This window comes from Mesorhizobium sp. LNHC252B00 (assembly GCF_000502955.1).
In the GTDB taxonomy this organism is placed as follows: Bacteria; Pseudomonadota; Alphaproteobacteria; order Rhizobiales; family Rhizobiaceae; genus Mesorhizobium.
In genome coordinates, this window is sequence record NZ_AYWO01000036.1 from 1 (window position 1) to 54,783 (window position 54,783).

Below are 54,783 nucleotides of genomic sequence, written 5' to 3' on the forward strand. Positions count from 1 at the left end.
GGCTCGCGGTGCAGGTAGACTTTCAGGTCAGCGCCCAGTCTGAACATGACCCAGTGCTCCGATGGTCGCCGTCAACGCATCCACATCACCGCATTCCAGCGTCAACGTCACGCCGTTCGGCAGCGACGCGCTCACCTTGGCTGGAGAGGAAAAAGGCGCTGTGCTTTTCGATGCCGACCTACGCACCCCATCGCAAGTCCCCGGCAAATCCACCGCAGCCATGCTGCTCTGTCGCAGCAAGGCCCGATCGGANTACGCACCCCATCGCAAGTCCCCGGCAAATCCACCGCAGCCATGCTGCTCTGTCGCAGCAAGGCCCGATCGGAAGTGCTTTCAATCTGAACCGGGATGAACGCCGATGGTGAGGGCGGCGGGAGGGTCTCCGCGCGCCTCTTTATCCACTTCCGAAGAAGGTTCGCATTGACCCCATGTTCGAGCGCGAGCCTCGATACCGACACGCCAGGCTCAAGGCAGGCCAAGATAAGACGGTCCTTCGATGCGGGGTCGTATCGGCGTCGCCCGTCCCGACCGACAAGCCTCACCCGCAGTTTCTGCTCATCTTCTTCCATCACTTGGTGTCCACCTATTTCGGTGGACACCTGCATGCATCAGAGCACTCAACAGCAAAAGGTGCTGGGAAATTCGCGCTTACCGCTATTCTCCAACACATTTGCGCACAATCCCCCACCGAAATTGTCCCTGCCATCCGGGCTGTCACTCGGCCAAGTCATCACCCGATTTGAGAAGGACCCGACGCGAGGTCACCTTACCGAAAGCGCGGGCAAGAAATACATTCTGCCGTTTGCTGTCCTTCGTGAGGTCGTTGGCGAAGACAAGCCGATTGGCGAGATTGCCCGCGCGGATTGTGCAGCCTGCCATGAACTCTTAGCCTCGCTGCCCCGGAACTATAACAAGTTGACTGAATTTCGGGGGAAGGGGCTTAGAGAACTGGCCGAACTGGCGAAATCGAGTGGTGCCACGCTCCTCTCGCAAGGTACGGTGCAGGTCTACGCTCATCATCCGTCGGCGTTTTTCAACTACGCCGTTCAGAAAGGCATCATCGAACATAATCCGGCCTCCCGGTTGATGTCCGGACAGCCGAAAGAGGGATCGTCCCGGCTGACCTTCAACAACAATGAACTGAAAGGCTTACTGGCGGAGTTGCCCGGCTGGGCCGGCAATCGACGTGGTGGGAGGTTCTGGGCACCGCTGGTCGGACTGTTTTCTGGAATGCGGCTTGGCGAAGTCTTGTGGCTTCACACTGACGACTTCCAAACGGTTGATGGCATTGAAGCTATCGTCCTGCGCCGGACGGATGACCGAAGCCTGAAAACCCGTGGTGCGGCTCGTGTCGTTCCTATTCATGCTGAGCTAAAGCGGCTCGGGTTCATGAAGTTCTTTGAAGATCGAAAGCGTACTGGCGGAAGGCTGTTCATCGATCTGCCGGGAGACGATCAACAGCATTGCGTCGATATGTTTCAGAAGCGGTTCAGCTATATGCTGAAACAGAAGGTAGGGGTGCGGGCGGGCGTTTCCTTTCACTCCCTCCGGCACAATTTCCGCGACGGACTACGCAACGCGGGTAGCCCCAGTTGACGTAACGCGCGCACTCGGTGGCTGGGCACGAAGCGGCGGCATCGAAGAGCGCTACGGGCAGGGCGCGCGGCCTGCGGTTCTCAGCCAATGGATGGACAAGGTGACGTATCCCGACCTTGATCTCGGCCACCTACACATAGCGAAGGCGGATCAGCCAGAAGTAGCTTGAAATTTTGCAACTGGGTGCAAACTCTGTGAGCCTCATTGAACCAACCGACCTACCGGATTGGAAGTGGGCCCGCATGCCTGTCTACAACGGCTGCACTCATGACGAGCGAGTTCGCGGCTGGCAACTCATACACCGCTTCATCAAGGATGGCTGGTTACCAAACCCCGAGCGATGTTCGATCTTGGGCTCTACGAAGCCCTCCAGATGCACTGCGAGGACTATTACGCCCCATGGTCGCCATATCCGATCAGCCGGTCAATTCACATGGCCTTGCATCGCCGGTTCCGGCACCCCCTTGGAACCGGATCGTAGAAAGGTACGCTGTGACCGGCGAGGAGTGGTTTTGCACCCTCGCCATGCAGCCAATTCATTTGGCCGCCACGCTACGCGCCAAACATGGCGCCTCAATTTCAGACGTATTCCGCAGATCGCGCGCTAGCCGGTGCAAATCGCTCTCACCCAAGAGCGGGTCAACGGTTGACAGAGGCTCCATCCAAGCTAAGTGTGCGAAGGCAAGCATTTATTCCTAGCAATTCCTCAACAATCGGTGGAAACCGGCGTTTTGCGATCCGCGCGTTCCACGAAGGCAGTACGATTGCATCTGAGTCTCGAAGGGGGTGCACCCTACAAGCGCATGAGACAGGCAGCGTCTGAAATCCATCATCCGTTAACCATATCGCTTTACGCTTATCGGCAATTGCAGAGCACTTCGTGCCAGTCGCGCTCGCTCCTCGTGTCAGATGGTTGATCCGTGACCAAGTTCCTCCAGATACCAACAGACGATGAGGACCGGTTGATTGCGGGAGCTCGGGATATCGAGCCAGTTCGCGGGTTGACTCATACTTTCTATCGCTATCCCGCGAGGTTCTCACAATCCTTTGCCAGAGCGGCTATCGAAGTTTTTTCCGAGCCTGGCGATCTCATCATGGATCCGCATGTCGGCGGCGGGACCAGTCTGGTCGAAGCTCTAGCTTTGGGCCGGGATGCGGTGGGCGTCGACATAAGTTCGTTGGCTGAATTTGTCGCCACAGTGAAGACAACGGTCTTTTCCGACGAGGATATTCTGCTGCTAGATCGTTGGGCAAAAGCATTGCCTGACGCTATAGACATCCGCCGTCCCTCAATCCACTTTGCCGACTATTTTGAGAGAGGCTATTACAAGCACCTTGACCACCCGCAGCGTTGGCGAGCGAGGAAAGCCGTAGAGCAGGCGCTAGCTAGCGCCATGCGCCTTCCACCGCACCTAGAAGGCTTTGGTCGCTGCGTCGTGCTTCGCACAGCGCAGATGGCCTTGGACGGGCGCAGGACCGTGATTTCAGTTCCCGCCATGCGAGAGATGTTCGGTAAGAACGCGCGTGAGATGGTGATTGGAGCTCGGCGCTTCCGTGAAGCCGTCACCAGGCACGAGTACAGGCCGAAAGTACAGGTCTTGTTTCGAAGCGCGGCCGGTATCGAAGATGACGCGCGGCTCGCATCGGTTCGCGCGCCGCGTGTGGTTGTTACGTCACCGCCGTACCCCGGCGTCCATGTTCTCTACCATCGATGGCAGGTCGGCGGCGGCCGCGAAACGGCAGCGCCCTTCTGGATCGCCAATAAACTCGATGGCGCAGGCGCAAGTTACTATACGATGGGCGATCGGGCGAAGCCTGAGAAGTCTGGCTATTTCGCGAAAGTTCAGGCCACGATGTCGTCTGTAGCAGCGCTGTGCGACGGTGATACGGTATTCGTGCAGATGTTAGCATTCCATGAGCCAGAATGGCAGTTGCAGCGCTATCTGCAAGCGATGGAGGCCGCAGGTCTTTCCGAGGTCTTCCTGCCGTCACTGGCGAAAGAGTTCGATGGGCGTCTCTGGCGGAACGTCCCCAATAGAAAATGGTACTCCGACCAACAAGGCGACACGCCTGCCAGCAAAGAAGTCGTCCTTCTGCACCGTTTGAGCGATGCTGGGTTGGTTGCATCCCGGGCTTGGCGGTCGCTTATGCAACCTTCGGCAGTTTCTTTGGCAGCGTCAGGCACAATGGCACGATAACGCGACCAGCTGCCGATGCGGACTTGTCGATCGCAGACCGACAGCTAACTTCTTCTGTCGCCCACTCAGGCGTCTTTTTGGCTGCTTCGATCATGCCCATTGCGACGAGGGCCAGGCCGAATTTGAAGACAAATCTGACAGCGGGCTCCTCTTCTGGCGGCCGGAGCAGTTTCGCTTCGGCCAGCACGCGCGAACCAGTGTTAATTGTGATCGTCAAACGCGTCGTCTTCGGATGTCTCTCGACACGAATGGGCAGATCATCGGGGGCGCCCTCCACCTCGATTATGTCGGGCCGGCTCGGGGCCATGTCGACCTTTTGGTCCTTAGGCGGCTGCTTCTCGGTCTTCTCCCTTGAAGCCACGACCGTTGCCTCGATCGTCAACTTGAATGGTCCGTGACCTGCGGGGTCGGCGATTGTCGCCGTGGTAGTGAAGGTCGTCCCTTCCGCAATCGATTTGTCAGGCCTGAAAGTCAGCGTCAGTTTGCCGTTGAACAGATGGAATGAAGGCTGCACGAGCCCGGCGAATACGCATTCACCAGCATCGTTCGGCCGTGAAAAGTAGTTGTTCTTCACATCGGTATGAAAGGCAACGCGGGTAGCGTCCGTGCGAGGCAGATCCACCTTGACGGTCATTGTGCCATCAGCGCGCTTAAAATAGCTCGGAAACTCGGTCCCCACAAACGGGAGTGGTTTCTCCTTCACCGTTGAGCCAGGCGGGCCGTTTGCTGCCTTGGCCGCGATCTTGCCCGGATGAGCGCTGCCGAACAAACTGGCTAGCTCCGGATCCTCTGCCAGAAGGTCTTCGAGGGCGCTGATGCCAACTTCATCGGTAACTGCGTTGGCAATTTTCTCCTCGTAGCGCTTGTTGTTCAGATCGATGAGCCCTTCGTGGTTTCTCAATTCGCTTTGAAGCGCTTTGAAAAGGTCATTCAAGAGCAGGTCTTCTCGAAATGACTCCCGGTTGCTCATGAATAGATTGTTGCGTGAGCTTTGTGAGAGGTTCGTGCAGTCCAAGGTCACAAGCATGCTGCCCGCGATGTGCTCTTTGGAAACTTTGTTTGACCGAAAGAACTGTGTATCTCGCTTCGCGTGCGTCTGGCCATTAATGAGCGCGCGAAGGCCGGTCTGCGGATGGTCGTCGTTGTCGGCAGGCGTTGGCTTGAAGACCCGGACCTCAGCGGGGATTACCTCGCCCGTCGATAGCTTGATCTGTATGCTGGCACCGTCTTCGAAGCCTGGCTCAAGTTTCGAGACCCACTGCCCGAAGCGGTTCCACATCGTAACCGCCATCACGTTCGCTTTGTAATCCTTTCGGCATTCGATGAGCCGGAGAGGGAGCATCGGGCGTAGCAAATACTCGTCGAGCTTCTTGTAGAGCTCGCCGCAGATGTTGGAGCGGGGGGCCTTATAATCGAACATTTTGATAAGGGTCCCGCTAGAGACCATGCGCTCCCTGGGCGCGCAGATTTCACCGGCCTTTGCGCCTTTTTTCGGCACCAAACCCAAATCCGCGACTCCTGCGGTCATCACGTTCCCATCAGGGCCGACAAGATAACGCCACTCAGGGCTTGATTTCGATGGGAAGAAACAAAAGACCGTGAATGCCCACTCCGCGTCAGGCCCGGCAATTTCCGGCGGTGGACGAGAAACGATCAGTTGCATCTTTCGGCCGTCGCCGCAGAAGGGCAGCACCCCGGTGCCGCCCATGTTGAACCGGCCCTGTACGAAGGGAACCGCGCCCTTGTAAGAGCCCTCCTGATTGCTAAAGATTAATGAACAAAAAGTCTCGGGAAAGTCCTTCGCGAGTTGACCTTCGCCGGCATCGTAGATTGAGAGACTGGGCCGCGATTTCCCGCCCGTCGCATAGAGAACTAGGTTGTCTTCGGCGATTGATCGGATCTCTTCCCGGCTCTTTTGAGATAGATCCCCGAAGTAGTCGGCGACAGCTATTTTCATGGACTGAGGCGCCACGGCGGAGCGGGGATCGATCTTTTTTGCCTTACAATATTTGAGCAAAATAGCGTCCAAGCTGTTTGTAAATTTCTCGACCAATGCGGCAGCCGGACTACTCTGTTGGGCGTGCACTATCGACTGATTATTTGGAAAAGCTCCGAGCGGTTTCCAGCGATTGCCGTCGTCTAGCACCCCGCCTATCGAAAGGACCTTGATTACGTCAGCCTCGCTCTCGGCGGCGAGGATATCCAGTAGCAAATTTCTATTCTGCACGTTCAATTCTCCGTCGCCGACTCGTTAGCTGGATTGCTTAAAGCTCGAAATCTACAACCTCCTTGCCTCCAGATGCCGTCATCCGGGCGCGAAGCGCATCAACCTCCTTATTCAGTGCGTTTGCGATCTTCTTCACGTCCGTTTCGCTGTAGTCATAGGCGTTCTTGTTTCCCAATTTAGCGATCGTGCGAATTGCCTTGATCGCATTGCGGGTGCGATTTTCTGCAAGCTCGACGAATTTCTCGCGTTTTGATGAACCGGAGGCTTCATCAGGGTCATGGCTGGATCGCTCGTTTTTCTTTAGCATTGTGGTCTCCTATCAGATAAATTGCAGCATAATTTATTCTCTAATTTAGCGCGAAAATGGAGTCAACAAGTTCGCGCTAAAATGCAGGATCCAGCGGTGGAAAGTTATTGGCCTTTTTGGGCGGCTAGTCGGCGTCACCGATTGGCCCCTCATTCCGGTGCAAGTACTATGTCTGCCGGGCGAGGCTGACGTGCGGGCTCTCGGTGGTGGACGACTTGGAACACCGAAGGCGACTATGGCGAGGGTCTGCATCCAAGCAACTTAGCAGACCGCCACTCTAATGGGTTCGACCGAACGTGGTATCAAAGGCGACTAAGGGCCTTTCTCGCCACAAATAGGAACGTAAACGCCGCCAGTGCCAAGCAAGCCACTCCGACGCTACTAGTCTCTACTGTGGCACCGAAAATGCTGATCTTTGAGGGTGCGTCGTCTCCATGTAAAGTAACCAGATACAAGCCGGCTACAGCGAGCACGATTGTAGCTATCAGCGCCATCGCGGTCACATACGAGATATGGGTATGCCGGCTCACGGAAGTCATCCTTTGGTTGTCTGAACTCTGTATCAGAAGTGCTACCGAAACAAAGTGAGCTACCATCTCGCGTGAGCCTTCGGGCAGTGTCAACAACTTCTCTTGCAAATACGCAAGTCGTTCGTCCTGCGAGACGCTCACGATTTCTTTCAATATGACGTCACTAAGAGCGCGCCAGCTAGGTTCTGCTTTAGCTGATTTCATTGAGGGGAGCGATAAATGAGTTCTACGTCGCGAGAGAGAACGACATTCTGCATCGTATCCGCAGTGTCATCGAAAACCCTCGCCGGTACGTCCGTGATACGTCGATACTCAGCTATCCCGGCGCCAGTTTCGCTTGACCGTATCCGATAAAATACGTCGATTTCTCCCCGTCCCACAAGTCTGGTCAGCTCTTCATTCAACGCCGACGTCGTTGGGGCGTCGACAAGCTCTTGCAATCTCTTGAATGGATACTCAACGGGGCGCGGCTGCCGGCGCATCTCCGCGACCAGCCTCTTTAAATTTTTCTGCCATCCCGCTGCGGGCATCACTTATTGTACTCTAAAACCTGCGAAACAATGTAGTTGTACTCATCGCGAGAAACCTTGCTAGCTATGGCAAGCTCGTTGGCTTCTCCGCTCACTATCAAGCCAATACTCCGCCTCAAAGAGTCGCTCTTGCGTATTGTCACAGTAGCTCGCTCACAATGAGCATGGTCTTGCTTCTTTAGGAAACGATCAACGCTAGCCACGACTTCATCGTCATCGTACATACTGGCCCCCGGCATGCCAGCGGCGGCGGTCAGCCTGTTGCCCTCCAAGTTGGAATGCTGCGATTGGCGAAGTCCGAATATACTCATCAACTTCGATCGCATGGAAGAATCAAAAAGATTGCTCTTGAATTTGTCGAGCTTGTGATCTCTCCAATCGAGGCGGTCGACGACGGGTCGTAACAGCGTAAACACAGCTTCACATAGGCCGGCATAGCTAATAGGATCAGTGTGTGATTGCACCCTGATTTCAGCGGTTCCCTTGTCAGAAATGCGCATCACGTTCACTGCGCGATAGGGGATTTCGTCATAGGTTACGATGACCCGCCCGTTTTGAGCGCTATCCGATATCTTCTCTAGATGTGCTCGCTTCTCCACGATCTTGAAGATCAATGCGTTGTCACCGCGCGGGTCGTGCCGCACCTCTACCACGGTGGGGGTATTTGGCATATCTACAATCGACGTTGTGCCAAGGGCCGGCAGTCCCGCAGCTTTCAGCAGGCCCGGTAACCGGGCGTCGAACAGCCTCGAAATGTCTCTTCCCTTGACCAAATCGAAAAAAAAGATGTGCTGGCTGCCGTGCTCCTCCGTCTGACGAAGTAAACTGATAACGTCGTCCTCACTCAGCGAGCCGTCGGAGAGGGAGGGGCGCAGCCGGAGGCCGATCATGTCTGCCCAGCTACCAGCAGACGAGGGCAATTTCTTGCTCCTCAAGAACGTTCCCACCTGCTCCAACGTTCCCTGACGCTGGATGAGTTTGAAGACGATTTCCATATTCACCTATGCTTCCCCTTCATGTAGCTCTTGTCGTGACTCGACATACTGGATGCGTACGATTTAGCCATATCCAGAGTAGAATGCTACGTGTACAGGCAGTGGGTGCCTTATATAGTTGTGGTAAATCGCGTGCTGGCGCTCTTCACGATGTGTCTGTTTGAAAAGAAGCCTTGCGCGGGAGCCGTCCTTTTGCGTCATCCTGTCTTCGCACCGGTGGCTGTCCAAGCAATATCCCGAAATCCATATGAGTATGCCTTTAGCGGACCGCTTTGTAGGCCGGTTCGATAATAACGTTTGACCACTCTAATCGTACCGGTCAATGTGAGACCAATCATATCGAACCGGGGTCGCATGATGTTCGTACGCGCCTATCTCCGAGCCTCAACCAAAGAGCAAGACGCAACCCGTGCCAAGGGCGATTTATTTGCGTTTGCGAAGGAGCGTGATCTACCCATCGCGGCTAGCTACATCGAGAACGAGAGCGGCGCGTCGCTGGCGCGTCCTGAGTTGTTTCGGTTACTGTCGGACTGTCAGCCGGGCGATATTCTTCTGATCGAACAAGTCGACCGCTTGAGCCGGCTGAATGCAGAGGATTGGGGCCGGCTCAAGCGTGAGATTTACGACCGCAAGGTTCGAGTTGTCGCCCTCGACTTGCCTACCTCACACATGATGATGGTCAAACATGCCGACGACTTCTCCGGAAGGATGTTCGAGGCCATCAACTCGATGCTCCTCGACATGCTGGCAGCCATTGCTCGCAAAGATTACGAGGACCGCCGGCGCAGGCAGGCGCAGGGTATCGACAAGGCCAAGAGCGAGGGCAAATACCGGGGTCGCCCCGAGGACGAGACACGCAACAAGGCGATCCAAAGTATGCTCACTGGCGGGCAAAGCTGGAGCACCATCATCTCCGCAACGGGATGTTCCCGGTCCACGCTGGCGAGGCTGGCAAAGCGAGTGGCGGGTGAGACTGGCCTCATGCCCCACGGTTAATTCCGGGTCGCAATTTTTTGCAACCGGTTGCAAGGTATCTCGGTCGCAAAGGTGTGCGTCAAATGGTGCGCGAAGCTCCCCACGCCGGTCCCGAAGGAGGGACGGAAAGTTAGGAGATACCCCCGGTACCGCTGGCGGTCGCATTCGGTGTCTGGTTAGATTGCCGCTCAATTGATCTTTTGGGGCAACAGCATGGAAGTTGCAGAGCGTGGTGATCGATATATCCAGAGGCAGACGATAACCGATGGGGACGGTAGAACGCACGAGTTCTACGACAACGGTACGGTTATCATCATGAAGGACGGAACCAAGCGCTATAAGCCATCGGCAGAAGCGGGTTTCGATACGCGTGACAAAGCTGTGGAATGGCTCAATGAGAAGCGACCTTAACATGCGTGAGTTGCATCGCGGGCGCACGTCTTCAGGTTCCGCGACACGCCGATCCGGCCGGGACGCGCCCGGACGGATTGGAGCCCGCATGATTTCTGGGGGAGGCAGCACTGACGATGGGAGAGGGACGCTGGCGCACCCTGATCTCGGAAAGGGGGGTGGCCGGAACCGGGGGGGTCTTTCTTTCGCCGGAGGCGTCTTTTTCCCCGGAAGCGCCCTTGGCGACTTGGAGAACACGTTGCCGGAGAGAAGTCGAAGGGGAGGCCGAGGCGTCGTTGCCGGCAGGCGACGACAAGCCTGCTTCCGGCTCTTTATCTTCCGGCTCTGAGCTTCCGTCTCTTATGGTGCTCATCCTTGAGCATGGGACGTGCTCTTCGGTGGGCAAGGGGGGATGCTCATCCGTGAGCAGGAGGGATGCTCTTCCAAGAGCAGGGGTGGTGTGGTTTTCCTCACCGGGGGTGAAGTCCACGACACCCCTTTGCTTCTTCGCGGCTGCTTCCTTTCGCTTCTCAGAGGCCAAGATCGCGCCGCTCGCCGGTCTCCAATTGAGGTTAGGCGTGATCTTGAGGCGATTGCCATCGGGGCCGTTGTCGACGCGTATGAGGTCCATCTTTTTAAGGCTGTCGAGGGAGCGCCTTAGGGTGGCCTTGCTAAAGCCTGTGCCGCCTGCCAGCCGGTCGCCGTGCTCAAGCGAGGTGTAGGAGAAGCCCCATTCCAGTCGGCCCGTGCCGTTGCCGTTCGTGCGGCCCGCGCCAGCGGTCTGGTCAATGATCTCGTCAATTACAATGTAATCGACGGGAGACAGATACTTCTTCCACCGCCTAACGCGGCGACTAATTAGGTTCTGAATTTTGTGGCTTGTGGGGTCGTTAAGCCATGGCCCTAACAAGTCGCTAGGTCGAACTCGGATTGTTTGGCTGCCGCGTGTCCGGCCATGGATTGCGGGCGATAAGGGACTACGGTCGACATTTGGTCTATTCCTTGATCTGAGAGGGGCGGCACCGCCATCCGATCAAGGCAAAATGTCGGCACCGCCCCTGTTAACAGCCCACGCTGCGCAGCGTGAACCACGCGCGCCCCTTCATAGCACGATCGGCGGACTTGCTCCAGTATTTTGAAAATGTATGAGGTGTTAATAGTTTGCAAGGGGGTGCAATCTCGACCGATCCCTGTTTACAAAGACTTTGTGTGTTGATGATAAACCTATTAGGCTAGTAACGACTTCAGATTGTCTTTCGGTAGAACTCCAATACACTCCGGCCATGATCAGAAAGCGAAGGGACTTTTCCGTTGGATTTGATTTTTCCGGTTGTGGTGCTCTGGTTGGTCGGGGGTGTTCTTTTCCTTCAGACCATCATTGCCAATGTTAACGCCAGCCGCGACGTGGCCGCCAACACCCGCGCTCTGGTCGATGATCTTATCCGGCTCCGACCGGCCGCATTGGTCGCGGCGGTGCTGTTCTTAGTGGTCTGGCCAGCCGTCTGGATTGCCGCGCACATCCGCTGAAGCCCGGCTGCGCGTGCGGGATTTTGCACCCCGTTTCAAAAAGCTGCCTATCCATGCTGCATTCTTCGACCATAGACTGATCAAGTCATAAGATAGCGCTGCGGGAGCCCGAGGAGGGGCGAAGTGTTCATTACTCTCTACGACGCGCCGGAGAAGCGCCGACGTTATGCCGATGGCGGGGTCGAGCACAAATTGAACCGAACCCGTCGAATTGGATGGACAGACCAGGATGGGGTATTGAACACCGGATCGCTAGAAGCTCTCAAGGGTACGGGTTTTTCTTTCTCGATAGAACCGGCTAAACCCGATGAGCAACAATAACTTCGGTGACGCCGGTTCGTAAAGCTTTGCGTCAGCCAATGTTCCCCGGCGGCTCGGTAAGTGGTGTGACAACGTTTTTAACCGTTTGGGCATGGAATTGCTTCCCTGTTGGCTCGTGACGCCGACTTCGTTCAGCCGACGAGCTATTTCTGAGTAAGACATTTGTCGGACCAATCCGCAGCCAAGATTCTTTCCATGGTGTTGGCATATGCAACGGCCCTTTGGCGGTTAACTTCAGCAAGAACCTTCCCAATGTGACCAAGGAGTGTCCCTTGCGTTGGAAGGCGCAACTCGATCTTGTGCGAGTTCGATGTCGACCGCCCATTGTCAGTTATGCGGGAGCATTGTTCTTGCTAAGACATACGGGCGAACAGCCCCCTGTGGCATTAACAGGTGGGACAAAAGCATCGAGAAACATTGGAAAAGATTTGGAAGTTCAATGGTCCCACTGCCATCTGTTGATTTCTATTTCTTTCCATGCATCCTCCAGGGCAATGGTCTGAGACCTGGGCTCAAGCCCTTGGGCGAGGAGGATGAGACACCGCTGGAGCTCAGGTGCAAGCGCTGCCACGCCCGCTCCGAGGCCCCACAAGGCCGAAGCGCAGTCGTCGGGGTCACGAGGCCCCTCGGCCACGACGACGAGACGCTGCTGGNGCCCTCCAGGGCAATGGTCTGAGACCTGGGCTCAAGCCCTTGGGCGAGGAGGATGAGACACCGCTGGAGCTCAGGTGCAAGCGCTGCCACGCCCGCTCCGAGGCCCCACAAGGCGAAGCGCAGTCGTCGGGGTCACGAGGCCCCTCGGCCACGACGACGAGACGCTGCTGGAGCCCGGTTGCAAGGGCTGCCACAGATGGCCTGAACCTGGATCCGCCTTTCTTGAGGCGTTGCGACTATCATGGCGGCGACACGCAGCTCTTGATTTGTGTGCGACATCCTCAGCAGATCCATCGGGCTGAGCCGCTCAGCAATATCAACGAGAATGTCCAGCGGCAGATCAAGGATACTCAGAGGAGGAAACGCTTGATCTTGAGGCTCAGAGCGCGTCTGCTCCACTATAGAACAGGATGATTCACCGGGTCCTTCAACGCCAGCCGCCGGTCCGATGAGAGAATTGTCCCTGATATCACGCTCGTGGGGTTAAATGCCGAGATGGGCGCCTTGCCACGCTCCTCAATGCCCCTCATGATTCACCGCCTATAGCTACCAACTGAATGAATCATCGTGATTGTCGCGCAGCGGAATCCTCAAGGATCGGGCAGTTCGTAGGGGGCGCCGGTTTGACCAGGTTGAGCCCGCGAATGGCTCGATCGGACAAGATCCTAATTCTCGACCATGCGGTGAGGCTCGAACGAGATCCTCGGGACGCACTCCAAGTTGTCGATCATGTTCGGCCACAAGGAAAGGGCGGCATTGCTGCCGCCCTTTCCGCTGTAGGTTGATAGGGGCTGGATTAGAAATCCATGCCGCCCATGCCGCCCATGCCGCCCATGCCGCCGCCGCCCATGCCGCCAGGCATGCCGCCGCCAGCCGACTCCTTCTTCGGAGCCTCCGCGATCATGGCTTCGGTGGTGACCAGCAGGCCGGCGACCGAGGCCGCGTCCTGGAGAGCGGTACGAACGACCTTGACCGGATCGACGATACCCATGGCGATCATGTCGCCATATTCGCCGGTCTGGGCGTTGTAGCCGAAGGTCAAGCCCTTGTTCTCAAGGATCTTGCCGGCNACGATCGATGCTTCCGCACCGGCGTTGGCCGCGATCTGGCGGGCCGGAGCCTGCAGCGCACGACGAACGATGTTGATGCCGGCGGCCTGGTCGGCATTGACGCCGGTGACCTTGATGTCGGCCGAAGCGCGCAGCAGGGCTACGCCACCACCAGCAACGATGCCTTCTTCCACGGCCGCGCGGGTCGCGTTGAGGGCGTCATCGACGCGGTCCTTCTTTTCCTTGACTTCGACTTCCGTCGCGCCGCCGACGCGGATCACCGCAACGCCGCCGGCGAGCTTGGCCAGACGTTCCTGCAGCTTCTCCTTGTCGTAGTCCGACGTGGTCTCTTCGATCTGCTGCTTGATCTGGGCNCTTGGAGATCGACACCTTCTTGGCGCGGCCGAGCATGTTGAGGCCGACGTTCTCGAGCTTGATGCCGAGGTCTTCCGAGATGACCTGACCACCGGTGAGGATGGCGATGTCTTCCAGCATGGCCTTGCGGCGATCACCGAAGCCCGGCGCCTTGACGGCGGCGATCTTCAGGCCGCCACGCAGCTTGTTGACGACCAGCGTGGCCAGAGCCTCGCCTTCGACGTCTTCCGAGATGATAAGAAGCGGCTTGGAGGTCTGCACGACGGCTTCGAGAACCGGCAGCATGGCCTGNGAGAGATAGCCGCGGTCGAACTGCATGCCTTCGACGACTTCGAGTTCGGTCTCGGCGGTCTTGGCTTCCTCAACCGTGATGACGCCTTCGTTGCCGACCTTCTGCATCGCTTCGGCGATCATCTTGCCGACCGACTCGTCGCCATTGCCGGCGATCGTGCCGACCTGGGCGACTTCCTCGGAGGTCTTGATCTTCTTGGCAGCCTTGCCGAGCGCCGCGACGACTTCGGTCACGGCCAGATCGATGCCGCGCTTCAGGTCCATCGGGTTCATGCCGGCGGCAACGGCCTTGTTGCCTTCCTGGACGATCGACTGCGCCAGAACGGTCGCCGTCGTGGTGCCGTCACCGGCGATGTCGTTGGTCTTCGAAGCAACTTCGCGGATCATCTGCGCGCCCATGTTTTCGAACTTGTCGGAAAGTTCGATTTCCTTGGCGACGGTGACCCCGTCCTTGGTGATGCGCGGTGCGCCGAACGACTTGTCGATGACGACGTTGCGGCCCTTGGGGCCGAGCGTGACCTTCACCGCGTCGGCGAGGATGTTGACGCCGCGAAGCATGCGCTCGCGGGCATCACGGGAAAATTTTACGTCTTTGGCAGCCATTTTTAGCTCCTGGCAGGGGCTTTAGATTGAGCCCGGGAATTCAGTTGATGAAAAGGCCTGATATCAGCCGATGATGCCCATGATGTCGGATTCCTTCATGATCAGAAGGTCTTCGCCATTGAGCTTGACTTCCGTGCCCGACCACTTGCCGAACAGGATGCGGTCGCCGGTCTTGACATCCAGCGGAACCAGCTTGCCAGCTTCGTCACGAGCGCCGGAGCCGACGGCGATGATCTCGCCTTCCTGCGGCTTTTCCTTTGCCGTGTCGGGGATGATGATCCCGCCAGCGGTCTTGGATTCGGATTCGACCCGACGAACGACCACGCGGTCATGAAGCGGGCGGAACTTCGACTTTGCCATTTTTTCTTCCTCGATGAGAACGGTGAGAAACAGTTCCTCCGTCCGGCGGCGCCGGACATATGAGTTAGCACTCACCAATGGCGAGTGCTAACGTGGCGCTGAAATAGGCTGGCGGCCTGCCAGAGTCAAGGCGCGTAGCGCTGACCTGGAGCGTGAAATTTTCTACGGATTGAAGCTTACAGAAACAGCCGCAGCTGGGTGTGGATGATCGAACGATAATCCGCGATTGTCCGCCGGCGTTCCGCGTCGCCCTCGGCAAGTGCCAGGCGCACCACGCCACCGGCTAGCTGGAAGATCAGGAGAACGATGCGTTCGAACTGCTCGCGCTTGCCCGGCTCGATCAAGGCGGCGACATGGTCGCAGAACATCCTGGCCTGATGCCGGGTTTCGGCGATGTCGAGATTCTTGAGCGCCTTGTCGGCCTGGATGGCGTTCTGCAGATCCTGGATGGCCGGATCGCCGGCGACGCGGCTGAGATAGTCGTCAAGCAGCCGGTCGGCGGCCACGATCACGTCCTTCGCCTCGCGGACATCGGCGATGATCGCGGTCAGCCGTGCACGGCTGGCCTCTGAAAACCGCTCATAGAGCATCGCCAGGATCGCCGATTTGTTGGGGAAGTAATGGTAGACGGTGGCGATCGGCCCACCCGCCAGCAGGCTGACTTCCTTCATGGTAACGGCGTCGATGCCCTTCTCGCCGATCAGCCGCATGGTCGTCGACAGGATCGCGTCGATGCGCTCGCGGCTGCGTTCCTGCTTGGGTCTGCGCCTGGGCTCGGTGGCTGTTTTCGTCACTTCCGTCATGCACCGATCTCTAGCGCGGGCTTTTCAGATTCCGGTTGACAAAAAATATGATCAAATATCAGTTTCCAGAATGCTGACAGGTTGTCAGTTTTTTTACCGCACGGCAAGCACTTGGGAGGCGCCTTTGGCTTCGACAAATACCGGCCACGCAGGCGATGACGACTGGCTGGTCGGCAATCCGACCAGCGCACAGCTTGCGTCGGCACTGTGGGTTGGCTCGGTCGGCTTGCTCATCCTCGGGCTGCAGCCCGTGCTGCTCGGCGCGCTCTACACCGAGGGGCATGTCAGCGGCGATGAACTGGCGCTGGTTGCGACCGCCGAGATGGTCGCCATCGCCATCGGTTCGGCTGTCCTGGCGATGCTGCTTTCGGCGCATAACATGCGCTGGAAAAGTGCCGTCCTTTTGCTGCTGCTGGCGCTGGCCAATGTGTGGACGGCCTATGCCGCAACCGCCAACACGCTGATCGCTGCCCGCGCGCTGGCCGGGCTTGCCGAGGGCGGTCTGGTGGCGGTCGCCACCGAGTTGATCGCCCGCTCGCGGCGCGCCGAGCGCATCGGCGGCTATTTCGTCACCATGCAGACGCTGGCGCAATGCGCGACTGCCCTGTTGCTGGCGCTCTATGTCATTCCAGCAGCCGGATCGGCGGGCGGCTTCATCGTGCTTGCCGTCGTCTGCATCGCGTCGCTGGCGGTCGCCTTCACCGTCCCCGGCGACTATGCCGATCTGCCCAAGGACGAGAATCTGGCCGGTGTGCTGACGGTACCTTCGCTCACCGCGCTGCTGTCGGTGTTCTGCTACTTCATGTTCTTCGGTGCGGTCTGGGCCTTTCTGGAGCCGCTTGGCGCACAATACGGCATCGATGGCCGCACCGTCGGCCTGATCGTCTCGGCGAGCCTGGCAGTGCAGGTCCTGGGTGCGATGACGGCAACCATCTTCGAGGCGCGCATCGATTATCGCTTGGCCATCGCCACGATCGGCGCCGTCGCACTTGTCAGCTCGCTGATCCTCGCCAGCGGGCCCGGCCTCACGACATTCTGGATAGCCGCTCTGGTCATGGGCTTCATCCTCTTGTTCATCGTGCCCTACCAGATCCGGCTGGCGATCACCGCCGACGAGACGCGCACCGCCGTGCTCTTGGTGCCGGCAGCCCAGCTGTTCGGCCTGGCGATCGGGCCGATCGCCGCGTCGCTGCTGATCGACGGCAAGGATTTCCGGCCGGTGCCGGAATTCGCCGCCGCCAGCGCCGTTGCGAGCGTGCTTCTGCTCGGTCTGTTCATCCTGGTGACGCGGCGTCGCCGCGCCGTTGCCTGAGCGGGAGCGCCATGTCGAGCAATTGGAGCAACTGGTCCGGTTTCGTGCGCGCCGAGCCGAAGCTTATCGCCAGTCCCGCCGATGCCGGCGAACTTGGTGATCTCGTGCGCACCGCGCCCGGCCCGGTGCGCGTCGTCGGCGCCGGTCATTCCTTCACGCCGTTGGTGAAATCCGAAGGTACCATCCTGTCCCTGGAGAGACTGGAAGGGCTGGTCTCGCACGACGCCGAAAAACATCAGGCGCGGGTGCGGACAGGGACCCGGCTCGGCCCGCTGATGCACATCCTGCAAGGCATTGGCCAGGGCCTGCCCAATATGGGCGACATCGACCGCCAGGCGATTGGTGGTGCGCTGGGCACAGCCACGCACGGCTCGGGACCGACGCTCGGCGCCTATCACACGCAGCTGGAGACGGTGCAGATCGTCGACGGCCTTGGCAAGTTGCGTGACTTCAGGCGGGCAGGGGACCAGGAGATGATCCACGCCATCGGCGTCGCGCTCGGCGCCTTCGGCGTGATGACCGAAGTGACGCTCAACAACATCCCGACCTACCGGCTGCGCCGCCGCAAATGGGTGCTGCCGATCGCCGATATGCTGCGCGAGTTCGAGACGATGATGGCCGCGCATCGCTCGGCCGAATTCTATTACATTCCGTTTTCCGGCTATGCGCAGTTCATCGCCAGCGATCTCAGCGACGCAGCTCCGACCCCGCGACCGCCCGAAGCGGATGAGGCTGGGTTGAGGACGCTGCGTCGGCTGCGCACCGCGCTCGCCTGGCTGCCGTCGCTGCGCGGCCGCCTGATCCGCTCGGCGGTCGCCAAATTCCCGGCCGAGGACTACGTGCAGGACTGGCTGAACGTCTATGCCAGCGACCGCCAGACCAAGTTCAACGAGATGGAATATCATTTGCCTTTCGAGGCGGGCCCGAAGGCGTTGGCCGGAATCATCGAGCTGACGGAGAAGCATTTTCCGGAGGTTTATTTTCCGATGGAGGTGCGCACCGTTGCCCCCGACGAATTCTGGCTGTCGCCATTCTACAGGAGGCCGACCTGCTCGATCGCCATCCACCATGACGCGGCAAACGATCCGCTGCCGTTCATGCGGGCGGCCGAGCCGATCTTCCGCAAATACAGCGGCAGGCCGCATTGGGGCAAGATGCACAGCCTGAAGGCGGCGGAGCTGAAAAAGCTCTATCCGCGCTGGGACGACGCCATGGCGGTGCGCCGCGATATCGATCCGCAAAACCGCTTGGTCTCGCCCTACATGGCCGGCCTGTTCGGCATCGAGCCCAGTCCTTCTGGCAGCGAACGATGAGCGCCTATTTTTCCGCCCTGTCGGACGCACTGAAGGAAGCCGGCATCTTGCAGCCCTGTCTGGTGCTGGATATCGACCGGCTGGACCGCAACATCGCGCTGGTGAAAGAGCGGCTTGATCCCGGCCTTGCCGTGCGGTTGGTCGACAAGTCGCTCGCCTGCCTGCCCCTGCTCGCCCATATCGGCAAGGCGCTTGGCACCAATCACGTCATGACCTTCCATCCGCCGATCAGCGAGGCCGTGCTGAAGGCGTTTCCCGATGCCGATCTGCTGTACGGTAAGCCGATGCCGGTCGGCGCGGCAAGGGCGGCGCTGATGAACGGCGAGGCCGACTGGACGCGTGTCTGCTGGCTGATCGATACGCAGGACCGACTGGCGGAATATGGCGCACTCGCCGACGAACTCGAGATCGAGCTGCGCATCGCCTTCGAGATCGACGTCGGATTGCATCGCGGCGGCTTTGCCAGCCCGGAGGCGTTGTCGCAGGCACTGAGCGCACTGCCATCCCACAAACGCCTGCGTTGCGAAGGCGTCATGGCCTACGAGGCGCACGCGCCGCACATTCCCGGCCTGTTCGGCGGGCCGGTGAAAGCGTTGGCAAAGGCGTCGGCGCAGGCCACGGCGTTCGTCGCTTGTCTCGGCGCCGACCAGCGCCGCATCTTGAATATCGGCGGCAGCAAGACCGCACTGCTCCATCATGGCAGCGTCGCCAATGAAGTGTCGATGGGCTCGGCCTTCGTGCTGCCCAGCGATTTCGCCACGCCCGGCCTTGAGGGCTTCCAACCGGGTGCCTTCATCGCGACGCCGATCCTGAAAGTCGTCGAGCCGATGCTGCCCGGCCCGCTGGCCGTCACCCGCCTGCTACAGGCACTCGGCCGGTTTCCGCGCAAGGGCTGCTATCTCTATGGCGGCAAGTGGATGGCCGAGNCCGACGCAGAGCGAGGCCGTGCTGCAGCAGTTCGGGTCGATCGCGGTGTTCTCCGGCGGCAGGATAATCGATCGCTGGCCGGCACTGCCGCTGGCGTGATCGCTTACGCTTTCACCGGCATCCAGATCTCCAGCCCGCCATCGCCGCTGAGCGGATCGAATTCGGGGCCGTAGCGTTCGAATTCCGTCGCATCCGATATCTCATGGCCGGACGCCGGCAGCCATTTGTTCCAGATCGTGTTGACCGTACGGCGGATGGTCGAGATGTGCTCGCGATGGGCGAACACCGCATATTTCTGTGCCGGCACCCGCACCCGGCTGAATTCCTTCGGCAGGTTGGAAAAGTCCGACACCTCGACGCCGGCGATGTAGTCGAAATTGCCGGAATCGTCGCCGTTGACGCAGACGCCATAGGCGACGTCGCCTGTCTCGCCCGGAATGTTGCCGATATAGGGGCCGAAGCGCTGCCACTGCATCGGGATGGCGGCGCTGGTTCGCAGCTTCGAGACAGACACCTAAGCATCTCCTAATGTAGATAAGTATAAATTAGAAAAGTATTCCAGAAATTGAGTCAAAATACCAAAGTCGTTTTGTGGAATCTTAACAAGAGTCGCATATCGCAGAGAAGGTACAAGTAGAAATAGATGAGTGGAGGTTTTATCCTATGCGGCCAAAATATCATCCGCTGTCACTTGCTTTTCGGGTGCTGTACCCGATGGTGCCGGTGTCGATCTTCGTAGGAATTGGCTGGTTTTGGGGACTCCCCGAAGTTTGGCATCTGCCTCAACCTGAAGCTAAATCAGACAACAAGCTGTGGCTTGTCACCTATGTCGGCCCGAAGGTCAGTGAGGTGGTGGGACCGCTATCCAGCGGTATGGATGAGTGTTCTGATCGCGCTTCGGAAATGAACGAGCAATGGCTGAAACAGATGGCCTCCGAAGATGAGGCTGGTGCAAACGGCGAAACAGATTTTGAGAAGACCATGTCCGCAAAGTGCATCAAGGCGTTTTTCCGGCCGGTCGTAAGCTACCGGCCGGAAGACGCTTAGGCTCACTCTGGAGAGGCGGCTACAGACGGCTCACTCAGACCGTCCAGAAATAGCGCACGATGTGAAAGAAGACCGGGGCGGCGAAGACCAGGCTGTCGGTGCGGTCCATCATGCCGCCATGGCCCTCGATCAGATGGCCCCAGTCCTTGACGCCCTGGTCGCGCTTGATGGCCGAGGCGACCAGACCGCCCAGAAATCCCATCGAGCAGGCGACGAAGGCCACGGCCGCCGCCTGCAACGGCGAAAACGGCGTCACGAACGACAGCAGCGCGCCGAGCAGGCTCGCCGACACCAGTCCGCCGATCAGGCCTTCCCAGGTTTTCGATGGCGAGACGTTCGGCGAAAAGCGGTGTTTTCCAAAGAGCTTGCCGAAGATGTACTGCAGCACGTCGCTGCCTTGCACGACGATGATCAGGAAGGCGATCAGCAACAGGGTGCGACCTTCGAAGCCCGGCACGTCGAGTGTCAGCAGGGCAGGGACATGGCTGACGCAATAGACCGCGATCATCACCGCCCATTGCTGCGCGGCGATCCGCTCGAGGAAGCGTTCGGTGTCGCCATGCAGCGCCGTGATCGCCGGCATCAACAGGAAGCAATAGACCGGAATGAAGATGACGAAGAGCCCGTACCAGGCGGTCCACACCAGCCAGTATTGAAACGGTATGATGATGCCGAACATGCCAAGCAGCACCCAATGGTCGCTGCGGCGCGTATGCGTCAGCGTCACGAATTCGCGCAGCGCGGCGAACGAAATCAGCGCGAACAGGATGGTCATGCCGTAGCGGCCGAAGAAGAAGGCGACCGTCATCATCGCCACCATCACCCACCAGGAGTTGATGCGCTGGGTGAGGTTGACCAGCGTCGAACTCAGCGGCTTCGGCGCCCGCGCCGAGAGTATGGCGGCGACGGTGCTGGCGGTGGTCAAAACGGCCAGCAGGCCGATAATCAGGATGGAGATATCGTAGCGCATCAATCGTCTCGCTCGGGACGCGGGTTGAGCGCCAGGAGCGTGGCGTGGGCACGCTCGAGAAAGGCACGGCGTTCTTCGCCCGCGCCAACCGCCACCGGTGCGCCGAAGACGACGCGGCACAGCAGCGGCACCGGCAGGAACTGTCCCTTGGGCAGCACACGTGACATGTTCTCGATCCAGCACGGGATCAGCTCGACCTGCGGCCGCGCCATCGACAGATTGTAGAGCCCGGAGCGGAACGCCAGCAGCGGCTCCTCGGTCATGTTGCGGGTGCCCTCGGGAAACAGGATCAGCGAGTGGCCCTGGTCGAGAACCGACAGCATGATCTCGATCGGATTTTCCTCAGGCTTCGTCCATTGCCGGTTGATGAGCACGGACGACAGCATGTCCTGCGCGATGAAGCGGCGCAGCCGCGACTTTCCCCAATATTCGCCGGCGGCAACCGCATGCGTGATCGCGCGCTCCCTTTCACTGAGGCACGCCGACAGCAGGATGAAGTCGCCATGGCTGGTGTGGTTGGCGAAATAGATGCGCTGCCGGTCGGATGGCAGGCTGCCGCTCCAGATCGGACGCACGCCGGTCACCATCCAGGCCAGCGCCGAGAGGCCGACGGAGGTTACCGTCTGCAGCAAGGTGAAGGTTTTCAGCGAAAGCCTGTTCATCGTGGCGCCCAGAATCCCGCCGCCAGAAGCGCTACGGCAAATAACGCCAGGGCCGTGCGCTGCTTGAACAGCAAGCGGCCTGTGCCGGCCATGCGGTCTTCGAGCGTCCGTGTCGTGGACGCGGCGGGTTTCAGGCGCATGCGCGCCAGCATGTCGTCCACCGCGGCGCCACCGGAAGCTTCGTCATTGTGGCTGCCCATCAGCCGGAACAGCAGCGCATCGAACGCCAGCAGTGCCGACAGCGCCAGCACGGCGACAGCGGTTGCGGCGGTGGTGGACAGCGCGAGGGCTGCAGGCAAGGTCTCGAAGGCGCCGCGCGCCGAAGCGGCAAGGGGCGCAAGGATATTTGCGGCCACAACGAGTGCGGCCGGCCATGCGGCCTGCTGCATCAGCATGCGGGCGAAGCGGTCGACGCGGTCCTGGTAGGCACTGCCGGTCATGGCGCAGTCCGCTCCGTGGTCTCGGCAAGATGAACTGGCCGGCCGACGGCGATCAGCTTCTCGCGGGCAAGCGTCGGTGTTTCGGCTCTGCCGGTCGCCACCAGCCATTCGGCGACGACGCCGGCGCTCCGCTGGAAGCCGAGCGCACAGCACACCAGCACGGTGCCGTCGCGGCGCGCGCTCTCCAGCGCGCTGGTTGCCTGTTGCTGTATCGCCATTTCGGGCGGCAACAGGTCGATCATCGGAAAGCTGATCCAGCGGCAATCGGCTCCCGCCGGCTTCTCAAGTTCGGCGGCGAGGTCGATGACCGTGCCGAAGCCGTTGGCCTCGCTTGCGGTGGGAAAGCGCCCGAGAAAGACACCGTTGGCAACCGCCACCTGGGGAGGAAGATTGCGCGTCCAGGCCCAGATGTTTGCCCAGGCGCCGAGACGGTAGGGCAAGAGCAGGATACGGCTTGCAAGCGTGATGCCGCCATCGGCGGATTTCTGGAACACCTTTGAGCCGGACCCGGCATAAGCACAGGCGACGATGGACAGCGCCAGCGCCGGCCAAAGCAGGAGAAGCGCGACGGCCCAAAAGAAGGCGCCGAGCGCGGCACTGGCCACCGCAAGGGTGCCGCCCAGCGCATAGTACAGCGCCAGCCGCCGCGCCTTCGCATCGCTGGTCAGCCGGAAGCCTGAAAACGGCAATACGCCGCTGCACGGAAACAGCCACAGCGCAAAAAAACCGAGCAGTGCTCCGGTCGGGATGTCGATGAAATGATGCTGCCAGGTCGTCAGCACCGAGGCACCGATCAGAAAGCACCAGCCATGCCAGAGCGGCAGGAGAAAGCCGCTGAGCCGGTGGCGCCAATGATCCCAGATGATGACCAGCAGGGCGATGTGCAGCGACGGCGCTTGGTTGAACGGTTTGTCGAAGCCGCCGAGCACAGCAAACAGGAAGCCCGGCAGCCCGGTCGTTGCGGGCCGCACGAACGTCGCGGTCAGCGGGAACAGGATGAAGCAGGCAACGGCGACGATCTGCGCCATGAGATAACGTCCGGCCAGGCGGTCGACCCCTTGCCTGTTGTCGTTGAGCAGCAGCGACAGGCCGTAGAACACGTTGATCGACCAGTAGGGCACGATGGTCCAGGCGAGGAACGGGATGCTGTGTTCCCACGAGAACACGATGCTGCCGACATCGTCGCGCCGCGACGCCAGCCAGTTGGCGAAGCCGTAGCTGAGGTAGAAGAACGGCGCCAGGAAGCCCAGCCAAACGACTGCCCTGACGACCACCCGTACATAAGGTTCGGTGCGCGCTGTGGATGCAAGCAATGACACCATCCTGTTCAGCGTCGCCGTGCGACCGAGACGGTGAAGATGCCCCACTGGTCGATGCGCTGGTCGAGCTTGTCGAAACCGGCGGCTTCGACAAGCTGGTCCATCTCGCCTTGCGTGCGCCGGCGCATAACCCAGGCCTCGCCGCCGCGATGCGAGGTCAGGCTGCGGGCGATCATCTCGAGCTGCGGGTGCCAGGGCTGGTTGGTATAGAGCAACAGGCTGCCCGGCTGCATGGCGCGGGCCAATCCACCGAGCGAGCGGCCGATCATCGCATTGTCGGAGAACAGCTCGTAGAGGCCGGAGACGATGGCGAGGTCGGGCGCCGGATCGGCTTTGGCGAGCATGTCGGCATCAAAGGCGTCGGCGCGCTGGAACGAGACATCAGCCGGCAATTGCCGTTCGGCGATCAGCTTGCGGCCAAGCTGGACGTTGAGGTCGGAATAGTCCTGCAGGCGCACGCTCGTCGGCTGGTCGGGGCTCTTCATGATGGCATCGAGAACATAGCGGCCGTGGCCGGCGGCGATGTCGAGGATGTGCGCTGGACGCCCGGTCGCCTTGTGCGTCGCCAGGCAAGCGCCGATCAGCTCTTCGAGATGCAATTTGCGCTGCCGGATGCCGCGCCAGCCGATGGCCTCCAGGAAGACCCGGTCGACGACGCGGCCAAGGGGTGTGAGACCCCGCGCGTCGTTCTCGTAGACGTAATCCAGCGTCGAGCCGGAATCGAAGCCGGTGTCGATGCCGGTCTTCATGCCCTGGGAGACCCAGGCGCCCATGCGGATGGAGGCACGGCTGAATGCCCAATAGAGGCCTTTGGGCGACAACAGATCGAGCGGCGAGGCAAGCCTGTCGGCCTCGTCGCGGGTGTAGCCGGCAATATCCGCCTGCTTCAGGTCGGCCGGCGCATCCGGTGCTGCGAACTGCCTGGCCAGGAACGGCCGGATCAGGTCGAGGGCCTGCGCGCGGTCGCGCTCGCCCAGCGTATCGTGGAAGAAACCCGGCAACACATGGCGTTCCTTGGTACGGCTGCCGAGATTGACGAAGAACTGGTGCTGCGGGCCGTGGCGCACCACCCAGTCGCTGCCCGAGAGCAGCAGCTGCGTCGGCACGGTGATGGCGCGGGCGTCAGCGACAATCCGGGCGGCGTGCTGGTAGAGCTCGACCAGGATGTTGGAGGCGATCGGCCGGGTGATCAGCGGATCGCTCTCGAAGGAGGCGATGCGCACGGGATCATGGGTCAGGAATTTCGCCTTGACATAGGAATTGACGAAGAAGCGACCCTTGATCTTCTGCCACAACGCGATGCCTTCCCTAGCGAAGGGCACGTAGAGTTTTACCGAAAAGGCCGGTGAGGCCAGCACCATGGCGCGCAGCTTCGGCGCATAGTCGTGCACCCAGGCTGCCGCGAGCACGGCGCCGAAGGACTGCGCGATCAGCGCGATATCCTGCGTGGCGAAGCCATCCCTGGCGGCAATCTCGCGCATGAAGCAGTCGATGTCGCGCACCAGGGCCGAGAAGGATGGGGCATAGCCGCGCTCGCCGGACGAGCGGCCATTGCCGCGGGCATCCCAGGCATAGAAAGCATGGTCCGGCATCTGCAATTCGTCGACCAGATGGGCCATGCGGCCGCCATGCTCATGACCGCGATGGAAGAGCACCACCGCTCCCTTGGCATCGGCGGAAGCCGCCGGCCAGAACCGGTAGAAGATCTCCGTCCCGTCATGGCTGCGGAAGACCCGCTCCTGCGCTTGCCGCTCAAAGCTTTCCGTGGCCGCGGCGATCGGTTCGTGCATCATGGTCTTTCCCTTTGGCGGCATGGCGAGCCCCGATGCTCAGCTGGCGCTGCCAATAAGGCCGGCGCGTATCCGGTTTATGGCGGTCAGCAGCGAAAGCGTTGCCATCGCCGGAAACACAAATGGCGCGATGGATGCCGGCCAGAGCCCGGCCGCGCACAGCACCGCGACCACGCCCAGCGCCAATGCCCTGTCGCTCTTGCCGAACGGCCCGGCATAGTTTCGCCCGACCTTGGCGGCGATGCCGAGCACACCGGCGAACTCGGTCAGCACGGCCGATATCGCGAAGGCGATGACGCCCCATGCGCCAAATTCCGGAAAGACGGCAAAAGGGAGTGTCAACGCGAGGTCCGAAACGACGTCGCAAAACTCGTTCAGATACATGCCGAGGGTCGAGGCCTGTCCGTGTTCCCGCGCCAGCATGCCATCCACGGCATTCAGCGCCATCCGCACGAACATCACTGCGGGAACAAGCAACAGCAGCCAGCGCCATTCATGCAAGATCGCGATGGCCATACCGGCCGCGATCGACATCACGGCCGCCAGGATGGTTATGCTGTTTGCGGTGACCCCGATCGCCGCCAGTCGGTTGACCAGCGGCCGCAGCCTTCCCTGGAAAGCCGGCTTGAGAGCGTAAAGCGTCGGCATTTTCGTGATCCCCCGATCCTGACCAACGGCTGTACATCAATATGTCGGACACGACCAGCATGACATGGCGGAGCGGCTATGCCGACTGGCATGGCGACCAGGCGCTCACCAATCGCTAACCATGACTGCATCGCGTGGCTGTCATGCACATTTGCCAGCTTCTTGTGCAACGCGGCATCTTGAATAGTAAGCACGCTTATTATATATCCCGCTCATGGTTTCCGATGGCATCGACAGATTGGGCTTCTTGATCCACGACGTGCAGCGCCTGATGCGCAAGCGCTTCGAGGCGAGGGCCAGTGGCTTGGGGCTTTCTTCGGCGCAATGGCGGCTTCTGGTCCGCGTTGCCAAGGAAGACGGCGTCGCGCAGGCGCGGCTGGCCGAACTTCTCGAAATCGAGCCGATCAGTGTTTCTCGCCTGGTCGATCGCATGGAGGAGGGCGGCTGGATCGAGCGTCGTCCCGACGCTGCCGATCGCCGTGTCCGCATGATCTTCCTGACGCCCAAGGCGAGCGATGCCTACGCCGTGATCAAGAGCATTGCCGGGGAAGTCTACGAGGAATCGCTCGTCGGCGTGAAGCCGGAAGCCCGTCGTGTCCTCATAGAGGGGCTTGAGGCGATGGTCCGGAACCTGACCGACGACGAGACGCCATCCATTGAAAAAGTGAAGACTACAGAAGGCACAGCAGCATGAACGCGGTAGCCAAGATAGACGAGAAAGTGACCGAGCTGGAAATGGAAGCGCCGGAGAAGCCGGCCGCGGCCCCGGTGACGGTTGCTCCCCCGGTGCAGCCGGCCCTGGCGCCAGTGAAGAAAAAGCGTCGGCTGGGCCGTCTCTTGCTGATGGTCGCGCTGCCTGCGGCACTGGCTGTCGGCGGCGGTTACGTCTGGGTCACCGGCGGCCGCTACCAGGAGACGGAGAACGCCAATCTGCAGCAGGCCAAGGTATCGATCGCTTCCGACACGGCCGGGCGTATCGTTCAGGTCGACATCGCCGACAACCAGCTGGTCAAGCAGGGTGACGTGCTGTTTGCCATTGACCCCGAGCCCTACCGGATCGCCCTGGCCCAGGCCGACGCGGCGGTTGCGGGAGCGCGTCTCAATGTCGAGCAGCTGCGCGCGGCTTATGGTCAGTCGATGGCTCAGCAAAAGTCCGACACCAGCCAAGTCGCCTTCGCCCAGTCGCAGTTCGACCGCGCCGCCGACCTTGCCCAGAAGGGCATCAACGCCAAGTCGTCGCTGGACGAAGCCAAGAACGATCTCGACAAGGCCAGGGAGCAGCTCGCCGTTGCCGAGCAAGGCATCATCAGCGCCAAGGCAGCCCTTGGCGGCAATCCCGACATCGAGACCGACAAGCATCCGACCGTGATGGCCGCGCTCGCCGCGCGTGACAAGGCGGCCTATGACCTGGCGCAGACCACGGTCAAGGCGCCGGCCGACGGCGTCATCAGCCAGGCTTCCTCATTCAAGGTCGGTCAGTATGTCGGTTCCGGCACGCCGCTGTTCTCGCTGGTCGAGACCGGCGACACCTGGATCGCCGCCAATTTCAAGGAAACGCAGCTCACCCACATGAAGCCCGGGCAGAAGGCCGATATCGTGGTCGACACCTACCCGGGGCGCACCTTCGAGGCGACGGTCAAGGCGATTGGCGCCGGCACGGGAGCCGAATTCTCGCTGCTGCCGGCCCAGAATGCCACCGGCAACTGGGTCAAGGTCACGCAACGCATTCCGGTGCGCCTCGAACTGATCGATGCAGACGCCAAGATGGCGTTGCGCACCGGCATGAGCGCCACCGTCACCGTCGACACCGGCGTGGCACGTGGCCTGCCGTCGATCTTCGGCCACGCCACGGCAGGCGAGGCCGCGCAGTAAAGTCAGCGGAATCCCGCGGGGACCTGCGGGTGGAAGCGAGTAGCAGGATCGGTCTGATGGAGGAGTGGGAAGGATCAGCGTCTGGGCGAAGCCGCCGCGCGGCTTGATCGGAATCTGAAATCTTCGGCACGGACCCGTCGGTCCTCATGTTTCCGGGCGGCAGGCATCCGCTCATCAGAGACTTTCGGTCGATGTAACCCCCACATCGATAATCGCGTCCCACCGCGATGAAGGTCTCTCAACGGAAGGCGTTGCCGCCCGGAAACCCGTTGTACACGTTTTTGTTATCTGCTGGAAGTTCCACGTCATGAGCACGCCCGAACCCTTCAAAGAAGTGCCGCATCGCGGCCTGATCACGGTCGCGCTCATGCTGGCGACGATCATGCAGGCGCTCGACACGACGATCGCCAACGTCGCGTTGCCGACCATGACCGGCGATCTCGGCGCCTCACCCGACAACATCAACTGGGTGCTGACCTCCTACATCGTCGCCGCCGCCATCATGACGCCGGTGACCGGCTGGCTGGCCGACCGCTTCGGCCGCAAGGAACTGTTCCTGGGGGCGGTTGTCGGCTTCACCGTGTTCTCGATGCTGTGCGGTATCGCCTGGAGCCTGGAGAGCATAGTGTTCTTCCGGCTGATGCAGGGCGTGTTCGGCGCCGCCATCGTGCCACTGTCGCAAACCTTCCTGCTCGACATCAACCCCAGGGAACGCCACGGCCAGGCAATGGCCATCTGGGGAGCCGGCATCATGCTGGGGCCAATCCTGGGCCCGACGCTCGGCGGCTGGCTGACCGAGAATTTCAACTGGCGCTGGGTGTTCTTCATCAATTTGCCGGTCGGCATCATCGCCTTCCTCGGCATGGCCGCCTATCTGCCGGCGGTTGCCCGGCGGGTGCGCAGCTTCGATTTCTTCGGCTTCGCCATGTTATCGCTCGGTGTCGGTGCGCTGCAGCTGCTGCTCGACCGCGGCGGCGAGGTCGACTGGTTTTCTTCGGTCGAGATCTGGATCGAGCTTGCTCTTTCGATCACCGGATTCTGGGTGTTCATCATCCACACGCTGACGGCGGAACGTCCTTTCATCGATCCGAAGATCTTCCTCGACCGCAATTTCGTGACCGGGCTGGCATTCATCTTCGTCATGGGCGTGCTGATCCTGGCCTCGATGTCGCTGCTGCCGCCGATGCTGTCGACCATCTTCGGCTATCCGACCGTCACCATCGGTGTCGTCTTGGGGCCGCGCGGTGTCGGCACGATGATTTCGATGCTTGTCGTCGGGCGGCTGATGAGCAGGATCGACGCCAGGATTCTTGTCGTCATCGGCTTTCTGCTGACCGCGCAGTCACTCTACACCATGTCCAGCTTCACGCCGCAGATGGACAACTGGCTGATCCTCAGCTCCGGCGTCATCCAGGGCCTGGGCATGGGAATGGTGTTCGTGCCGCTGTCGACCGTCGCCTTCGCCACGCTTGACGTGCGGTTCCGCACAGATGCCACAGCCTTGTTCAGCCTGGTGCGCAATCTCGGCTCGTCCATCGGCGTGTCGGTGGTGACGGTTCTGATGGTGCGCAACACGCAGGTCAATCACACCGAGCTTTCGGCCTTCATCAACCCGTTCAACCCAAATCTCTGGGCCGCCTCTCCGGCAGCCGCAAGCGGCGATCCAATGGCGCTTTCGCAGGTCGATCGTGTGGTCAATCTTCAGGCGATGATGATCTCTTACGTCAACGACTTCAAAATACTCATGGTGATGACGCTGCTTGCCATCCCGTTTGTGTTCCTGCTGCGCAAGCCAAAGCAGGCGCCGGCCGGTGGCGCACCAGCCGCGCATATGGACTGAAGCGCATCGCGTCGAAACGGATTCATGTGACGCGTTTTAGGTGTCTGGTTGCTATGCATGTCGTTGTCTCAAGCCGGGGCTACTTTTTGAGCGACATGCGTTAGATGCCGTTGCGCTTGAGGTTGTAAGTCTCCATGGCAACCAGTCTGGAGATTTATGAATATGCAGCTTGCATTCTCAACTATTCCAGTAGCGGATGGCGCAGTGGCGATCGCTCCGGGCGGTGTCGACCAAGTTCGTCCTGATGTTGAAGAATACCGGGTCCGGGAGCTAGATGGAGGGTTCGAGGACAGCCCTTGGCTTCAGGTATTCAGGCCACGCGGCGCCGATTTCGATCCGGTTCATCTGTCATTAGTATGTCCCTAATACTATAGGCGGACTTTCCGTCCAGGCGAGTGACATTTTTGCCAGACGCCAAATCGGAGGAACTCTGTTTGGTCACGAAATCATCCAGGCTAGCCATCGAGGTGCCCGAGTCGAGCGGTCTGGCCGTACTGGCAAAATTGGCCACGGCTTCCTACGAAACCCTAGAGCACGAGCTTCGAGCGACGATCGTCGAACTCGAGGGCCAGGCGCTCCGGTTCAAGACGGTGATCGACAATATATCGCAAGGCATTTGCTTTTTCGACGCCGATGAACGTCTGATCTTGTCCAACCGTCGCTATGCGGAAATCTACCGCATTGCGGTGGAGCAATTGCAGCCGGGCCTGACACTGGGTGAAATCGTCGAGCGACGCGTCGCGGCCGGAACATCCGCCATGGCTGCCGACGCCTATCTAGCATTGGCCCGGTCGGTCAATTCGAGTGTTACGTCGAGAATCTGGACCGCCAACCTGGCCGATGGCCGGACAATTCAGGTCTGCCACCAACCTATGCCCGACGGCGGCTGGGTTTCCACGCATGAGGATATTACGGAACTCGCGGCCAATCGCCAGTTTGTCGATGAACGCATCTCGCTGCAAACGCTGATCGACTGGGTGCCCGGCTATCTGTGGGTCAAGGACACCGAAAGCCGTTTCGTCGTGGTCAACAGGGCCCTTGCGTCCGACAGTGGCCGGGACAAGACAAGCGACATGATCGGCTTGACCGACTTTGATCTCCATGCTCCCGAACTTGCGCAGAAATTTCGCCTGATCGAACAGAACGTCCTCACCGGCGGACAGCCGATGATCGACGAGGAGGAGTTTGTTGTCGATGCGTCCGGCGCCGGCAAGTGGTTCTCGTCGACGAAGGTTCCGCTACGCAATGTTAAAAATGAGATATTCGGTCTAATTGGCATCGCCCACGACATCACTGCCCGCAAGCAAGCCGACGTCCTGCGTGACGGGCAAGCGCAAATCCTGGAAATGATCGCGATGAGTGCTCCGCTCGAGGACGTGCTCGACCGCCTCATGCGTCTCGTGGAATCCCAGCTGACAGGCATATTCGGTTCCGTCTTGCTCCTCGACAAGCATGGCAGCCATTTGCGGCACGGTGCGGCGCCGAGCTTGGTGAAAGGCTATACGAACGCCATCGATGGCATCGCCATCGGTCCCAAGGTCGGATCCTGTGGGACCGCCGTCTATCGGCGGGAGCCAGTCATTGTCGCCGACGTCATACAAGATCCGCTGTGGGAGGATTACCGCGAACTGGTGGCGGTATACGGATATCGTTCTTGCTGGTCGACCCCGATCCTGTCGCATCAGGGCGCGGTTTTGGGTGTCTTTGCAATGTATTCGATGACGGTGCGTGAACCGGTCGAGGCCGAGACCCGGCTGATTGATTTCACGACCCGCATCGCCGGTATAGCGATCGAGCGCAAACTGGCTGAAGACCAAATCCACTTCATGGCAAATCATGACGTGCTTACCGGGCTTCCTAATCGCGCCTTGCTGGAGGACCGGCTTTCTCAAGCCATCTTGTACGCGCAGCGATACGATCGCTGGGTGACGCTGGTGTTCATCGATCTCGACAATTTCAAGCTCGTCAACGATACGCTCGGCCACAATGCCGGAGACGAGCTCTTGAAGACCGTCGCCAGCCGTATGGTCGAATGCGTAAGGGCGACCGACACCGTTGTGCGACTTGGCGGCGATGAATTTGTGATCGTCCTGTTCGACCAGCCCACGGATGTCGATCTCATCTCCCAGAGCTTGCAGAAGATCCGGGCCGCGATCGCGGAGCCGGTTCATCTCGGAGAGCATCAGCTACGAACGACCGCCAGTATCGGCATCGCGAACTATCCCAAGGATGGAGCGAGCCCGGAAACACTCCTGGCCAATGCCGATGCAGCCATGTATCGCGCGAAAGAGTTCGGCCGCGACAATTTCCAGTTCTACGCTCCCGAATTCAACTCAAGGGCTCATGAAAAATTCGTGCTTCAAGAGGAATTGCGAAACGCCTTGGCCGCCTCGGAATTCGCGCTGGTCTACCAGCCGCAAGTTGATCTTCGCTCGGGGCGTGTCTTTGCGGTGGAAGCGTTGATACGCTGGAACCACCCAACACTGGGCCTGGTAGCGCCGACCAGCTTCATTCCTGCGGCCGAGGAGACAGGTCTGATCGTGCCGATCGGCGATTGGGTCCTGCACGAAGCCTGTCGACAGAACAAAGCCTGGCAGGATGCGGGTCTACCGCCGATGACGGTTTGCGTGAATGTGTCGGCTCGGCAATTCAGGGAAAAGAACCTGATCGGACGTGTCGTCAATGCACTCCAGGAGAGCGGCCTTGAGGCAAGCTACCTGGAGCTGGAGTTGACCGAAAGCCTCATCATGCAGGACACAGAGTTGGCCGTCGCGACGATGAACGAACTGCAACATCTTGGCGTTCAGATCTCGATCGACGATTTCGGGACGGGCTATTCCAGCCTCAGCGCACTCAAGACGTTTCCAGTTGCGCGGCTAAAGATCGACAAATCTTTCATCAACGACGTCGCCGATGACGAAAACGATCAGGCTGTTGCGAGCGCCGTGATTTCGTTGGGTCAAAAATTGAACATGAGGGTTATCGCCGAAGGCGTCGAAACCGACGATCAAGTGGCTTTCCTGCTCAAAAACAATTGCGATGAAATGCAGGGATATCACTTCAGCAAACCGGTCTCCGCACGGGACATCGAGACCTTGCTCAACCCCAAGGATTGACGGCTCAGCCATTGGTCCGCCGCGCAGCTTGACGAAGAAGCCGGCGGCCGACGGCGATACGCCTGCTGCTATTTCCCGAGCACGAGGCTCCAGTAACGGAGGTTGCTGTCGCTGCCATCGCGCGCATAGGCAAGGCCGAAACGGGTGAAGCGCGGGTCTAGCATGTTGCGGCGATGGCCGGCTGAATGCACCCAGATATCGAACAGCTTCTGCAGGTCGAAACGGCCCTCGGCGATGTTCTCCGCGGCCGCACCCGCAATGCCATTGTCTTTGACGCGCGAGGCAAAATCCTTGCCCCATCCGGTGGTGTGGCTCATGCGACGGCGTTGCGCCATGTAGCCGGCCTGCTGCAGTGCGGCCTGTTCGAGCTGCCGGTCGGGGACCAGCGCCGCGAGTCCGGCCGAAGCGCGGATGCCGGCCAGCGTGCCGGTGGCGGATGAGGAAACCCCGGCGCCTCCGCCGGCCGGCAGCGAAACGGTGCTGCAGGCGGCGAGCCCGGCCAGGGCTGCGAGGCCAGCGCCCTTAAGCAGCATGCGCCTGTTCAGGTTCGGGGTCGGATGGTCTTCGATTTTCGCAACGGTCATGCCCACCTGAGATAGTGGCGATCATGGCTTTTGCCGGGCAGGGCGGCGAAAACCGCGGTAGAATCGGTGATCCTAGGCGGCGGTATCGAGATTTGATTCCGTGGAACCGCCGACCCGATCGTTCTCCGTATGCACCCACCAGGCGCCGAGTGCATCGATCAGCGGCACAAGCTTGCGGCCGGGCGCCGTGAGATCGTAATCGACGCGCAACGGATAGCCCGGATACACCGTCCGCCGCACGATACCGGCGTCCTCCAGCTTGCGCAGTTCCAGCGCCAGGATGCGATGCGAGACGGTTGGGTTGTCGCGCCTCAGGTCACTGAACCGCTTGGTCCCGTCCTTCAGATAATAGAGCAGCAAGGTGGGCCAGCGGCCGCTGAGCACGCGCATGGTCTCTTCGATCGGGCAGCGTGAGACGACATCTTTCATGGGTAGTCCCTGGTTACAGAATTGTGCGTAATTTACATGGGGCGACCAGCGTTTAGGGTCAAGTTTCGCTGCGCGGCGTGATCCCTTGAATCATGGAAGAAAACAAATGGAACCTATCCTCCTTTATGGCTTCCCGGCGGGAAGCTCGATGGGGCTCGTCGCTGCCTTTGAACGCGTCGGGCAACCCTATCGCCTGTGTCGTGTCGATATGCTCACCGAGATGAAGAACGATGCCTATGCCAGCATCAACGGCCGTCAGGAAACACCGGTTTTGATCACCGACGAAGGCGCGGTGCTGACCGAGACCATGGCCATCGCCGCGTGGCTCGAAGCCCGCGACACGCAACGTCGCATCAGCTTCGACCCGCGCACGCCGCAAGCCGACCGCATGCATCAGCTGATGGCCTTCGTGAACACCGGGTTCACCGCCGCTTTCAGCCCGCTCTGGGTAGCATTGGAAATGGCCGCGGATGAACCGGCTCTGAAGGCGACTTTGCGCGACTTCGGCCGCAAGGCCGTCACCGAACGCCACGGCCGCCTTGAAGCGATGATCACCGATACGGACTTTCTGGTCGGCGATCGGCTGACGCTGGCGGATACCACGCTGATTGGCGTGGCCCGATGGGCGGAGTTCCACCAGGCGATCGACGGCGCTGCCTATCCCAGGCTGGCCGCGTTGCGCCGACGCATCGAGGCCGAACCGGTGGTGCGATATGCCCTAGCTGTCGAGGATGGCGAAAGCCCTGCTGGTTCGGGCGCCTGCCTTGGCCATGTGCCGCTGGCCGAGGTGATCGATCGCTTCGCTGCCTGACGCGCTTCAGGTATTTTCAACCGCGCAGCGCCGATATGCCATGCGCCGCGCGGTTGCAAAGGCGGTACCGATCCGGGAGAGAACCGGAATCAACCCAACCCGATCCATGGACTTGGCGACAAGCGGCTCTAAATCGACTAGAATAGCGTTTGAACGAAAAGTGGCAGCTCCGGGCGGCCATCCTGGCGGTGACCGCCCCGATATACGGGAGGAAGGTTATGGCCGGCTTTCATGTCATGGCGGACGCACGTGGAATGCACGTGCAGCCAGCAGTGCGGCGCATTACCACGTCGGACCTTTGGGATGCACTGCGCCTCGGCGCCGAGGATTTCTGGGCAAAGCCGTCGCATTACGTGTTCCTGTGCCTGATCTATCCCATCGTCGGCCTGATCCTGACGCGGTGGACGTCGTCTGGCGCCAATGCCATCCAGCTCATCTACCCCCTGATGTCGGGTTTCGCGCTGGTTGGACCGTTTGCCGCGATCGGCCTTTACGAGATCAGCCGCCGGCGCGAGCTCGGCATGGACACCTCCTGGTGGCATGCCCTTGACGTGCGCCGCTCGCCGGCGATTCCGTCGATCGTGGTGATCGGGGTAATGCTGGTCGCGCTGTTCCTATTGTGGCTGTACACCGCCCAGTCGATCTACACTGGCCTGTTTGGCGATCGGCCCCCGTCCTCGATCGGAGACTTCGTCCGCGAGGTGCTGACGACCAGCAAGGGCTGGACGCTGATCCTTGCCGGCAACGCTGCGGGTTTTGTCTTCGCCGCGGTCGTGCTGGCCACCACCGTGATTGCCTTCCCGCTGCTGCTCGACCGCGATGTCGGCGCCGTTTCGGCCATCGAGACCTCAGCGCGGGCGGTCATGACCAATCCGCTGCAGATGGCGCTATGGGGGCTGATGGTCGCCGTGCTTCTGGTGATCGGCTCGATCCCGCTGTTTGCCGGGCTCGCGGTGGTCATGCCGGTGCTCGGCCATGCCACCTGGCATCTCTACCGCAAGGTGGTCGAGCCGGAGCGCGCGCAGCAGCCTAAGAGGCCGATGTAACGAAGCGCTCTCAGCGCTGCGCGTCGGTCGCCATCTTCAGCGCCAGTGCCGCCAGCACGGTGCCCATCATCCAGCGCTGGATGACCAGCCACAAGGGCCGTCCGGAGAGGAAGGTGGCGATCGAACCGGCCGTCACCGCGATGATGGCATTGACGGTGAGGCTGATCGTGATCTGCGTGGCGCCCAGCACCAGAAGCTGCGACAGGACATGGCCTTTGCCCGGGCTGATGAACTGCGGCAGCAGCGACAGATACAGCACGGCCACCTTCGGGTTGAGCAGGTTGGTCATCAGGCCCATCGCGAACAGCTTGCGCGGCCTATCCCTTGGCAGTTCGCGCACCTGGAATGGCGAACGCCCGCCCGGCTTCACCGCCTGCCAGGCAAGCCAAAGGAGATAGAGCACACCGGCAAAACGCAGCGCGTCATAGGCATAGGGCACGGCGAGCAACAGCGCGGTGATGCCGAAGGCCGCCGCCAGCACATAGAAGAGAAAGCCGAGCGCCACGCCACCGAGCGAGATCAGCCCGGCCTTCGGCCCCTGCGACAGGGAACGCGAGATCAGATAGATCATATTGGGGCCTGGCGTCAGCACCATGCCGAGGCAGACCAGCGCGAAGGCGAGATGATTGGCGGTTTCGGGCATTGGTTCGTTCCCCTGCCGTGGGTACGTGATCCCGCGAGCGGTCAACATGTGCCTGTCCCGGCAGGCGCGCGCAAGAGCATGGCTGCGCCAGCCGTTGCGCCAGTTGGTTGCCGATGCCTCTGGATCAGCCGACGATGTCGCTCAAACGTTCGGAGGCGCCTCTCATTTCGCGAGAGTAATGCGGCGGCTGGCATACATCTCGCGATTTCCAAGAGCGGCCGTGCAATCCGTTCTGACGGATGAGTTTCCCGTCATCTGCACGGTCTTGCCAACAAGCCTCAGGCAGTCGCCTTGGCCGCTCATATCCGAGTTGCCGGCGTAGGAAATGGGAGCGTCAGGCGCATAGATGAAACCGCTGATCACGGAATTTGCGCCGCCATTCAGCGTCAGGGCGGACGTGTTCCCGCGATCCTCGAAAATGGTGATGCCGGCGTAAGGGCCGCTGGTCGGCGGGGAAAGGTTCACCTGCTCATTGGCGTTTATGTAGATCTGTGCGCCCTCCATGAGGAATATAGTCACGCCCTGGCCGGTCAGGCTACCGTTGCCTCCGGGCTTGATGGCGGTGCCGCGCAGGATGTAGACGCCCGGATCAAGTGTGATGTTTCCCGACAATGTTTTGTCGCAATAGGTGCCGGGCGACAGCCTGTAGGTCTTGCCGTTCCCGTTCGGGACCGGCAGACACAATGTGAAGGGAGGAGGGACGACGTCGGCCAAAGGATCAAACGACGCATATTGATGTTCGAGCGGCGTTCCACAGGTGAGATTGGCGTTGGGTAACGAAAGGCCGGAAGTGCCGCCGACGGTCGAGACGCAGCCCGCTGAAACCAGCGCGGAACCGCCTCTGTTCACAGCATCGGACGCATCGGAGTTTGCCGCGATCACGCAGTTGGTCATCGAGACATTGGTCGAGCCCTGCAGGCTCACGGCGGCCGATGCCTGCGGATCGAGCGCCAGCACGCAGGCTTGCGCGCCGGGTTCCAGTTTGACCGAGGCGGAGCGGTGAGCCGGCCAGGACGGCGCGCCGCGGATAAAGCTTGCTCGGCTGATGCTGGAGGAAACCGAAATGTAGTAGGCGCTCGCGTCCCCGCTGGCTGCCGCCGAAAAGTTGGAGACGCTGCCCGAATATTCTTGCTGGTCGGCGGCGCTCATGTTGGCCGAGAAAAATGTCAGCCCGAGCGCCCGGACATTACTTGCCGTCATGCCGGGCGAGTACTTCGTGCCGACTGCGAGCCCAGCCGCGTCCAGTGAGTTCTGCAATACCGCGGCGTCGTCGCTCGTGCCCACCAGATCCATGATGCCGGCCACGCTGATCATTATCGGCAGCATCGCTATGGCGGTCGCCAAGGCAAAGTTGCCGCGCCTGTCGCGCGCGAATCTGAGGATCATCGCCTTCAGCATCCCTGCCCAGAAGCCAGTTTTCGGCATGACAATGCTGACAAAATGCTAAATTTCATGTTGCTGGATGTCTCAAAGGCCGGCCAGCTTTTTGATGGTTCGTTAACCATGCCGGCTCCGACGGCGCAATAATGCGCCGCCGTGACAGCTCTCTGAAGCGGCGAAAACATTGGCGCCGCGCTCCTTTGTGCGAGGCATCCGCTACCGCTCCCGCGGCCACGCTGAAAGCGGGTGACAGGCCGGGGCGGTTCGGCTAATCCGAACCGGCTGCGGCGAACCGTCGGCCGTGGTGCTCGTGGTGATCATGACTGAAGGAAATGGCATGGCGGATTCGCCTGAAATCATCGGCTCGCTCGAAGACGTGTCGAAGACCTATTCGGCAATCCTGTGCGATGTCTGGGGCGTGGTCCACAATGGCGAGAGCCATTTCCCGGTGGCGGCCTCGGCGCTTGCGAGGGCTCGAGACGTAGAAATCCCCGTCGTCCTGATCACCAATTCGCCGCGCAGAAGTGCCGATGTCGTGGCGCAGATGAACGCGATCGGCGTTCCACTATCAGCCTACGACCGGGTGGTCACGTCAGGCGACGTGACCCGAGATTTGATCGCCGAGGGCCCGCGCAAGATTTTCCATATCGGCGCCGACCGTGACTTCACCCTCTATGAAGGTCTCGACGTCGAACTTGTCGAGGAATTCGAGGCGTCCGGCGTCGTCTGCACCGGTCTATTCGATGACGAGGTTGAGAAGCCCGAGGATTACGCCGAGCTTCTGCGGCGGCTGCGCGCCAGGAACCTGCCCTTCATCTGTGCAAATCCTGACATCGTGGTCGAGCGTGGCGAACGCCTCATCTGGTGTGCCGGCGCGCTGGCACGCGATTATGCCCAACTCGGCGGCCGCACATTGATCGCCGGAAAACCCTACGCGCCGATCTACAACGTCGCCATGAAGGAGGTTGTGGAGCTTCTCGGCCGGCCGGTCGAGCGCGGCCAGGTGCTGGCCATCGGCGACGGCATGATGACGGATGTGAAGGGCGCCGCCGACAATGGCTTCGACGTTCTCTATGTCTCCGGCGGTATCCATGCCCGTGACTATGGCGATGCACTGCAACCGGATCCGGCAAGGCTGGCGGCCTTCCTGGAAAAGCATGGATATCGTCCGGTGGCCGTCATTCCCAGACTGCGGTAGGTGACTATGGCAGCTTTCCAGCACATTCTCGCAACCGAACCGCTGCCCGCCGACCTGCGCGGCGGCGTGGTGGCGATCGGCAATTTCGATGGCGTCCATCGCGGTCATCAGGCGGTGCTCGAGCGGGCATTGACTGAAGCCGGGCGGCGCGGGGTGCCGGCCCTGGTGCTGACATTTGAACCGCACCCGCGCAAGATTTTCAGGCCTGATATACCGTTGTTCGTGCTGACGCCGCCGCCGATGAAAGCGCGGCTCCTGTCCCTGCTGGGTTTTGCCGCGCTCGTCGAACAGCCGTTCACACGCGACTTCGCCTCGCTGTCGGCAGAAGCATTCGTGACCGATGTGCTGGAAAAGAACCTTGGCATAACCCACTCCGTGACCGGGTTCGATTTCCATTTCGGCAAGGATCGTCAAGGCGGTCCGGCCTACCTGATGGCAGCCGGCGAGCGTCACGGCTTCGGCGTAACGCTCGTCGACGCCTTCCGTGACGAGGGCGCCGAGGTGATCTCGTCCAGCCGCATCCGCGGGTTGCTGAGCGAGGGCGAGGTGGCCGAGGCTGCCGGACTGCTCGGCTATCGCTTCACCGTCGAAAGCGAGGTGGTCGGCGGCCAGCAACTCGGCCGCACACTTGGCTTTCCGACCGCGAATATGAGGCTGTCAGCCGAAGCCGCCCTCAAGGAGGGCATCTATGCCGTCAGCTTTCGCCGCGCTGATGGCACGCTTCACGATGGTGTCGCCAGCTTCGGCCGTCGCCCGACGGTTGACGACAATGGTGCGCCGCTGCTGGAAACCTTCGTCTTTGATTTCTCCGGGGATCTCTATGGCGAGATCTGCCGAGTTTCCTTCTTCGGGTTCCTGCGCCCCGAGGTGAAGTTCGAAGGGCTCGACGCGCTGGTCGCGCAGATGAAGCGCGATGAAGCCGAGGCGCGCACGCTGCTTGCCGGCGTCAAACCGCTCTCCGACCTTGACGCAGCCATAGCCTTTTGAAGCATGATCCCGAAAAGTGGGAGCCAGTTTTCGGACCAGATCATGCGCAAACGGGACACTACCTTTTCAGCGCCAAACCGACGGCAATAAAGGTCCAGCCTTGGAAGATCAGGTCGATCGCCAGGAAGAGCCCGAGCACCCACAGGCTGTTGACCGGCCAGCCCATGGCGATGATCAGGCCGGCAAGTGCGCTGACGACACCGGCCGCAACGACCCAGCCCCAGCCGCGTTGCGGCCGGTGGCTGTAGCCGACCCATGCCCTGAGCACGCCTGACGCGACCAGCGCGATCGCCAGCAGGAACGTGAGCACCGCCGAGGCAAGCAGCGGATTGTTGAAAGCGAAGAAGCCTGCGACGGCATAGAGCAATCCGCTGAGCAGCCAATAGAAGAAGCGGCCCCACGTCTTGACCCCGAACGCATGCACGATCTCGATGACGCCCGCCACCAGCATCAGCCATCCCACGACATAGACCGAAGCCACAGTGGCGATGAACAGATTGCCGAATGCAATGCCGCCGAAGATGAGCAGCAGCACGCCGAGCGCGACAAACCACCCCCATTTTGTCCGGGTCTGTTCGATCGCGATTTTCAAGGCGTCGCCATTCAGGGTCATTGTCGCGGTCTCCACCAAGGGCTGCGGGATGCTGCCGGACGTTAGTCCCGGCGCCGGTCAGCGTCCAGTCGATGGCCGGCAGTGAGGGATCGTCGCAAACCCAGCCGATGTCTCGGGTTTAAATCAAATTTTACCAAACGGCCGTCAAAGCTGTCATCGGTAACGGTGTGCGTCGTGTTAGTGGAGTGGCCATGAGTCCGGTCGGAAAAATCTCTCTGGTGTTGGCCGCAGCGCTGCTCGGTTGGGCGGGCACTGCCAATGCGGGCGAGGGCAACTGGTTGTCCGGTGACTGGTATCTGACAGTTGGCGCCACGGGCATGGTGGCGCCGAACTTCGAGGGCGGCAAGAAGTACCTGCTCAGCGCTTCTCCGATCATCTCGTTGGGCAAGGCCGGACCGGCGGCACGCTTCACCTCGCGCAACGACAACATCTCGCTGGCGCTGGTCGACGATGGCAGTGTCCGTGCCGGCCTGACCGGCAAGTTCCTGTTTTCCCGTGACGATGACAACGCCGATGAACTGAAGGGCCTCGATCCGGTGCGCTGGGGCGGCGAGGCTGGCGGCTTCTTCGAATTCTATCCGACCGATTGGCTGCGTGCCCGCGCCGAACTTCGCCACGGCATTCGCGCTCACAACGGCTTTGTCGCCGACATCGCTGCCGACGCCTTCTACGATGTGACGCCAACCCTCAGGATTTCGGGCGGTCCGCGCGTTTCCTTCGCCTCGGCCAACTATTTCGACGCCTATTATGGCGTCAATGCGCAGGAAGCCGTGGCCTCGGGCCTTAGCGAATATCACCCCGGTGGCGGCCTGAAATCGACCGGCCTCGGCGGCGCCATAACCTGGAAGGTGACCGAGCCGATGACCGCCAGCCTGTTTGGCGAATATTCGCGCCTGATGGGACCGGCCGCCGATTCCAGCCTGGTCAAGGAACGCGGCGACCGCAATCAGTTCATGATCGGCGTGTCGACCACCTATCGCTTCGATTTCACGATGTAAGTGAATCGAACGAGACGCTTTATTCCTGCGCTCATCTCCGCTAAAAGCCGGGGCATGACGAGCTTTTCGCGCCTTTGCAGGCTGACGATACGAATTATGAGCCCGGTGTTCCGGGCGGCCTGAACGGTCGCCGGAGCCGCCGGGAATGTTGCGCGCGGCCTCTCGCGCTTTTTCCAGATCATAAGGCATGTCGCCCAAAAGTGGCCCCGGTTTTGGGAAAACGACATGCGCAAAAAGTATAGTTCAACGCCCGAGCTCCTTTGCTGCCGGGCAAATGCACATGGCAGACCAATGACCGATACAGCGATGACCGACACCAAAGAAACGATCGATTATTCCAAGACGCTTTATCTGCCGCAAACGGATTTCCCGATGCGCGCCGGCTTGCCGGAGAAGGAGCCGCTGCTGGTCAAGCGCTGGCAGGATATGGACCTCTACCGCAAGCTGCGCGAAAGTGCTGCCGGCCGCACGAAATACGTGCTGCATGACGGCCCGCCCTACGCCAACGGCAACATCCATATCGGCCACGCGCTGAACAAGATCCTCAAGGACGTCATCACCCGCTCGTTCCAGATGCGCGGCTATGACTCGAACTATGTGCCCGGCTGGGATTGCCACGGTCTGCCGATCGAATGGAAGATCGAGGAGCAGTATCGCGCCAAGGGCAAGAACAAGGACGAGGTGCCGGTCAACGAATTCCGCAAGGAATGCCGTGAATTCGCCGCGCATTGGATTTCGGTGCAGGGCGGTGAGTTCCAGCGGCTCGGCGTCATCGGCGACTTCAAGAATCCCTATACGACGATGGCATTCCACGCCGAGGCGCGCATCGCCGGCGAGCTGTTGAAATTCGCCATGTCGGGCCAGCTCTATCGCGGCTCGAAGCCCGTGATGTGGAGCGTGGTCGAGCGCACGGCGCTTGCCGAAGCCGAGGTCGAGTATCAAGACTATGAGTCCGACACGATCTGGGTGAAGTTTCCGGTCGCCAGCCTCGTCCGCCCAATCGAAGGGGGCGAGACCAAACTGACGGAAGGAGCGCTCGATCTGCTGCAGGCCCATGTCGTCATCTGGACGACGACGCCGTGGACGATCCCGGGCAACCGGGCAGTCAACTATTCGCCGCGCATCAGCTACGGCCTCTACGAGGTAACGGCGGCCGAGAACGCGTTCGGCCCGCAGCCGGGTGAAAAGCTGATTTTTGCCGATGCATTGGCCGAAGACTCCTCGGCCAAGGCCAAGGTCACCCTGGATCGATTTCGCAGCGTTTCGGCGCAAGAGCTTGGAAGCCTTACGCTTTCGCATCCGTTCAAGGGGCTTGGCGGCGGCTACGAATTTGCCGTGCCGATGCTCGTCGGCGACCATGTCACCGACGACGCCGGCACCGGCTTCGTCCACACAGCTCCCGGTCACGGCCGCGAGGACTTTGACGCCTGGATGGATGCGGCGGTGGATCTGCGCGCACGCGGCATCGACAGCGCCATCCCGTTCACCGTCGACGACGGCGGCTTCTTCACCAAGGACGCGCCGGGTTTCGGACCGGACCGCGAGGGTGGACCGGCGCGCGTCATCGACGACAACGGCAAGAAGGGCAATGCCAACCAGGCCGTCATCGACGAGCTGATCAAGCGCAATGCGCTGTTCGCGCGCGGCCGAATGAAACACTCCTACCCGCATTCCTGGCGGTCGAAGAAGCCGATCATCTTCCGCAACACGCCGCAATGGTTCGTCTATATGGACAAGGATCTCGGCGACGGCTCGACGCTGCGCAGCCGCGCGCTGAAAGCGATCGACGACACCCGTTTCGTGCCCGCCGCCGGCCAGAACCGCATCCGCGCAATGATCGAGGAGCGCCCCGACTGGGTGCTGTCGCGCCAGCGCGCCTGGGGCGTGCCGATCGCCGTCTTCGCAGATGCCGACGGCAATGTGCTGAAGGACGAGGCGGTCAACCAGCGCATCATGGACGCATTCGAGAAGGAGGGTGCCGACGCCTGGTTCGCCGCCGGCGCCAGGGAACGCTTCCTCGGCAATCACGATGCTTCCAGGTGGATGCAGGTGATGGACATCCTGGACGTCTGGTTCGATTCGGGCTCGACCCACGCGTTCACGCTGGAGGATCGTCCGGATCTGAAATGGCCGGCCGACGTCTATCTCGAAGGCTCCGACCAGCATCGCGGCTGGTTCCACTCCTCGCTGCTGGAAAGCTGCGGCACCAGGGGCAGGGCGCCTTACGACACCGTCGTCACCCATGGCTTCACCATGGACGAGGACGGCCGCAAGATGTCCAAGTCGCTTGGCAACACCGTGGTGCCGCAGGACGTCATCAAGCAGTCGGGCGCCGACATCCTGCGCTTGTGGGTGGTGACGACGGACTATTGGGAGGATCAGCGCCTCGGCAAGAATGTGCTGCAGACCAACATCGACGCCTACCGCAAGCTGCGCAACACCATCCGCTGGATGCTGGGCACGCTTGCCCATGACGATGGCGCGGAGGTGCCGCTGGAGAAAATGCCGGAGCTGGAGCGGCTGATGCTGCACCGGCTCTCCGAGCTGGATGAGATCGTGCGCGCGGGCTATGACGCCTTCGAATTCAAGCGCATCACCCGCGCACTGCTCGATTTCATGGTGGTCGAACTGTCGGCCTTCTACTTCGACATCCGCAAGGACGCGCTCTACTGCGACGCGCCGTCGAGCGTGAAGCGTAAGGCTTCGGTGCAAGTGGTGCGCCATCTCTTCGACTGTCTGGCGAAATGGCTGGCTCCGATGCTGCCCTTCACCATGGAAGAGGCCTGGCTTGACCGTCATCCTGACGCCGTCTCGCTGCATCTCGACCAGTTCCCGCAAATCCCGGCGGACTGGAAGAACGAGGCGCTGGCCGAAAAGTGGCGCAAGGTGCGGCAGGTGCGACGCGTCGTCACCGGCGCGCTGGAGATCGCGCGCGCCCAGAAGGTGATTGGGTCGTCGCTGGAGGCGGTGCCGGTCGTCACCATCAACGATGCGGCACTCGAAGCGGCGATATCGGATGTCGACATGGCCGAGATGGCGATCACCAGCGATCTGGTAATCGCTCATGGCCAAGCGCCTGCGGGAGCCTTCACGCTTGACGACGTCAGGGGTGTCGCCGTGGTGGTCGAAAAGGCCGAGGATCGCGGCCTGGTGAAATGCGCACGCTCCTGGCGCTACACCGCGGATGTCGGTCAGGATCCGGAATTCCCCGACGTTTCGGCGCGCGATGCGGCGGTGCTGCACGAATTGAAGGCGCTTGGCCGGCTTTAACAGGCCGGCCAGCCAGGTTGATGTGTGCACAAATGCCACGCCGGGCGGGCGAAAACCGCCCGCGCGTTGCCCTTAACGACTGGTTGAGGTAAACACGCGAAACTCCGGAAGACAAATTGTCGCCGGATTTCAGTCGCAAGTGCTTGGACGATGGGGACCGGTCATAACGCCGGTGGCAATCGAGAGGCTGTCTAGAGTGGGACTTTTTGGCATGACCGAGAGATATAAAGCGCGCCTGGCGCTGCTGGCGCCGCTTGTCGCATCGGGCCTGGCTTTGTCCGGCTGCATGGGCTCTCCGACCTATGGCACCGACAAGACCGCCGGCGAACAGCTGGCTGGCGATCTGACCGGCGCCTTTTCGATCGCGCCGAAGCACAAGGAACAGATCGATTACAAGCCGCGTCCGACGCTGGTGAAACCGGTGCCAGGCCAGAAGGAAGCGCTGCCGGCGCCGCAGGACAACATCGAGACGGCGAGCGCCGAATGGCCCGAATCGCCCGAGCAGCGCCGCGCCCGCTTGCGCGCCGACGCCACCGCCCACCAGAACGACCCGGCTTACCAGTCGGAGATCGTCGACGATGTGCAGACCGACCCGGCCTCGGTGAAGAAGGCAATGGCGGATTCAGGCTCGAGCCACCCGCCGGCGTGGAGCCCAGCCGATTCAGACAAGGGTCGCGCCGCCGAGATCCAGCGCCGGCTTGCCGACAGCAAGCAGGGCGACCCGAACACCCGCAAATATCTGAGCGAACCGCCGGTGCAGTATCGTGTCGCAGCCGGCACGGCGCCGCAGAACGAGCTTGGCGAGGACGAGTACAAGAAGGAACGCCGCCTGAAGAAAGAGGCGGAGGGCAAGAAGGGCAGTGGCTGGTTCGACTGGCTGCCGTCGCTCTAAAAACGGACGGTCTGCGTTGCCTGCCGCTGACGGGCCTTGCGCCCGGTTCAGCCGCGCCGTTCCTCGAAAAATCCTTTGAGCAATAGGGCCGCTTCGGTCTCGCCGATGCCTGGATAGATGTCGGGCGTGTGGTGGCAGGTTGGCGAGGCGAAGAAGCGCACGCCATTGACCACCGCGCCGCCTTTGTCATCGGCGGCGCCGAAATAAAGCCGGCGCAGCCGGGCAAAGGAAATAGCGCCGGCGCACATGGCGCACGGCTCCAGCGTTACATAGAGATCATGGCCGGTCAGCCGCTCGGCTGACAGCTTGCGGCAGGCTTCGCGGATGACCAGCATCTCGGCATGCGCCGTGGGGTCGGCAAGCTCGCGGGTGCGGTTGCCGGCACTGGCAATGACCGTGCCGCCGTTGGCGATGACGGCGCCGACCGGCACTTCGCCGCGCAAGGCTGCCGCTTCCGCCTCTTTCAGCGCCATCGCCATGAAATCCGGTCGCTTCACTCGGTGTCCAATCCGATTATCTCCTCGCCACCCCAGGCTTTTGGTTTTCGTTTGTCTTGCCGGAAAACCGGTCTCCACTTTTCCCTGACAAACTCTGATGATCCTGTTATTGAGCGCATCAACCCGAAAATCGGACTCGATTTTCGGAAATGATCATGCGCCAAATCAAAGTGCTACAGCGTTCGTTGCGCGCCCGAGAGGATGCGCCACGCTGTAGCAGCGCAAACGGACAAAGGCCACATGGACGACAACGACAAGAAATTCCGACCCAAAAAGGGTCCGGCCAGGAGCGGCTCGAAAGCGGCGGGACCCCGCGGCCGTGATGGCGCCGCCGGCAAGGGCGGCAAGCCGTCCTTTGGTGCCAAGAAACCTTACGCTCCCCGCGGCGATCGGCCGACGGCTGCCGAGGGCGAGCGGCCGAAGCGCGACTTCAAGGGCGGCGACAGGCCATTCAGCAAAGGACCGCGTCCCGAAGGCAAGCCTTTTGAGAAGCGTGAGGGACCACGCAAGCCCTACGCACCGCGTGGCGACCGTCCGATGGCGACTGAAGGCGAGCGCAAGCCGTATGAAAAGCGCGAAGGACCACGCAAGCCCTACGCACCGCGCGGCGGCCGGCCGATGGCGGCTGAAGGCGAACGGCCGAAGCGCGACTACAAGCCGCGCGAAGCCGGTGAGGGTGACGCTCCGCGCGGTGAGAGACCATTCCACAAAGGCCCGCGCCCCGAAGGCAAGCCCTATGAGAAGCGCGAAGGGCCACGCAAACCCTATGCGCCTCGTGGCGACCGCCCGGCTGCAGGGGCAGGCGGCGAAAAGCGCTTCGACCGTCCCAAGCGCGATTTTGGCGACCGTGCGCCGCGCGACGCCGCCGATCGACCGAAGCGCGATTTCGCTGATCGCCCCAAGCGCGATTTCAGCGATCGTCCCAAGCGCGACTTCAGCAATCGGCCGCAAACTGCATCCGGCGCCGGCTTCAGGCCGCGCCCGCATTCCGCGGAAGCGACGGAAGAGGCAGGCGAACGCATCGCCAAACGGCTGGCGCGCGCCGGCCTGGCCTCGCGCCGTGATGCCGAGGAGCTGATCGCCGCCGGTCGCGTCAAGGTCAATGGCCGCGCCCTGACGTCGCCGGCCTTCAATGTGATGCCTGATGACATCATCCATCTCGACGGCATGGAAATCCCGCCGATCGAGCGCACCCGCCTGTTCCTGTTCCACAAGCCGGCAGGCGTGGTCACCACCAACCGCGATCCCGAGGGTCGCAAGACCGTCTTCGACGTGCTGCCGGCCGAACTGCCGCGGCTGATGACCATCGGCCGGCTCGACATCAACACCGAAGGGCTGCTGCTGCTTACCAATGATGGCGGCCTTTCGCGCGTGCTCGAACTGCCGGCCACCGGCTGGCTGCGCCGCTACCGCGTGCGCGTCCACGGCAAGGTCGAGGAGAGCGCGCTTGCCGGCCTGCGCGAAGGCATTGCCGTCGACGGCGTCTTTTACGGCGCCATCGAAGCGACGCTCGACCGTGAGCAGGGTACCAATGCCTGGCTGACGATCGGCCTGCGCGAGGGCAAGAACCGCGAGGTCAGGAACATCCTCGGCTCGCTCGGCCTTGATGTGACGCGGCTGATCCGCATCTCCTACGGTCCGTTCCAGCTCGATGACCTCGCCGAGGGCCATGTGCTGGAGATCAAGGGCAGGGTGCTGCGCGACCAGCTTGGCGAGCGCCTGGTCGAGGAATCCGGCGCCAATTTCGACGCCGAGGTTACCAAGCCGTTTTCCAACAAGCCGGTGCGTCGCACCGAAATCCGCGAGCCGGAGCCGGAACGGCCAAAATTCACCCGTGACGGCGAGCGCCGTCCGATCGGCGAGGGCGGTTTGATCAAGAACCGCAAACGCCGCGAAGGCAGCCGCGACGAGGCATTGGGCAAACTGTCGACCAGTCCCGACAGAAGCTCCGGACCGGAAAAGAGTTTCGGCGAACGCGGCCCGCGGCCCGAGCGCAGCTTTGGCGACAAGCCCCGCGGCAATTTTGGCGACAAGCCGCGCGGCGGCTTTGGCGACAAACCGCGTGGTGCTTTTGGCGGCAAGCCCGGTGGCAAGAAATCCGAGCGCGAGCAGCGGCCGATCGAGCCGCCCGGCCAGCGCAAGGCCAATGTCTGGATGGCGCCGGGCGCGCGGCCGATCGGCAAGGGCAGGGCTGAAGCCGACGCCGCCAAGGCCGCTGACGCCAAGGCGCGCAAGGCGTCGTTCAAGCCGTCCTACGGCAACCCGGCCGGCGCAAAACCATTCGGCAAGCCGAGAGGCGAGCCGGGCGGCGACGAGCGGCCGCGCGGCGGCCCGAAGGGTCCCAGAACGAAATGAGGCCCAAAGCGAGATGAGAATCGTCGGCGGTGAGTTTCGCGGGCGTCCCTTGGCGACGCCTCGCTCAAGCGCCATCCGTCCGACGACCGATCGCACCCGCGAGGCCGTCTTCAATGTGCTGGCGCATCGCTTCGCGGAGAAACTGGACGGAGCGCGCGTGCTCGACCTGTTCGCCGGCACCGGTGCGCTCGGGCTGGAAGCACTGTCGCGAGGTGCGTCTTACGGCGTCTTCATCGAGGAATCGGCCGAAGGCCGCGGCCTGATCCGCGACAATGTCGAGGCCTTCGGCCTGACCGGCCGTACCAAGATCTTCCGCCGTGATGCCACCGGCCTCGGCGAGGCCGGCACGCTTGCGCCCTTCGGCCTCGTCTTCGCCGACCCGCCCTACGGCAAGGGTCTTGGCGAGCGTGCCCTGCAGTCGGCCAAGGCCGGCGGCTGGCTCCGTCCCGGCGCGCTGTGCGTGGTCGAGGAGGCCGCAGTGGCGCCCTTCGAGCCAGGCCCCGGCTTTTCCGTGCTGGATGAGCGCAGTTATGGCGAGACCGTGATCCGCTTCATCGAGGCGGGCTGATAGCTTTTGACGCCCGGCCTCTTTGCCGCCGCCTTTGACGGCAAGATGGCCAACAATTCACTTTGCTTGTGGTCCATACCCTGCCTATCGTCTGCCAAGGAAATCGGAGCATTGATGACATCTAGAGCTGAATGGCTGCGCGGGACTCTGCTGGCGACCTCGCTGGCTTTCGTCATGACCGGTCCGGCGCTGGCCGAGAGCCTCGTCTTGCCCGATACGATTCCAGCCACGTTCAAGGTCACGGATTTCCTGCTCGACAACGGCTTGGAGGTCGTCGTCATTCCCGACCACCGCGCGCCGATCGTCACCCATATGGTCTGGTACAAGATCGGCAGCGCCGACGAGCCGCCGGGCAAGTCCGGCATTGCCCATTTCTTCGAGCACCTGATGTTCAAGGCGACGACCCATCATGCGGCCGGCGAGTTCGACCGCGCCGTCTCAGACATCGGCGGCTCCAACAACGCCTTCACCTCTTACGACTACACGGCCTTCCATGAGACGGTTGTGCCGTCGGCGCTCGAGCTGATGATGAGCTTCGAGGCCGACCGCATGCGCAACCTCATCCTTACCGACGATGTCATCAAGACCGAGCGCGACGTCATCCTCGAGGAGCGCCGCTCGCGCATCGACAACAATCCCGAGGCGGTGCTGGACGAGGAGGTCGACGCCACGCTGTGGCAGAACCAGCCCTATCGCATTCCGGTCATCGGCTGGATGCAGGAAATGCAGCAGCTGAACCGCACCGACGCCACCGCCTTCTATGACAAATACTACCGGCCCAACAACGCCGTGCTGATCGTGGCCGGCGATGTCGAACCTGACACGGTGCGGGCGCTTGCCGAAAAGACCTATGGCAAGGTCGCGCGCGGCCCCGATTTGCCGCCGCGCATCCGCCCGGTGGAACCGGAGCAGAACACCAGGCGCACGGTAACGCTCGCCGATGCCCGCGTCAGCGTGCCGAGCTTTTCCACCCAATGGGTGGTGCCGTCCTATCATTCGGGCAAGCCGGGCGAGGCGGAAGCGCTCGATCTGCTGGCGGAAATCCTCGGCGGCGGCAACCGCAGCCGGCTCTACCAGGCACTCGTCGTGCAGCAAGGCATCGCCTCCAACGCCGGCGCCTATTTCCAGGGCACCATGCTCGACGACACCAATTTCACCATCTACGGCTCGCCGCGCGGCGATGCCAAGCTCGTCGATATCGAGGCGGCGGTCGATGCCGAAGTGGCTCGCATCGTCAGGGATGGCGTGACGCCCTCGGAACTGGCAAAGGCCAAGGACCGCTATATCAGGTCGATGGTCTTTGCCCGCGACAAGCAGGATTCCATGGCCAACATCTACGGCTCGACGCTGGCCACCGGCGGCAATGTGCAGGACGTCCAGCAATGGCCGGATCGCATCGGCAAGGTCACCGCCCAAGACGTCAAGGCCGTCGCCGCGCGCTATCTGGTGCTTGCCCGGTCGACGACCGGTTATCTCTTGCCGCAGCAACAGGCGGGGAATTGATTTGATGACGAACACGAACGCGATGCACGCCGGCGCGCCCTTACCTTCTCCCACAAGAGGAGAAGGAAGAGCGCTCGCCGCCCTCGTAACCCTCTTCCTCTCCATCGTCTTCCTGATCCTGCCGGCACTCACGGCGCGCGCGATGGACATCCAGTCCGTCACCTCGCCAAAGGGCATCACCGCTTGGCTGGTGGAGGACTATTCCGTGCCGGTCGTCGCCATCCGTTTCGTCTTCGGCGGTGGCTCGACGCAGGATCCGCCGGGCAAGGAAGGGTTGGCCAACCTGATGACCGGCCTGTTCGACGAAGGCGCCGGGCCGCTGGACTCGGAAGACTTCCAGATCAAGCTCGACGATGCCGGTGCCGAGATGAGTTTCGAAGAGAGCCGCGACGGCACCTACGGCTCGATGCGCATGCTGGCCGAGCAGCGCGACGAGGCGTTCGACCTCCTGCGGCTGGCGGTCAACGAGCCGCGCTTCGACCAGTTGCCGATCGACCGCATCCGGGCTCAGATACTGTCCGGCATCATCGCCGGCGAGAACGACCCCGATACGGTAGCGCAGAGCAAATGGGCGCGGGCACTCTACGGCGACCATCCCTATTCCCGCTCGGACGAGGGCACCAGGGAGAGCATCGCCACCATCAAGCCGGACGACCTGAAAGCCCTGCACAGGGCGGTGTTCGCGCGCGGCGGCCTGCATGTCGCCGTGGTTGGCGCCATCGACCCCGAGACGCTGAAGAAGAAACTCGACATGGTGTTTGGCGGCCTGCCGCAAAACCAGGCGCTCGCTCCCGTGGCCGATATCGACCCCAAGCTGGCGCAGCATGTCGAGGTCGACTACGACCTGCCCCAGACCTCCCTGCAACTCGCCTATCCCGGAGTGAAGCGCAAGGCGGCGGATTTCTTTCCCGCCGTGCTGATGAACGAGATCCTCGGCGGCGGCACCTTCACCTCGCGCCTGTTCCAGGAGGTGCGCGAAAAGCGGGGGCTGGCCTATAGCGTCAACTCCTCGCTGATCAACCAGGACCACGCCAATGCGCTGATCGTCAGCACCGGGACCCGCTCGGACCGGGCGGCCGAGACGCTGGGTGTCGTCCGCGATGTGGTCGAGCAACTCGCTGATGAAGGCCCGACCGAAGCGGAGTTGGCGGCGACCAAGAAATACATGATCGGCGCCTACGCCATCAACAACCTGGATTCGTCGAGTGCCATTGCCTCGACGCTGGTCGAGCTGCAGCTCGACGGTCTCGGCATCGACTACATGCAGCGCCGCGCGAGCTACATCAACGCGGTGACGCTCGACCAGGTCAAGGCGGCGGCGAAAAAGCTGCTGACCGCAGAGCCGACCATCATGGTCATCGGCCCGAAACTGGCAGGGGCCGGCAAGGGATGAGCCCGACCTTCGGCATCGCCTTCGGCGGCGGCGGTGCGCGCGGGCTGGCGCATATCCATGTCATCGAGGCGCTGGACGAACTGGGCATCAGGCCCGTGGCGATTGCCGGCTCGTCGATCGGCGCCATCATGGGCGCCGGCATGGCCGCTGGAATGACCGGCAAGGACATCCACGACTATGCCCGCGCGATCCTCGGCCGCCGCGCCCAGGTGGCGAGCCGCATGTGGCGGGCGAGGCCGGGCACGATCGCCGAAGCCATGCAGGTCCGCGTCAGCCAGTTCAACGTCGAACGCATCCTGAAGGCCTTCCTGCCCGAAGCCATTCCCGAAACTTTTGCCGAGCTCAAAATTCCGCTGAAGGTGACGGCGACGGACTATTTCGGCCACAAGCTGGCCGTCTTCGACGATGGCGACCTGCACTCGGCACTGGCGGCGTCAGCGGCCATACCCGCCGTGTTCCGCCCGGTCATGCGCGACGGCAGGCTGCTGATCGACGGTGGCATCTACAACCCCGTGCCCTTCGACCTGATCGAGAACGATGCCGACATCATCATCGGCGTCGACGTCGTCGGCGCGCCGGTAGAGCTCGACCGCAAGCACCCAACCACCGTCGACCTGATATTCGGCGCCACGCAGCTGATGATGCAGTCGATCATCGCCAACAAGCTGAAGCAATGCCGCCCCGACATCCTGGTCCGCCCGGCGGTGTCGAAATACCGCGTGCTCGATTTCCTGAAGATCGATGCCCTGATGAACGAGACGGTGGATATCAAGGACGAGCTGAAGCGGCAGGTGGAGAAGGCTGTGGAGGCGCGGGCTGATGCCGCCGTCAAAGCGAGGCGGGGAAAGCTGATCGGGTGAAGATGGTGGCGTGCCGGTAAGGCCTGACGCCTATTCTGCTTGCGGACCTGGCTTAAGCGAACAAAAGGCGACATATGGGAACGGTCGCGTTTGACCCGATGCGGCCATGGGCGAGTTCACGACCGAACGGCGGCAATGCGTCTGATGTCGGTCATTCCGGCCGACTTGACCGCGTAATTGCTGGCGCCATCCTGAGGTCGTCGTTACGCCAGAAGCGGTCGTCGAAGCTCAGAAATCGGGTCCCTCGAAATATCTGGCCTTCAGCCATGTATTCGACAGTCCGCTCCTGTAGCAGCTGTCGGCGCGCTTCGAGATAATGCTTTCAAGCCCCACCTTTTCGAGGGCGCGGAAAATCGCTAGCGCACTGCCCTCGAAATGCTCGCTGTACTGGATCTTGCCGGGGCCGTGCTCAACCAGTTGCCACAGCGCCTGCTTGCGCTGCAGCAACGGCAAGGAGTCTAGATTGCGACCGTCGAGATGGAGGATGTCGAGCGCGACGAACACCAGCCGGCCCGGTTCGTTCCAGATCGCGGCTTCGAGCGAAGGGCGATCGGGAGGGCCCTGCTCGCCTGGCACAATGATCTCGCCGTCGATAATGGCAGCCCGGCATGGCAGCTCGACAGCCAGCGCGATAGGCCAGTATTTCGTGGTCCAGTCGCCGCCGTTCTTGCTGTAAAGACGCACGCCGCCTTTATCGATGATGACCTGCGTTCGGTAGCCGTCAAGATTGACCTCGTGAAGCCATCCCTCATCTTCGGGCGGCTCCTCGACCCGAGTCGGGATCTGCGGCGGAATGAACTCCAGCCGGCCGCCGTTCACCTTGGCATGCTTACTCAATGACGCCACCTTTGATCGCGCAGNGCCGAATTGTCGTTAGCTTCGCATCCACATACTTGTCCTGGCGTACATATCTCGCTCGTTGCGGCGGTCTGGAACCAGGCAGTGTTTTGGCTAATTTCGAGCGAGCTGATTAGTCCATCAAAAGCACCACAGCAGGATGCAACTTCTTCAGATTCGGCAATGATTTCGATTGCCAGGGTATGTCGGGCGTTCCACGCACGACCAGTCGAACACCGGGATGCTTGCGCACCTCGATGGTAAATTTCGCCAGCAGGTTGATGCCGGAAGAGTTGAGAAAGTGGAGGTCNAACGCCGTGACAGGCGCACCGGCGTCGGAACTGGCAAGCCGCATTGCACCGTCGAAGAAAATTTCGCTTCCTTCATTCCATACGCGGTAGTCGTCTGTCTTGATTTCCATAGCTAGCTTCGTTTCATTTAGTTGTGAATTTGCGAGATCGGAATGGAGGCATATGTCTCCACGCAAATCCGATCGCTTTCGTCGGCGGCGCTGAATATCCAAGCCAGGCGCGCGCCGTAGTCGCTCATCAACGTCAGCAATCCAACTCCGGAGCCTCCTACGTCGGGGTTCGCGGCATTGGCCTCAATTCGCTGTATCAGCAGGTCCATGGGGTCGCCAACCGTGATGTCCGCCAGGAGACTTTGGAACTCGGACGCATCTTCACCATCGACGTCATTCGACACCTTGAGCTTGAAGCATTCCGAATCCATCGACGCCTCGATCAAGATCTCACCCGGTGCGCGAAACTTGACGGCATTTTCGATGAGTTCGTTGACCAGATATCCAATGCTGTGCCGCACTTCCATGTAGTCATTGCGGGACGACCGGAAGCGCAACGCGAAAAGATCGGCGATGAAGTCCGAGGTCGTGGCACAATGACGCCAACTCAAGTCGAGAGGTCCGTCGAACA

The 54,783-nt window shown here is 61.3% G+C and carries 43 protein-coding genes and 4 pseudogenes; 24 read left to right on the top strand and 23 right to left on the bottom strand.

Going from position 1 to position 54,783, the window contains the following annotated elements:
• Positions 1-27: 27 nt before the first annotated feature.
• Positions 28-569: pseudogene (locus X744_RS1000000176320) on the bottom strand (transposase).
• A gap of 34 nt (positions 570-603) precedes the next feature.
• Here X744_RS1000000176320 and X744_RS0138285 point away from each other — a divergent pair.
• Together X744_RS0138285 and X744_RS143430 are read left to right on the top strand one after the other, a co-directional pair.
• Positions 604-1,596 carry a hypothetical protein gene (locus X744_RS0138285; protein WP_023762259.1) on the top strand — a complete coding sequence of 331 codons (993 nt, stop codon included), beginning with the start codon at positions 604-606 and terminating at the stop codon, positions 1,594-1,596.
• A 920-nt stretch (positions 1,597-2,516) separates the two neighbouring features.
• Entirely contained in the window at positions 2,517-3,794 is a 1,278-nt protein-coding gene (locus tag X744_RS143430; RefSeq protein ID WP_023762260.1) for a DNA methyltransferase, read from the top strand.
• Here X744_RS143430 and X744_RS143425 read toward each other — a convergent pair.
• The 3 genes from X744_RS143425 to X744_RS143405 all read right to left on the bottom strand — a co-directional run bounded on the left by X744_RS143425 (position 3,742) and on the right by X744_RS143405 (position 8,389).
• Positions 3,742-6,021 carry a hypothetical protein gene (locus X744_RS143425; protein ID WP_031261107.1) on the bottom strand — a complete coding sequence of 760 codons (2,280 nt, stop codon included), beginning with the start codon at positions 6,019-6,021 and terminating at the stop codon, positions 3,742-3,744. The genes X744_RS143430 and X744_RS143425 overlap by 53 nt on opposite strands.
• Before the next feature lie 37 nt (positions 6,022-6,058).
• Positions 6,059-6,328, bottom strand: coding sequence for a hypothetical protein (locus tag X744_RS143420; RefSeq protein WP_023762262.1), 270 nt, complete (start codon positions 6,326-6,328; stop codon positions 6,059-6,061).
• Positions 6,329-7,387: 1,059 nt separating this feature from the next.
• Positions 7,388-8,389 carry a hypothetical protein gene (locus X744_RS143405; protein WP_156938623.1) on the bottom strand — a complete coding sequence of 334 codons (1,002 nt, stop codon included), beginning with the start codon at positions 8,387-8,389 and terminating at the stop codon, positions 7,388-7,390.
• A gap of 351 nt (positions 8,390-8,740) precedes the next feature.
• On the opposite strand from X744_RS143405, the gene X744_RS143400 reads away from it, so the two are divergent.
• On the top strand, positions 8,741-9,379 hold the full coding sequence (locus X744_RS143400; RefSeq protein WP_032908055.1) for a recombinase family protein: 639 nt from the start codon (positions 8,741-8,743) through the stop codon (positions 9,377-9,379).
• 1,680 nt (positions 9,380-11,059) lie between these two features.
• Positions 11,060-11,275 carry a hypothetical protein gene (locus X744_RS143385; RefSeq protein WP_023762269.1) on the top strand — a complete coding sequence of 72 codons (216 nt, stop codon included), beginning with the start codon at positions 11,060-11,062 and terminating at the stop codon, positions 11,273-11,275.
• A 1,771-nt stretch (positions 11,276-13,046) separates the two neighbouring features.
• Here X744_RS143385 and X744_RS01000000170270 read toward each other — a convergent pair.
• From X744_RS01000000170270 to X744_RS143375, 3 genes and pseudogenes are all read right to left on the bottom strand, one after another.
• A pseudogene (locus X744_RS01000000170270) lies at positions 13,047-14,568 on the bottom strand (chaperonin GroEL).
• Positions 14,569-14,631: 63 nt separating this feature from the next.
• Positions 14,632-14,928 carry a co-chaperone GroES gene (gene groES / locus X744_RS0138295; RefSeq protein WP_031261112.1) on the bottom strand — a complete coding sequence of 99 codons (297 nt, stop codon included), beginning with the start codon at positions 14,926-14,928 and terminating at the stop codon, positions 14,632-14,634.
• A gap of 176 nt (positions 14,929-15,104) precedes the next feature.
• Positions 15,105-15,731: a TetR/AcrR family transcriptional regulator gene (locus X744_RS143375; RefSeq protein ID WP_023762274.1), complete on the bottom strand. Its 627-nt coding sequence runs from the start codon at positions 15,729-15,731 to the stop codon at positions 15,105-15,107.
• 124 nt (positions 15,732-15,855) lie between these two features.
• Between X744_RS143375 and X744_RS143370 the strand changes: the two genes are divergently transcribed.
• The 3 genes and pseudogenes from X744_RS143370 to X744_RS03945 all read left to right on the top strand — a co-directional run bounded on the left by X744_RS143370 (position 15,856) and on the right by X744_RS03945 (position 19,382).
• A complete protein-coding gene (locus X744_RS143370) occupies positions 15,856-17,043 on the top strand; it encodes an MFS transporter (RefSeq protein WP_023762275.1) in 1,188 nt (395 codons plus the stop codon).
• 11 nt (positions 17,044-17,054) lie between these two features.
• Positions 17,055-18,356 (top strand): D-arabinono-1,4-lactone oxidase, encoded by a 1,302-nt coding sequence (locus X744_RS143365; protein ID WP_023762276.1) that lies wholly within the window; start codon positions 17,055-17,057, stop codon positions 18,354-18,356.
• Positions 18,353-19,382 (top strand): annotated as a pseudogene (locus X744_RS03945) (alanine racemase). The gene X744_RS143365 and the pseudogene X744_RS03945 overlap by 4 nt, the downstream one beginning before the upstream one ends.
• A 4-nt stretch (positions 19,383-19,386) precedes the next feature.
• Here X744_RS03945 and X744_RS143360 read toward each other — a convergent pair.
• Positions 19,387-19,776 (bottom strand): annotated as a pseudogene (locus X744_RS143360) (GyrI-like domain-containing protein); the annotation flags it as partial.
• Positions 19,777-19,946: 170 nt separating this feature from the next.
• Here X744_RS143360 and X744_RS143355 point away from each other — a divergent pair.
• Positions 19,947-20,330: a hypothetical protein gene (locus tag X744_RS143355; RefSeq protein ID WP_023762279.1), complete on the top strand. Its 384-nt coding sequence runs from the start codon at positions 19,947-19,949 to the stop codon at positions 20,328-20,330.
• Between the two features lie 34 nt (positions 20,331-20,364).
• Here X744_RS143355 and X744_RS143350 read toward each other — a convergent pair whose 3' ends face one another.
• From X744_RS143350 to X744_RS143325, 6 genes are read right to left on the bottom strand one after another with little or no spacing between them, the layout of a single operon-like run.
• The gene (locus X744_RS143350; RefSeq protein WP_023762280.1) at positions 20,365-21,300 is read right to left on the bottom strand and encodes a phosphatidate cytidylyltransferase; all 936 of its coding nucleotides are present in this window, start codon (positions 21,298-21,300) and stop codon (positions 20,365-20,367) included.
• Positions 21,300-21,962: a lysophospholipid acyltransferase family protein gene (locus X744_RS143345; RefSeq protein ID WP_023762281.1), complete on the bottom strand. Its 663-nt coding sequence runs from the start codon at positions 21,960-21,962 to the stop codon at positions 21,300-21,302. Before X744_RS143345 ends, X744_RS143350 begins: the two co-directional genes overlap by 1 nt.
• Entirely contained in the window at positions 21,959-22,402 is a 444-nt protein-coding gene (locus tag X744_RS143340) for a hypothetical protein (RefSeq protein ID WP_023762282.1), read from the bottom strand. The genes X744_RS143345 and X744_RS143340 overlap by 4 nt, the downstream gene beginning before the upstream one ends.
• Positions 22,399-23,724, bottom strand: a complete 1,326-nt coding sequence (locus tag X744_RS143335; protein ID WP_023762283.1) for a phosphatase PAP2/dual specificity phosphatase family protein — start codon at positions 23,722-23,724, stop codon at positions 22,399-22,401. Before X744_RS143335 ends, X744_RS143340 begins: the two co-directional genes overlap by 4 nt.
• A gap of 5 nt (positions 23,725-23,729) precedes the next feature.
• Positions 23,730-25,511: a bifunctional alpha/beta hydrolase/class I SAM-dependent methyltransferase gene (locus X744_RS143330; RefSeq protein WP_050589596.1), complete on the bottom strand. Its 1,782-nt coding sequence runs from the start codon at positions 25,509-25,511 to the stop codon at positions 23,730-23,732.
• A gap of 39 nt (positions 25,512-25,550) precedes the next feature.
• Entirely contained in the window at positions 25,551-26,159 is a 609-nt protein-coding gene (locus X744_RS143325; protein ID WP_023762285.1) for a CDP-alcohol phosphatidyltransferase family protein, read from the bottom strand.
• Positions 26,160-26,373: 214 nt separating this feature from the next.
• Between X744_RS143325 and X744_RS143320 the strand changes: the two genes are divergently transcribed.
• The 4 genes from X744_RS143320 to X744_RS143305 all read left to right on the top strand — a co-directional run bounded on the left by X744_RS143320 (position 26,374) and on the right by X744_RS143305 (position 32,987).
• Complete coding sequence (locus tag X744_RS143320) at positions 26,374-26,853, top strand: MarR family transcriptional regulator (protein WP_023762286.1); 480 nt, start codon at positions 26,374-26,376, stop codon at positions 26,851-26,853.
• Positions 26,850-28,031, top strand: coding sequence for an HlyD family secretion protein (locus X744_RS143315; RefSeq protein WP_023762287.1), 1,182 nt, complete (start codon positions 26,850-26,852; stop codon positions 28,029-28,031). Before X744_RS143320 ends, X744_RS143315 begins: the two co-directional genes overlap by 4 nt.
• A gap of 307 nt (positions 28,032-28,338) precedes the next feature.
• A complete protein-coding gene (locus X744_RS143310) occupies positions 28,339-29,871 on the top strand; it encodes a DHA2 family efflux MFS transporter permease subunit (RefSeq protein WP_023762288.1) in 1,533 nt (510 codons plus the stop codon).
• A gap of 404 nt (positions 29,872-30,275) precedes the next feature.
• The gene (locus tag X744_RS143305) at positions 30,276-32,987 is read left to right on the top strand and encodes an EAL domain-containing protein (protein ID WP_245266834.1); all 2,712 of its coding nucleotides are present in this window, start codon (positions 30,276-30,278) and stop codon (positions 32,985-32,987) included.
• A gap of 68 nt (positions 32,988-33,055) precedes the next feature.
• Here the strand turns inward: X744_RS143305 and X744_RS143300 are convergent, their stop codons facing one another.
• Both X744_RS143300 and X744_RS143295 read right to left on the bottom strand, forming a co-directional pair.
• Positions 33,056-33,571 (bottom strand): CAP domain-containing protein, encoded by a 516-nt coding sequence (locus X744_RS143300; protein ID WP_023762290.1) that lies wholly within the window; start codon positions 33,569-33,571, stop codon positions 33,056-33,058.
• A 72-nt stretch (positions 33,572-33,643) separates the two neighbouring features.
• Complete coding sequence (locus tag X744_RS143295; RefSeq protein WP_023762291.1) at positions 33,644-34,000, bottom strand: helix-turn-helix domain-containing protein; 357 nt, start codon at positions 33,998-34,000, stop codon at positions 33,644-33,646.
• A gap of 106 nt (positions 34,001-34,106) precedes the next feature.
• Between X744_RS143295 and X744_RS143290 the strand changes: the two genes are divergently transcribed.
• Both X744_RS143290 and X744_RS143285 read left to right on the top strand, forming a co-directional pair.
• The gene (locus X744_RS143290) at positions 34,107-34,811 is read left to right on the top strand and encodes a glutathione S-transferase family protein (protein WP_023762292.1); all 705 of its coding nucleotides are present in this window, start codon (positions 34,107-34,109) and stop codon (positions 34,809-34,811) included.
• A gap of 218 nt (positions 34,812-35,029) precedes the next feature.
• On the top strand, positions 35,030-35,857 hold the full coding sequence (locus tag X744_RS143285; RefSeq protein ID WP_023762293.1) for a DUF2189 domain-containing protein: 828 nt from the start codon (positions 35,030-35,032) through the stop codon (positions 35,855-35,857).
• Between the two features lie 10 nt (positions 35,858-35,867).
• Here X744_RS143285 and X744_RS143280 read toward each other — a convergent pair whose 3' ends face one another.
• A complete protein-coding gene (locus X744_RS143280) occupies positions 35,868-36,500 on the bottom strand; it encodes a LysE family translocator (protein ID WP_023762294.1) in 633 nt (210 codons plus the stop codon).
• Between the two features lie 162 nt (positions 36,501-36,662).
• On the bottom strand, positions 36,663-37,898 hold the full coding sequence (locus tag X744_RS143275; RefSeq protein WP_023762295.1) for a TadE/TadG family type IV pilus assembly protein: 1,236 nt from the start codon (positions 37,896-37,898) through the stop codon (positions 36,663-36,665).
• A 319-nt stretch (positions 37,899-38,217) separates the two neighbouring features.
• Here X744_RS143275 and X744_RS143270 point away from each other — a divergent pair, with 319 nt between their 5' ends.
• Together X744_RS143270 and X744_RS143265 are read left to right on the top strand one after the other, a co-directional pair.
• Complete coding sequence (locus X744_RS143270) at positions 38,218-39,078, top strand: TIGR01459 family HAD-type hydrolase (protein WP_031261120.1); 861 nt, start codon at positions 38,218-38,220, stop codon at positions 39,076-39,078.
• A 6-nt stretch (positions 39,079-39,084) separates the two neighbouring features.
• Complete coding sequence (locus tag X744_RS143265; protein ID WP_023762297.1) at positions 39,085-40,065, top strand: bifunctional riboflavin kinase/FAD synthetase; 981 nt, start codon at positions 39,085-39,087, stop codon at positions 40,063-40,065.
• Between the two features lie 58 nt (positions 40,066-40,123).
• Here the strand turns inward: X744_RS143265 and X744_RS143260 are convergent, their stop codons facing one another.
• Positions 40,124-40,678, bottom strand: a complete 555-nt coding sequence (locus X744_RS143260) for an HdeD family acid-resistance protein (protein WP_023762298.1) — start codon at positions 40,676-40,678, stop codon at positions 40,124-40,126.
• 191 nt (positions 40,679-40,869) lie between these two features.
• Here X744_RS143260 and X744_RS143255 point away from each other — a divergent pair, with 191 nt between their 5' ends.
• The 3 genes from X744_RS143255 to X744_RS143245 all read left to right on the top strand — a co-directional run bounded on the left by X744_RS143255 (position 40,870) and on the right by X744_RS143245 (position 45,838).
• Positions 40,870-41,676, top strand: coding sequence for a MipA/OmpV family protein (locus X744_RS143255; RefSeq protein ID WP_023762299.1), 807 nt, complete (start codon positions 40,870-40,872; stop codon positions 41,674-41,676).
• A 306-nt stretch (positions 41,677-41,982) separates the two neighbouring features.
• On the top strand, positions 41,983-44,946 hold the full coding sequence (ileS, locus tag X744_RS143250; RefSeq protein ID WP_031261123.1) for an isoleucine--tRNA ligase: 2,964 nt from the start codon (positions 41,983-41,985) through the stop codon (positions 44,944-44,946).
• 211 nt (positions 44,947-45,157) lie between these two features.
• Positions 45,158-45,838: a hypothetical protein gene (locus X744_RS143245; RefSeq protein WP_023762301.1), complete on the top strand. Its 681-nt coding sequence runs from the start codon at positions 45,158-45,160 to the stop codon at positions 45,836-45,838.
• 47 nt (positions 45,839-45,885) lie between these two features.
• On the opposite strand, the gene X744_RS143240 is transcribed toward X744_RS143245, so the two are convergent.
• On the bottom strand, positions 45,886-46,335 hold the full coding sequence (locus tag X744_RS143240) for a nucleoside deaminase (protein WP_031261124.1): 450 nt from the start codon (positions 46,333-46,335) through the stop codon (positions 45,886-45,888).
• A gap of 240 nt (positions 46,336-46,575) precedes the next feature.
• Here X744_RS143240 and X744_RS143235 point away from each other — a divergent pair, with 240 nt between their 5' ends.
• From X744_RS143235 to X744_RS143215, 5 genes are all read left to right on the top strand, one after another.
• Positions 46,576-48,690 (top strand): pseudouridine synthase, encoded by a 2,115-nt coding sequence (locus tag X744_RS143235; RefSeq protein ID WP_023762303.1) that lies wholly within the window; start codon positions 46,576-46,578, stop codon positions 48,688-48,690.
• 13 nt (positions 48,691-48,703) lie between these two features.
• Positions 48,704-49,258, top strand: coding sequence for a 16S rRNA (guanine(966)-N(2))-methyltransferase RsmD (gene rsmD, locus X744_RS143230; RefSeq protein ID WP_031261126.1), 555 nt, complete (start codon positions 48,704-48,706; stop codon positions 49,256-49,258).
• 114 nt (positions 49,259-49,372) lie between these two features.
• Entirely contained in the window at positions 49,373-50,761 is a 1,389-nt protein-coding gene (locus X744_RS143225; protein ID WP_031261128.1) for a pitrilysin family protein, read from the top strand.
• Between the two features lie 4 nt (positions 50,762-50,765).
• Positions 50,766-52,154 (top strand): pitrilysin family protein, encoded by a 1,389-nt coding sequence (locus tag X744_RS143220; RefSeq protein WP_031261130.1) that lies wholly within the window; start codon positions 50,766-50,768, stop codon positions 52,152-52,154.
• Entirely contained in the window at positions 52,151-53,014 is an 864-nt protein-coding gene (locus X744_RS143215) for a patatin-like phospholipase family protein (RefSeq protein ID WP_023762307.1), read from the top strand. The genes X744_RS143220 and X744_RS143215 overlap by 4 nt, the downstream gene beginning before the upstream one ends.
• A 228-nt stretch (positions 53,015-53,242) precedes the next feature.
• Here the strand turns inward: X744_RS143215 and X744_RS143210 are convergent, their stop codons facing one another.
• The 3 genes from X744_RS143210 to X744_RS143200 form a co-directional block, all read right to left on the bottom strand.
• On the bottom strand, positions 53,243-53,851 hold the full coding sequence (locus tag X744_RS143210) for a DNA ligase (protein ID WP_023762308.1): 609 nt from the start codon (positions 53,849-53,851) through the stop codon (positions 53,243-53,245).
• 133 nt (positions 53,852-53,984) lie between these two features.
• On the bottom strand, positions 53,985-54,272 hold the full coding sequence (locus tag X744_RS143205) for a hypothetical protein (RefSeq protein ID WP_023762309.1): 288 nt from the start codon (positions 54,270-54,272) through the stop codon (positions 53,985-53,987).
• 17 nt (positions 54,273-54,289) lie between these two features.
• On the bottom strand, positions 54,290-54,783 hold a 494-nt coding region (locus X744_RS143200), incomplete at its 5' end, for an ATP-binding protein (RefSeq protein ID WP_023762310.1).

Excerpts from the sequence above, each read along its gene's own strand:
- X744_RS0138285 (WP_023762259.1), top strand. The coding sequence starts at position 604 with ATGCATCAGAGCACTCAACAGCAAAAGGTGCTGGGAAATTCGCGCTTA.
- X744_RS143420 (WP_023762262.1), bottom strand. The coding sequence starts at position 6,328 with ATGCTAAAGAAAAACGAGCGATCCAGCCATGACCCTGATGAAGCCTCC.
- X744_RS143400 (WP_032908055.1), top strand. The coding sequence starts at position 8,741 with ATGTTCGTACGCGCCTATCTCCGAGCCTCAACCAAAGAGCAAGACGCA.
- groES (WP_031261112.1), bottom strand. The coding sequence starts at position 14,928 with ATGGCAAAGTCGAAGTTCCGCCCGCTTCATGACCGCGTGGTCGTTCGT.
- X744_RS143375 (WP_023762274.1), bottom strand. The coding sequence starts at position 15,731 with ATGACGGAAGTGACGAAAACAGCCACCGAGCCCAGGCGCAGACCCAAG.
- X744_RS143365 (WP_023762276.1), top strand. The coding sequence starts at position 17,055 with ATGTCGAGCAATTGGAGCAACTGGTCCGGTTTCGTGCGCGCCGAGCCG.
- X744_RS143355 (WP_023762279.1), top strand. The coding sequence starts at position 19,947 with ATGCGGCCAAAATATCATCCGCTGTCACTTGCTTTTCGGGTGCTGTAC.
- X744_RS143350 (WP_023762280.1), bottom strand. The coding sequence starts at position 21,300 with ATGCGCTACGATATCTCCATCCTGATTATCGGCCTGCTGGCCGTTTTG.
- X744_RS143345 (WP_023762281.1), bottom strand. The coding sequence starts at position 21,962 with ATGAACAGGCTTTCGCTGAAAACCTTCACCTTGCTGCAGACGGTAACC.
- X744_RS143340 (WP_023762282.1), bottom strand. The coding sequence starts at position 22,402 with ATGACCGGCAGTGCCTACCAGGACCGCGTCGACCGCTTCGCCCGCATG.
- X744_RS143335 (WP_023762283.1), bottom strand. The coding sequence starts at position 23,724 with ATGGTGTCATTGCTTGCATCCACAGCGCGCACCGAACCTTATGTACGG.
- X744_RS143330 (WP_050589596.1), bottom strand. The coding sequence starts at position 25,511 with ATGCACGAACCGATCGCCGCGGCCACGGAAAGCTTTGAGCGGCAAGCG.
- X744_RS143325 (WP_023762285.1), bottom strand. The coding sequence starts at position 26,159 with ATGCCGACGCTTTACGCTCTCAAGCCGGCTTTCCAGGGAAGGCTGCGG.
- X744_RS143320 (WP_023762286.1), top strand. The coding sequence starts at position 26,374 with ATGGTTTCCGATGGCATCGACAGATTGGGCTTCTTGATCCACGACGTG.
- X744_RS143315 (WP_023762287.1), top strand. The coding sequence starts at position 26,850 with ATGAACGCGGTAGCCAAGATAGACGAGAAAGTGACCGAGCTGGAAATG.
- X744_RS143310 (WP_023762288.1), top strand. The coding sequence starts at position 28,339 with ATGAGCACGCCCGAACCCTTCAAAGAAGTGCCGCATCGCGGCCTGATC.
- X744_RS143300 (WP_023762290.1), bottom strand. The coding sequence starts at position 33,571 with ATGACCGTTGCGAAAATCGAAGACCATCCGACCCCGAACCTGAACAGG.
- X744_RS143295 (WP_023762291.1), bottom strand. The coding sequence starts at position 34,000 with ATGAAAGATGTCGTCTCACGCTGCCCGATCGAAGAGACCATGCGCGTG.
- X744_RS143290 (WP_023762292.1), top strand. The coding sequence starts at position 34,107 with ATGGAACCTATCCTCCTTTATGGCTTCCCGGCGGGAAGCTCGATGGGG.
- X744_RS143285 (WP_023762293.1), top strand. The coding sequence starts at position 35,030 with ATGGCCGGCTTTCATGTCATGGCGGACGCACGTGGAATGCACGTGCAG.
- X744_RS143280 (WP_023762294.1), bottom strand. The coding sequence starts at position 36,500 with ATGCCCGAAACCGCCAATCATCTCGCCTTCGCGCTGGTCTGCCTCGGC.
- X744_RS143275 (WP_023762295.1), bottom strand. The coding sequence starts at position 37,898 with ATGCTGAAGGCGATGATCCTCAGATTCGCGCGCGACAGGCGCGGCAAC.
- X744_RS143270 (WP_031261120.1), top strand. The coding sequence starts at position 38,218 with ATGGCGGATTCGCCTGAAATCATCGGCTCGCTCGAAGACGTGTCGAAG.
- X744_RS143265 (WP_023762297.1), top strand. The coding sequence starts at position 39,085 with ATGGCAGCTTTCCAGCACATTCTCGCAACCGAACCGCTGCCCGCCGAC.
- X744_RS143260 (WP_023762298.1), bottom strand. The coding sequence starts at position 40,678 with ATGACCCTGAATGGCGACGCCTTGAAAATCGCGATCGAACAGACCCGG.
- X744_RS143255 (WP_023762299.1), top strand. The coding sequence starts at position 40,870 with ATGAGTCCGGTCGGAAAAATCTCTCTGGTGTTGGCCGCAGCGCTGCTC.
- ileS (WP_031261123.1), top strand. The coding sequence starts at position 41,983 with ATGACCGACACCAAAGAAACGATCGATTATTCCAAGACGCTTTATCTG.
- X744_RS143245 (WP_023762301.1), top strand. The coding sequence starts at position 45,158 with ATGACCGAGAGATATAAAGCGCGCCTGGCGCTGCTGGCGCCGCTTGTC.
- X744_RS143235 (WP_023762303.1), top strand. The coding sequence starts at position 46,576 with ATGGACGACAACGACAAGAAATTCCGACCCAAAAAGGGTCCGGCCAGG.
- rsmD (WP_031261126.1), top strand. The coding sequence starts at position 48,704 with ATGAGAATCGTCGGCGGTGAGTTTCGCGGGCGTCCCTTGGCGACGCCT.
- X744_RS143225 (WP_031261128.1), top strand. The coding sequence starts at position 49,373 with ATGACATCTAGAGCTGAATGGCTGCGCGGGACTCTGCTGGCGACCTCG.
- X744_RS143220 (WP_031261130.1), top strand. The coding sequence starts at position 50,766 with ATGACGAACACGAACGCGATGCACGCCGGCGCGCCCTTACCTTCTCCC.
- X744_RS143215 (WP_023762307.1), top strand. The coding sequence starts at position 52,151 with ATGAGCCCGACCTTCGGCATCGCCTTCGGCGGCGGCGGTGCGCGCGGG.